Source organism: Erwinia wuhanensis (genome assembly GCF_030484085.1).
Taxonomy (GTDB): Bacteria; Pseudomonadota; Gammaproteobacteria; order Enterobacterales; family Enterobacteriaceae; genus Erwinia; species Erwinia aeris.
Genome location: NZ_JAUJUH010000002.1, coordinates 115,344 through 172,580, shown reverse-complemented (window position 1 = coordinate 172,580; position 57,237 = coordinate 115,344). Strand labels below are relative to the sequence as shown.

The following is a 57,237-nucleotide window of genomic DNA, read 5'->3' as shown; positions in this document are numbered from 1 at the left end:
AATCAGCGCACAGGAAGTCGGTCAGCATTTGGTTCAGCCTGTCGATCTGGTATTGTTTCACGCTGTGCTTGAATGGGTTGCCGAGCCGGAAGCGGTGCTGGCCGCGCTTTACGATACGCTGGCGCCCGGCGGCGTGCTCTCGCTGATGTTTTACAACCTCAACGGGCTGATGATGCAGACGCTGGTGCTGGGCAACTTTGGCTATATGCAGGCCGACTTGCGCAAGCGCAAACGTAAAACCCTGTCGCCGGACTATCCGCGCGACCCGGAGCAGGTCTATCGCTGGCTGGCGGAGATCGGTTTTACCGTCGAAAGCAAAGCCGGCGTGCGCGTTTTTCACGACTATATGCGCGATAAGCACAAGCAAACAGAACGATTTGACGAGATCCTGGCGCTGGAAAAGCGCTTTTGCCGCCAGGAGCCATTTTTAAGTTTGGGTCGCTATATCCACGTAACAGCGCGGAAGCCCATAAAGGACGAAGCATGAGTGAATTTTCCCAGACAGTACCGGAGCTGGTTGCCTGGGCGCGAAAAAATGATTTTTCCGTCTCGTTGCCTACCGAACGTCTGGCTTTTTTGCTGGCGGTCGCCACGCTTAACGGCGAGCGCATGGATGGCGAGATGAGCGAAGGCGAACTTACGGACGCCTTCCGTCACGTCAGCGAAGGATTTGAACAGACCAGCGAAACCGTCAGCGTCCGCGCCAACAACGCTATCAACGACATGGTGCGGCAGCGTTTGCTTAATCGCTTTACCAGCGAACAGGCTGAAGGGCAGGCCATTTACCGCCTGACGCCGCTCGCGATCGGCATCACCGATTACTACATTCGCCAGCGTGAGTTTTCTACGCTGCGGCTCTCCATGCAGCTTTCTATCGTGGCAAGCGAACTGAAGCGCGCGGCGGATGCGGCGGATGAAGACGGCGATGACTTTCACTGGCACCGCAACGTCTTCGCGCCGCTAAAATATTCCGTTGCCGAGATTTTTGACAGCATTGATATCACCCAGCGCATTATGGATGAGCAGCAGCAGGCGGTGAAAGACGATATCGCGCAGCTGCTCAACAAAGACTGGCGCGCGGCGATTGAAAGCTGCGAGATGCTGCTGAATGAAACCTCCGGCACGCTGCGCGAACTGCAGGATACGCTGGAAGCCGCAGGCGACAAGCTGCAGGCCAACCTGCTGCGGATCCAGGACGCCACTCTGGGCAGTCCCGACCTCGGCTTTATCGACAAGCTGGTGTTCGATCTGCAAAACAAGCTTGACCGCATTATCAGCTGGGGCCAGCAGGCCATCGATCTCTGGATTGGCTACGACCGCCACGTGCATAAATTTATCCGTACCGCGATTGATATGGATAAAAACCGCGTCTTCGCTCAGCGCCTGCGTCAGTCGCTGCAAAACTATTTCGACGCGCCGTGGGCGCTGACCTATGCCAATGCCGAACGCCTGTTTGACGTGCGTGACGAAGAGCTGACGCTGCGTAACGAAGAGGTGATGGGCGAACTGCCTGCCGAACTGGAATACGAAGAGCTGAGCGAAATTCGCGAGCAGCTGGCCGCCATGATCGAAGAGGCATTGGCCATCTATAAAGCCCAGCAAAAACCGCTGAATCTGGGCGTGGTGATGCGCGACTATCTGGCGCAATATCCCCGCGCCCGCCATTTTGACGTGGCAAGGATCGTGGTCGACCAGGCCGTGCGTTTAGGCGTCGCCGAAGCTGATTTTTCCGGTCTGCCCGCCGAGTGGCAGGCCATTAATGATTACGGAGCCAAGGTACAGGCGCATGTCATCGATAAATATTGAACAAGTGATGCCGGTTAAGCTGGCGATGGCGCTGGCTAATCCGTTATTTCCTGCGCTCGACAGCCAGCTGCGCGCGGGCCGCCATATCGGTATTGAGGAGCTGGACAACCACGCTTTTCTGATGGATTACCAGGAATATCTGGAAGAGTTTTATCTGCGCTATAACGTGGAGCTGATCCGCGCGCCGGAAGGCTTTTTCTATCTGCGTCCGCGCTCTACCACGCTGATTGCGCGTTCGGTGCTTTCCGAACTGGATATGATGGTGGGCAAAGTCCTGTGCTGGCTTTACCTCAGCCCCGAGCGGCTGGCCAATGAAGGCATCTTCACCCAGCAGGAGCTGTACGACGAACTGCTGACGCTGGCGGATGAAAGCAAGCTGCTTAAGCTGGTAAACCAGCGCTCAACCGGTTCGGATCTGGACCGTCAGAAGCTGCATGAAAAAATGCGCGCCTCCTTAAGCCGCCTGCGTCGTCTGGGCATGGTGTGGTTTATGGGCCATGACAGCAGCAAGTTCCGCATCACCGAATCCGTGTTCCGCTTTGGCGCCGACGTGCGTAGCGGGGACGATCCTCGCGAAGCGCAGCTGAGAATGATCAGAGACGGCGAGGCAATGTTTACGGAAAGCGGCCAGGCCCGCCAGAACGAAGAAGAGCAGGGTAACGACGCCGGCCAGGCGGAGGAAGAAGAATGATTGAACGCGGAAAATTTCGCTCGCTAACGCTGGTTAACTGGAACGGCTTTTTTGCCCGAACCTTCGATCTTGACGAACTGGTTACCACGCTGTCCGGCGGTAACGGCGCGGGGAAATCGACCACGATGGCCGCTTTCGTTACCGCGCTGATCCCCGATCTGACGCTGCTGCACTTTCGTAACACTACGGAAGCGGGCGCGACCTCCGGCTCGCGCGACAAAGGCCTGCACGGCAAGCTCAAGCCGGGCGTCTGCTATGCGGCGCTGGACGTGGTTAACTCGGTGCACCAGCGCGTTATCGTCGGCGTGCGCCTGCAGCAAATCGCCGGCCGCGACCGCAAAGTGGATATCAGACCGTTCAGTATTCACGGCCTGCCGACGTCCATTAACCCGACGGAGATCCTGACCGAAACGGTTAACGCTCGTCAGGCTCGCGTGCTGCCGCTCAGCGAGCTGAAAGAGAAGTTCGAAGCGATGGAGAGCGTGCAGTTCAAGCAGTACAACTCCATTACTGAATACCACTCGATGATGTTCGATCTGGGCATTGTGGCGCGTCGTCTGCGCTCTGCGGCGGATCGCAGCAAATACTACCGCCTGATCGAGGCGTCGCTGTACGGCGGCATCTCCAGCGCCATTACGCGCTCGCTGCGTGACTACCTGCTGCCGGAAAACGGCGGCGTGCGTAAGGCTTTCCAGGATATGGAAGCGGCGCTGCGTGAAAACCGGATGACGCTGGAAGCGATCCGCGTAACGCAGTCCGATCGCGATCTCTTTAAGCATCTTATCTCAGAAGCGACCAGCTACGTGGCCGCCGACTATATGCGCCACGCCAACGAGCGCCGCGTTCATCTGAACGGCGCCATGCTGCAGCGCAGCGAGCTTTTCGGCAGCCGTAAACAGCTGGCCGCCGAGCAGTATCGTCATGTAGAAATGGCGCGCGAGCTGGCGGAGCATAGCGGGGCGGAAAGCGATCTGGAAACGGATTACCAGAGCGCCAGCGATCACCTTAACCTGGTGCAGACCGCCATGCGCCAGCAGGAAAAAATCGAGCGTTACGAAGGCGATATCGATGAGCTGACCTATCGTCTGGAAGAGCAGAACGAGGTCGTTGCTGAAGCGCGCGAAGTCCATGAAGAAAACGAAGCGCGGGCGGAAGCCGCCGAGCTGGAAGTGGACGAGCTGAAAAGCCAGCTGGCCGACTATCAGCAGGCGCTGGATGTACAGCAAACGCGCGCTATTCAATACCAGCAGGCGCTGGCGGCCTTACAGCGCGCTCAGGAAATTTGCCAGATCCGCGAGCTGACTATTGAGAACGCTCAGGAATGGCAGGAAACCTTCCGGGCGAAAGAGCAGGAAGCCACGGACAGGCTGCTGATGCTGGAGCAGAAAATGAGCGTGGCGCAGGCCGCGCACAGCCAGTTCGAGCAGGCGTTTGAGCTGGTGACGCGTATTGCCGGGCCGGTGAGCCGCAGCGAAGCCTGGCAGACCGGCCGCGAGCTGCTGCGCGACGCCGGCAATCAGCGCTATCACGCCGATCAGCTCCAGTCGCTGCGCTCGCGTCTTTCAGAGATGGAGCAGCGGCTGCGCGAGCAGCAGGAAGCCGAGCGGTTGCTGAACGAGTTCTGCAAAAAGCACGGTCAGCAGTACGCGCCAGAAGAGCTGGAAGCATTGCAGTATGAGCTGGAAGCGCGCATTGAGCAGCTTGGCGAGAGCGTTGCCGACGCGGGCGAACGACGTCTGGCGATGCGCCAGGAGCTGGAGCAGGTGCGTGAACGTATCGCCCGCCTGACGCGACAGGCGCCGCAGTGGCTGAACGCGCAGGAAATTTTAACACAGCTGCGCGAGCAAACCGGCGAGGCGCTGGAAAACGGCCAGCAGGTAACCGAGCATATGCAGCGCCTGCTGGAGCGCGAGCGTGAAACCACCGTTGAGCGTGATGAAGTCGCCAGCCGCAAACGCGAGGTGGAAAGCCAGATCGATCGGCTGAGCCAGCCGGGCGGATCGGAAGATGCGCGCCTGAACCAGCTGGCCGAGCGTTTCGGCGGCGTGCTGCTTTCTGAAATTTATGATGACGTCACCATTGAGGACGCGCCTTACTTCTCCGCGCTGTACGGCCCTGCGCGCCACGCTATCGTGGTGCCGGATCTGTCGCTGGTGCGTGAACAGCTGGACGGGCTGGAAGAGTGCCCGGAAGATCTCTATCTGATCGAAGGCGATCCGCAGTCGTTCGACGACAGCGTCTTCAATGTTGAAGAGTTACAAAAAGCGGTCGTGGTCAAAGCGGGCGATCGTCAGTGGCGCTATTCCCGCTTTCCGAAAGTCCCGCTGTTTGGCCGCGCCGCCCGTGAAAACCAGCTGGAGCTGCTGCGTGCCGAGCGCGAAACGCTGGCGGAACGCTACGCCACGCTCTCCTTCGACGTGCAGAAAACGCAGCGCCTGCATCAGGCGTTCAGCCGCTTTATCGGCGGCCATCTGGGCGTGGCCTTCGAGCCGGATCCGGAAGCGGAAATTCGTCAGCTGAATGGCCGCCGCGGCGAGCTTGAGCGCGCCATCAGCTCACATGAAAGCGAAAACCAGCAGCAGCGCCAGCAGTTTGACCAGGCGAAAGAGGGTGTCGCTCAGCTTAACCGACTGATGCCGCGCGTTAGCCTGCTGCTGGACGAAACGCTCCAGGATCGTCACGAAGAGCTGCTGGAGCGCCTGGACGAAGCGCAGGAAGCCGCACGCTTCCTGCAGCAGCACGGTGCCGCCCTCGCTAAGCTGGAGCCGCTGGTGGCGGTGCTGCAAAGCGACCCGGAACAGCATGAGCAGCTCAAGCTGGATTATCAGCAGGCGCAGCAGGCGCAGCGCGATGCGCGTCAGCAGGCTTTCGCCATCACCGAAGTGGTGCAGCGACGCGCGCATTTCAACTATGCGGACTCGGCCGGAATGCTTGACGGCAACAGCGACCTCAACGAGAAGCTGCGTCGTCGTCTTGAGCAGGCAGAGGCCGAACGTGCGCGTGCGCGCGAGCAGCTGAGAAACCATCAGGCGCAGCTGACGCAATACAGCCAGGTGCTCGCCTCGCTGAAAAGCTCGTATGATGCCAAGCGAGATATGCTGAAGGAGCTACAGCAGGAAATGCAGGCTATCGGCGTGCAGGCGGATGCCAGCGCGGAAGAGCGCGCGCGGCTGCGTCGCGACGAGCTTTATACGGCGCTGAGCAATAACCGCAGCCGCCGCAACCAGCTGGAAAAACAGCTGACCTTCTGTGAAGCGGAAATGGACGCGCTGCAGAAAAAACTGAAGCGCGTCGAGCGTGATTATCACCAGAGCCGCGAACAGGTGGTCAGCGCCAAAGCCGGTTGGGTCGCCGTTCTGCGCATGGTGAAAGATAACGGCGTCGAACGTCGTCTGCATCGCCGCGAGCTGGCCTATCTGGGCGGCGACGAGCTGCGCTCCATGTCGGATAAGGCGCTGGGCGCGCTGCGTCTGGCGGTCGCCGATAACGAGCACCTGCGTGATATCCTGCGCCAGTCGGAAGATCCTAAGCGGCCTGAGCGTAAAATTGAGTTCTTTATCGCCGTTTATCAGCATCTGCGCGAGCGTATCCGTCAGGATATTATCCGCACGGACGATCCGGTAGAAGCGATCGAGCAGATGGAAATTGAGCTGAGCCGTCTGAGCGAAGAGCTGACCGCTCGTGAGCAGATGCTGGCTATCAGCTCGCGCAGCGTGGCGAACATCATTCGCAAAACCATCCAGCGCGAGCAGAACCGTATCCGCCAGCTGAACCAGGGCTTGCAGAGCGTCAGCTTTGGTCAGGTACACAGCGTGCGGCTGAACGTCAACGTGCGGGAAACGCACGCCACGCTGCTGGACGTGCTTTCAGAGCAGCACGAACAGCATCAGGATCTGTTCAAGAGCCAGCGTCTGACCTTCTCCGAAGCGCTGGCGAAGCTCTATCAGCGCCTGAATCCGCAGATCGATATGGGACAGCGCACGCCGCAAACTATCGGCGAAGAGCTGCTGGACTACCGCAACTACCTTTCTATGGAAGTGGAGGTTAACCGCGGTTCCGATGGCTGGCTGCGCGCGGAAAGCGGGGCGCTGTCGACGGGCGAGGCGATCGGCACCGGGATGTCGATTCTGGTGATGGTAGTGCAAAGCTGGGAAGAAGAGTCTCGCCGCCTGCGCGGTAAAGATATATCGCCTTGCCGCCTGCTGTTCCTGGATGAGGCGGCGCGTCTGGATGCCAAATCTATCGCCACGCTTTTTGAACTGTGCGATCGCCTTGAAATGCAGCTGATTATTGCCGCGCCGGAGAATATCAGCCCGGAGAAAGGCACGACCTATAAGCTGGTGCGTAAGGTTATCAACAACAGCGAGCACGTTCACGTGGTTGGCCTGCGCGGCTTCGCGGCCGAGCCTGCCAATATTTCGGCAGAGCCTGCCGAACTCTCCTCCTGAGTCGAACAGCACAAAATAATCGGCGGCACGTATAGCAAAATCCGTGCCGCCGAATTACTCTCTCAGGCGCGCCGCTGCATACGCGCGCCGTTTTCTTTTCTATACTAATAACATTATTCAGGCGTCGATCGTTCAGACCCGCTACAGGAGGCAAGGGATGTTGCTGACAGGAACTCATTTTGCAAAGCTTAGCCTGGCCTGCTGCCTGGCGTTAGCGCTGGGGCAAGCCGTACCCGCCGCTGCGGCCATGCCGCATTCGGCCGCCGTTTCCGCTTCGCAGGCGCAGGTAAAGCTACAATCGCTGTTTACTAACGGCTACCGGCCTTTTTATCTTAAAACGCTGGCATCGTTATATGCTACGCAGCATATGCAGCCTCTGTGGCAGGATCGCCAGGCCGTGCAGCAGTTTCAGCAGCAGCTGGCGGAAGTCGCGATTTCCGGCGTACAGCCGCAGTTCACGCAGTGGGTTAAATTATTAACCGATCCTGCGGTAACAGGTTTGGAACGAGACGTCGTGCTTTCCGACGCTATGCTTGGCTATCTGCAATTCGCTTCGACGGTGCCGGCTAAAGGCGAAACCTGGCTTTACAGCAATGTCCCCTACAAGCTGGAAGTTCCTGCCTTATCGGTGATTAACCAGTGGCAGCGGGCAATTGAGCATGGCGCCACGCATGCTTTTGTCGCCTCTTTGGCGCCGCAGCATCCACAGTATCCTTTAATGCACCAGGCGTTAAAAGATTTGCTGGCGGACAACCGCGCCTGGCCGCAGCTGACCGACAGACAAAGCCTGCGCCCTGGGCAGCTGAGCGACGATGTGCCTGCGCTGAGAGAAATTTTGCAGCGCACCAATATGCTGACGCCCGGCAGCGATACGCCAAAACCTGATGACGATGCGGTGCCGACCACGCCGGTCCCGGCTTCCTTCGTAGATGAAGAAATCGCGGTTAGCCCTTCGGCCTCTCCCGCAGAGCAAACTCCGCAGGCGAATACGCCGGAGCAGGCCGGCCACGTAGAAAGTGGTACGCTCAGTAATCCTGCCCATATCTATTCTGAAGATTTGGTGGCGGGCGTGAAACGCTTTCAGCGCTGGCAGGGCCTGGAGGCCGATGGCGTTATCGGGCCAAGAACGCGTGAATGGCTAAACGTTTCTCCGCAGCTGCGGGCCTCGCTGCTGGCGCTGAACATTCAGCGGCTAAGGCTGCTGCCGGATGATATGCATAACGGCATCATGGTGAATATTGCCAACTACTCGCTGAAATATTATCTGAATGGCAATCAGATCCTGGATTCCCGCGTTATCGTGGGCCGTCCGGATCGTAAAACGCCGCTCATGCGCAGTGCCTTAAACAACGTGGTGCTTAATCCGCCATGGAATGTACCCACCACGCTGGTGCGCAAAGATATTATCCCGAAGGTAAAACAGGATCCGAGCTACCTGTATAAGCACAACTACACGCTGCTTTCCGGCTGGAGCAGCGATGCTGAAGTGATCGATCCTTCCATGATTGACTGGCGGATGGTTTCGGCAGCTTCGTTCCCGTATCGTATCCGTCAGGCGCCAGGGGCAACGAACTCGCTGGGTCGTTATAAATTTAATATGCCAAGCTCGGACGCTATCTATCTGCACGATACGCCTAACCACAATCTTTTCCAGAAGGATATCAGGGCGCTGAGTTCCGGCTGCGTCAGGGTAAACAAGGCGTCTGATTTGGCTAATCTGCTGTTACAGGATGCGGGCTGGAATGATTCGCGTATCTCCAGCACGCTGAAGCAGGGTGATACCCGTTATGTGCCGGTGCGTCATCACATTCCGGTCAACCTGTATTACCTGACCGCCTGGGTCGCTGACGACGGACGTACGCAATATCGTACAGATATTTACAATTATGACCTGACGGCGCGCTCCGGGGCGCAGGTATTGGCGAAAGCTGGTCAATTATTACTCTAGTGGTTGATTCTTCAGGTTTTCTGATGTTGGCCTGCGGCCAGCCTGTCTGACGGGTACGGCAGCCTCTCAAGGAATTGCCGTATCCGTCACGTTTCGTCGGTTGACGCCACATTTCTACCCGGTTATGGTTCCGGGCGGTGAACGTTTCCACCGTTTCAGAACTTTTTTAGCCGGGTAACACAGATTAATGGATAAATTCGACTCTCATCGCCGTAAATTACTGGCCCTGGGCGGCGCGGCACTAGGCCTGTCGCTGCTTCCTGGCCAGGCTTTCGCTTCGCTTTCCACCTCACGTCCTCGCATTCTGACGCTGAATAATTTACATACCGGAGAAAGCCTTAAAACCGAGTTTTTCAACGGGAAAAGCTATGACAAGAATGAGTTAACGCGCCTTAACCATTTTTTTCGTGATTATCGCGCCAACAGGATCAAAAGCATCGATCCACATCTTTTCGATCAGCTGTATCGGCTCCAGGCGCTGTTAGATACGCGCAAGCCCGTACAGCTGATTTCCGGTTACCGTACGCTGGCGACCAACAACTCGCTGCGCGAACGCGGCAGCAGCACCGGCGTAGCCAAGCACAGCTATCATACGCTGGGCCAGGCAATGGATTTTCATATTGAGGGGATCGCCCTCAGCAATATACGCAAAGCGGCTCTTTCCATGCGGGCCGGGGGTGTAGGATACTATCCCAAAAGCAACTTTGTGCATATTGATACCGGGCCGGCAAGGCACTGGTAAGAAAATCCGGGCTGACCGGAATTAATGGAGCCTTATGAATTATCAAACTATTCCGGTAACGGCCTTTTCGCAAAACTGCTCTTTGATCTGGTGTCCGGTGACGCTGCAGGCCGCCATTGTCGATCCTGGCGGCGACGCAGAAAAAATTAAAGCGCAGACGACGGCAAAGGGCGTAACAGTTACGCAAATTCTGCTGACGCATGGCCATCTGGACCACGTAGGCGCGGCGGCTGAACTGGCTGCTTTTTATGCCGTACCGGTTGTTGGGCCGCATAAAGCAGATGCGTTCTGGCTGGAAGGGCTGCCGATGCAGAGCCAGATGTTTGGTTTTCCTGAATGTGCGCCGTTAACGCCCGATCGCTGGCTGGAAGAGGGTGAGGTTGTGCACGTGGGCGATATCTCGCTTGAGGTTCTGCTCTGTCCGGGCCATACGCCGGGTCATATCGTATTTTTTGATCGGGCTTCTCGCCTGCTGATCTCCGGCGATGTGATCTTCAGCGGCGGCGTGGGACGTACCGATTTCCCTCAGGGCAGCCATAGCGACCTGATTGCCGCGATCAAAAACAAGCTGCTGCCGCTTGGCGATGACGTCACCTTTTTACCCGGCCACGGCCCCAGCTCGACGCTGGGCAGAGAGCGGATTTCCAATCCTTTTCTGCAATAAAGCTGCCGTATAAAAAAGCCTGCGTAATGCAGGCTTTTTTATTGCGTGACGGATAAAATATTTCGCATCCGCTTTATGTGCACTTACAGCACGGCGGCAATCGCTTCGCACAGCGGCGCCATATTGTCCGGCGTCATTCCCGCTACGTTAACCCGGCCTGAATTGACCGCATAAACGCCAAACTCTTCCCGCAGTCTAATCACCTGATCTTTGGTCAGGCCGCTAAAAGAGAACATACCGTTCTGGTTGATAATAAAGCTGAAGTCGCCTTTTGCCCCTTTTTCCTGCAGGGTATTAACGAACAGCTGACGCATACGGTGGATGCGCTGGCGCATATCGGTCAACTCCTGCTCCCACAGGGTACGCAGCGCATCGTTGCCCAGGATAGTGGCGACGACCGCCGCGCCATGCGCAGGCGGATTAGAGTAGTTCGCGCGGATGGTAGCTTTAACCTGGCTAAAGGCCGTGTTGGCAATATCGGCCGTGCTGGCGACCAGCGTGAACGCGCCTACGCGCTCATTATAAAGCCCGAAGTTCTTCGAATAAGAACTGGCGACAATCAGCTCCTGGTGTCCGGCAGCAAAAATGCGCAGGCCCTCTGCATCTTCTTCCAGCCCACGCGCAAAGCCCTGATAGGCAAAGTCGAACAGCGGCAGCCAGCCTTTCGCCAGCGACATCTCGGCAAGCTCCTGCCACTGTGCGGCCGTAGGATCGATGCCGGTAGGGTTATGGCAGCAGCCGTGGAACAGCACAATATCGCCCGCCTGCGCTTCACGCAGCGCGTTCAGCATTCCGTCGAAATCCAGCGAATGGCTGGCCGCATCGTAATACTGATATTCACAGACTTCCAGTCCGGCGGACTGAAACACATTTTTATGATTAGGCCAGCTAGGATTGCTGACCCAAACGCGCCTGGCGCCGGTTTGCGCGGCAATAAAATCCGCCGCTACGCGCAGCGCGCCCGTACCGCCAGGCGTTTGCGCTGTACGCGCACGTTTGTCACGCAGGATGGCGTTATCTTTGCCAAACAGCAGCGCCTGCGTACATTTGCCAAAATCGGCCAGGCCATCAATGCTCAAATAATTTTTGGTCGTTTCATTTTCCAGCAGATACTGCTCGGCTTTTTTCACGCTGGTCAGCACCGGCGTTTTGCCGGTTTCGTCCTTATAAACGCCAATGCCAAGGTTAATTTTGTCAGGACGGTCGTCCGCACGATAAAGGTCGGCTAAGCCAAGGATAGGATCTGCGGGTGCAGCTGCAATGCGTTCAAACATAATGAAAGTCCGTTATAACCTGAAACGAAATGAGAATTCAGGGTACCGCCACTATGATAAAAATGCCAACCGTTTGCGCTAAAAACAGTGAAAGAATGCCCTGGATAAAGGTAGCGGCAGCCAGCTGCTATAAACACCTGTAAAGGTAAAATAAGCGCGGCCGCTTTCCTGGCGTACGGGGCCTATAGCCAATGAAAACCTCTGGCCATAATGTAGGCCAGGCCCAGCGCAACGCCGATCAGCGCGCTAAACATCAGGCGAAAATCAGTCTGCATATCTTTGCGGATATCTTTCATCTCACCGCGTACGTCCTGTATCTCACCGCGCACGTCCTTTATCTCGCCGCGTACATCCTTTATTTCCCCACGAATATCATGGAGCTCGTTTCTGATATCGTTAACGTCATGTCTGAGCCAGGCGATATGCATTTCGATACGGGTAAAGCGCGCTTCCGTCTCGGTTTCTTTTTTTTCCTGCTGGTTGCTGTGGTTTGACAGCGTTAGCAGAAGAGGGCTGTCCATATCCATATTGGCTCTCCTTAAGCTAAATCCAGACTGATTTTTTCATGTTCACGCGTGGCTAACAAACACTTTTGGAAATTTTTCAGGAACGCTGCGGCATGGCTCGAATTTTTATGAAACGGAAAAAGAAATTACATAGGGAAGCGACAGGTTTTATTTAGCAGCACGGGCAAGTCAGGAAGGGAATAAGGGCAGGCAGAGAAAAGCGAAGGTGCAGACAATAAAAAAGCGGGGCCGAAGCCCCGCCAGACGATTTGTTGCTTGATTAGAACTGGTAAACCAGACCTACAGCCACGGTGTCGTCGGTGTTCAGACCCAGTGGATTGTTGTCATCCAGCAGGTTGATCTGGTAGTCAACGTAAGTAGACATGTTTTTGTTGAAGTAGTAGGTTGCGCCCACATCAACATATTTGATCAGGTCAGCATCGCCAACGCCTTCGATATCCTTGCCTTTAGACTGCACGTAGGCCAGGGATGGACGCAGACCGAAGTCAAACTGATACTGCGCAACCAGCTCAATGTTCTGAGCCTTGTTAGCGAAAGAGTTAGCAGACCAGGAAGTGCTGTCAGCGTCGCTAAAATTGCCGCTGTAAGAAATTGGCGTGGCGTTACGGGTTTCACCGTACATCGCTGCCAGGTAAACGCTGTTAGCGTCATATTTCAGCGCGGTAGCCCATGCTTCAGCACGTTTACCCGCGCCGCTATTGATGGTGACGGATTCAGCGGAGTTATTCGGGTTAGTCACGGTACGCACGCCAGCTGCCTGCGCATCGGTACGGTCATAAGAACCATAAGCTGCAGACACGCCTACACCGATTGGCGCGGTATAGCTGGTAGAGACTGCGTAACCGTCTCCGTTAGCGCGGCGAATGTCGTCTTCACGCTCGTTTTTACCCTGATACTGTACGGCAAAGTTCCAGCCGTCAACCAGGCCAAAGAAGTTGGTGTTGCGGTAGGTCAGCACGCCGGTAGTACGGCCGCCCAGGATGCCCAGGTCGCTATAGGCAGAGTCGCCGCCGAACTCTGGCAGCATATCGGTCCAGCCCATTGGATCGTACAGCAGGCTGTAGTTACGGCCGTAATCGATAGAGCCGTACTCAGCGAATTTCAGACCAGCGAAGCCCAGACGGGTTTTGTTGCCGTCCTGCGCGTCGGAGCCGCCTTCAGAATTGTTTGCCTGGATGTTGTATTCCCACTGGCCGTAGCCGGTGAGCATATCGTTAATCTGGGTTTCACCTTTGAAACCAAAACGCACGTAGCTCTGGTCGCCATCGTTGCCGTCGTTATCAGAGAAATAGTGCAAACCAACTGCTTTCCCATAGAGGTCCAGCTTATTGCCGTCTTTGTTATAGATTTCTGCTGCATTGGCTGCACCAGCGGCTAACAGGGCTGGGATAACCAGTGCCAGAATATTGCGCTTCATCATTATTTATTACCCTCATTGGAGTTATCTGGACACCTGCCACTGCCGTCAATAATTCTTTACAGAACTACGATGAGAGTTTGGTGTCTTCCTGTATCTGCACGCATCTTTCCATTCGCGGTGCGGTTAATCTACCTCGAAAATGCTACTAATATCCTATTCTGGTTACAGGAAGAAAATTTGTGTTTCAATATGTAAATAAAACGGAACTTTGTGAACTATATCTAAATTTACAAAAATAAAAAAAGGCCAGCGAGGCTGGCCTTAGTTATATATATGAATTTCTTATATTTAATGCAAAAATCAGAAGCTGGCGTTGCGCGGCGTCCTTGGGAAGGCGATGACGTCCCTGACATTTTGCACGCCGGTAACGTAGGCGATCAGGCGCTCAAAACCTAAGCCGAAGCCGGAATGAGGCACGGTGCCGTAGCGGCGCAGATCGCGATACCACCAGTAGTCTTCTTTGTTCAGCCCCATCTCCGCCAGACGCGCGTCCAGCACGTCCAGACGCTCTTCACGCTGCGAACCGCCGATGATTTCACCAATGCCCGGCGCCAGAACGTCCATCGCCGCCACGGTTTTGCCATCGTCGTTCAGGCGCATATAGAACGCCTTGATGTCTTTCGGGTAGTTTTTCACTACGACCGGCGCTTTAAAATGTTTCTCCGCCAGGTAGCGCTCGTGCTCGGACGAGAGATCGATACCCCAGGAGACGGCGTTTTCAAACTTCTCGCCGCAGGCTTTCAGGATCTCGATAGCATCGGTGTAATCCACCTGCGCAAAATCGGTAGTAACAAATTGCTCCAGGCGAGTAATCGCTTCTTTGTCTACGCGTTCGGCAAAGAAAGCCATATCGTCGGCACGTTCGGCCAGGACGGCCTTAAAGACGTACTTCAGCATGGCTTCAGCCAGCGCGGCGTTATCTTCCAGATCGGCGAAGGCCACTTCCGGCTCCAGCATCCAGAATTCCGCCAGGTGACGGCTGGTATTGGAGTTTTCAGCGCGGAAAGTCGGGCCGAAGGTGTAGATTTTGGAAATCGCGCTGGCGTAGGTTTCACCGTTAAGCTGGCCGGAAACGGTCAGGAACGCCTCTTTACCGAAGAAATCTTCATCGTAATTGACTTTGCCTTCCGGCGTACGCGGCAGGTTTTCCATATCGAGCGTGGAGACGCGGAACATTTCACCAGCGCCTTCCGTATCGGAAGCGGTGATCAGCGGGGTGGAGACCCAGAAAAACCCCTGCTCGTCAAAGAAGCGATGCAGCGCCTGCGCCAGCGTATGGCGAACGCGCGCGACGGCGCCGATCAGGTTAGTGCGCGGACGCAAATGCGCCACTTCACGCAGATACTCGATGCTGTGACGCTTGGCCGCCATCGGATAGGTGTCCGGATCGTCGACCCAGCCCACGACTTCCACCGCGCTGGCCTGGATCTCAAAGCTCTGGCCCTGGCCTGGCGAGGCCACGACTTTTCCGGTGATTGCCACGGAACAGCCGGTGGTCAGGCGCAGCACTTCTTCCTGGTAATTATTCAGAGAATTATTAACGACGGCCTGGACAGGATTAAAGCAGGAACCGTCGTAGACGGCGATAAAGGAAATACCGGCTTTTGAATCTCTTCGGGTACGCACCCAGCCGCGAACGGTGACTTCGCTGTCAACCGCGATCCGGCCTTGCAGTACATCCGCTACAGGCACAACGCTCATATAAGTCTCTCTTTTCATCAGAATTAAAATTACCCGAAACCGGGGCAATGCTATGTTACTTGCCAGAAGATGAGACACAAGAAGAATTCGTTGCGAGGCAGGAGATTTCTTAACGAAAGGCAATCAGAAAGAGAGAAAGGCAGGGCGCCTTTCTCTCTGTAGGCAGCCTAGCTGGCTTTTTTCACCAGCGGCAGATCGAACGCCTTGCGCAGGGCGCGAACAAAAGCTTTATCCTGGCAAATGGTTTTGCCGGGGCTGTCGGAGAGTTTGGCGACCGGTTTGCCGTTGCACTCTACCAGCTTAATGACGATATTCAGCGGTTTTACCTGAGGGATATCGCAGGTCAGCCGCGTGCCGATACCGAAAATGACCTCGATGCGCTGGCCAAAGTGGCGATAAAGCTCCACCGCTTTTGGCAAATCGAGATTGTCTGAAAAGACCAGCGTTTTTTCCTGCGGATCGATGCCGAGCTTTTCGTAATGCGCAATGGCTTTTTCACCCCATTCCACGGGATCGCCGGAGTCATGGCGCAGTCCCTGATAGCTGCTGGCGAAATTCAGGCCGAAATCACGCAGGAAAGCGTCCATGGTGATGCAGTCGGTCAGCGCAATACCCAGACGGTTCGGATACTCCTCCAGCCAGGCCTGCAAGGCGGCGCGCTGGCTGTTGGCCAGAACAGGGCTGATCTGCTGATGTGCCTGGAACCATTCATGCGCCTGCGTGCCCACCGGCGCGAGCTGTAGCTGCCGGGCAACATCGTAGTTGCTGGAGCCGACCAGCCAGGGGAAATCGGCTTTTAGCGTGCTGACAATCGCCAGCTGCACATCGCGGGAGAAACGGCGGCGCGTACCGAAGTCCATCAGCTTAAAGCGGGACATATCCAAATCTGCCGTCAGCTTGCCGAAATCAAGCAGCTTGCTTTGCAGACGCTCGACGGCCATCGCGGGGACGACCAGCGGCGAGCGGTGGCGGTGCACCACTTCGCTGATCAGCGCCAGCAGCGGCACCTCCCACATAATCACCTCCCGCCACGGGCCGGCGATGCGGATATCCAGCTTGCCCTGATGATTGCGGATGCGCACCTGAGCAGGGTCATAGCGGAATTGTTTCAGCCACTGCAGATAATCCGCGCTGAAAAACGGCAGTCCGGCAAGATAGCGGCTCTCTTCGTCGCTGAGCGCCAGCGACTGCATCAGGGTCACCTGTTGAGCGATTTCCTCAGCGTAGATGCCAAGCAGATCGTCGCCACGGCAGCGAAACTCAGCCACTACGGAAACGTTCTGATAGCGATGAAATACCGCCTGCTGCATATGCAGCTTATAGGCGTCCGTATCCAGCAGCGTGGTCAGTATCGGGGAAGCATGTCGTGTCATGGTGCGTTTCAGCATCCTCTGGCGAAGAGCGTTATCCCTGGTTTAAAAAATAGTAATGACGCAGGAGTATAACTTGAATACTCATTTATTGAACCCGATCACAGCACAATTCGATCCGGCAGGTCGAGGGCAATCCGTGCGATTGTTAAGAGGATGTAGCTTTTAACAGCAATTCCGACCACCCGACGCGATTCTCCATGGCAACATTGCAGGAAGCGGAATAGACTTGCAAAGTTAACTAATTATCGACATGAGAAGCACTTATGACGCAACTGCCACAATCCAAAAATCGCCATGATTATCGTGCGCCGGATTACACCATTACCGACATCGATCTGACGTTTGAACTGGATGCCGCAACCACCCGTGTGACGGCCGTCAGCCGCGTAAAGCGTTTGGGCCAGGCTGATGCGTCGCTGCGTCTGGATGGGGAAGATCTGACGCTGGTCTCGCTGGAGATTGACGATCGGCCCTGGACGGATTACGCGCTGGAAGAGGGCGCGCTGATAGTTTCCGGCCTGCCGGAGTCATTCACGATGAAAATCGTCAACGATATTCATCCGGATAAAAACAGCGCGCTGGAAGGCCTGTATAAATCGGGCGAGGCGCTTTGTACCCAGTGCGAGGCCGAAGGCTTCCGCCATATCACCTGGTATCTGGATCGCCCTGACGTGCTGGCTCGCTTCACCACGACCATCATCGCGGAACAACAGCTTTATCCGTATCTGCTGTCAAACGGCAACCGGATAGCCGGCGGCGAAGCGGAAAACGGACGTCACTGGGTAAAATGGGAAGATCCTTTTCCAAAGCCGTGCTACCTGTTTGCGCTGGTGGCAGGCGACTTTGACGTGCTGCGCGACAGCTTTAAAACGCGCTCCGGCCGGGATGTTGCGCTGGAGATCTTCGTGGATCGCGGCAACCTCGATCGCGCCGACTGGGCAATGACCTCGCTGAAAAACAGCATGAAGTGGGACGAGCAGCGTTTCGGCCTGGAATACGATCTGGATATCTTTATGATCGTTGCCGTCGACTTCTTCAACATGGGCGCGATGGAAAATAAAGGCCTGAACGTCTTTAACTCTAAATACGTGCTGGCGAAAGCGGAAACGGCGACGGATAAAGACTATCTGGGCATTGAAGCGGTGATCGGCCACGAATATTTCCACAACTGGACGGGCAACCGCGTCACCTGCCGCGACTGGTTCCAGCTTAGCCTGAAAGAGGGCCTGACCGTATTCCGCGATCAGGAATTCAGTTCCGATCTCGGCTCTCGCGCGGTCAATCGTATCGATAACGTGCGCGTGATGCGCGGCGCGCAGTTTGCCGAAGACGCCAGCCCAATGGCGCATCCGATCCGCCCTGAGCAGGTGATCGAGATGAACAACTTCTATACGCTGACCGTGTATGAAAAAGGGTCTGAAGTTATTCGTATGCTGCACACCCTGCTGGGCGAGGCGAATTTCCAGAAAGGCATGCAGCTTTACTTCGAGCGCCACGACGGCAGCGCAGCGACCTGCGACGATTTTGTGCAGGCGATGGAGGATGCTTCCAACGTCGATCTTTCCCAGTTCCGCCGCTGGTACAGCCAGTCCGGCACGCCGGTGCTTTCCGTACGCGATGACTATAACGCCGAGCTACAACAGTACACGCTGCACGTTACCCAAATGACGCCGCCAACGGCCGATCAGAAAAACAAGCTGCCGCTGCATATTCCGCTGGATATCGAGCTTTACGACAGTGAAGGCAACGTCATTCCTTTGCAGCACAATGGTCATCCGGTTCATCATGTGCTGAACGTGACGGAAGAATTCCAGAGCTTTGTGTTCGACGAGGTTTATCAGCAGCCGATCCCCTCGTTGCTGCGTGAATTCTCCGCGCCGGTGAAGCTGGACTACAACTGGAGCGATGCGCAGCTGACTTTCCTGATGCGCCATGCCCGTAACGATTTCTCACGTTGGGATGCCGCGCAAAGTCTGCTGGCGACCCATATCAGGCTGAACGTCGCCCGCTTCCAGCAGGGCCAGCCGCTTTCGCTGCCGCTGCACGTTGCCGATGCTTTCCGCGCCGTGCTGCTGGAGGAAAACAGCGATCCGGCATTGATGGCGCTGATCCTGACGCTGCCTGGCGAAAACGAAATTGCCGAGCTGTTTGAGGTAATCGATCCGGTAGCCATTGCGGAAGTGCGCCGTGCGCTGCTGAGTACGCTGGCTACGGAGCTGGCGGATGAGTGGCTGGCGGTTTACAACGCGCATCGTGTGGACGAATATCGTATCGATCATGCCGATATCGGCAAGCGCGCGCTGAAAAATACCTGTCTCAACTACCTGGCCTTCGGCGAAACAGGGCTGGCCGAGAAACTGGTTACCGCCCAGTTCCGTCAGGCGAACAATATGACCGACTCGCTGGCGGCGATGACGGCCTCGGTTGCCGCGCAGCTGCCGTGCCGGGAAACGCTGCTGGCCGAATTCGACGAGCGCTGGCATAAAGATGGCCTGGTGATGGACAAGTGGTTTACTTTGCAGGCCACCAGCCCGGCTGCGGACGTACTTAGCCGCGTTCGCGCGCTGCTCAGCCATCGTTCCTTTACGCTAAGCAATCCAAACCGTATCCGTTCGCTAATCGGCGCGTTCGCCTCGGCTAACCCTTCCGCCTTCCACGCTGCTGACGGTAGCGGTTACCAGTTCCTGGTGGAGATCCTGACCGATCTGAATACGCGCAATCCTCAGGTTGCCTCGCGCATCATTGAGCCGCTGATCCGCTTTAAACGCTACGACGAAGCCCGTCAGGCGCTGATGCGCGGCGCGCTTGAGAAGTTAAAGGCACTGGAGAACCTTTCCGGCGACCTTTACGAAAAAATCAGCAAGGCGCTTCAGGACTAATCGTCCGGCGTAAATGACAAAAAGCCCCGATAGTCGGGGCTTTTTCTTTTAGCAACGGCGTAAATCAGCGTTGCGCGTAGCGTTTTTCTTCTTCCACCGGCGAGCGTTTCATGACGCGATCCAGCACTTTCGCTTCCAGCTCTGCCAGCCGCACGGAGCCTTTACGGCGCGGGCGCGGCAGGTCGATTACCAAATCCAGCCCGATATTGCCTTCTTCAATCAGCAGCACCCGGTCAGCCATCGCCACGGCTTCGCTGACGTCATGGGTGACCAGCAGCACGGTGAAATGATGCTGCTGCCACAGCGACTCGATCAGATCCTGCATTTCAATACGCGTCAGCGCATCCAACGCGCCTAAAGGCTCATCCAGCAGCAGCAAACCCGGCCGGTGGATCAGCGCGCGGGCCAGCGCCACACGCTGCTTTTGCCCGCCGGACAGCGCCGCAGGCCATTCGTTGGCGCGTTCCGCCAGGCCGACGGCTGCCAGCGCCTCCAGCGCGTCGCTTTTCCAGGCACGGCCTTTCAATCCCAGGCCAACGTTATCGATAATGCTTTTCCACGGCAGCAGGCGCGCATCCTGAAACATCAGGCGGGTATCGTCTCTGGCTTCGCTCAGCGGCGCGCTACCGGCCAGCAGCTCGCCGGCGCTGCTTTTTTCCAGCCCGGCCAGCAGGCGAAGCAGGGTGCTTTTACCGCAGCCGCTGCGTCCGACCACCGCCACAAACTGGCCGGAAGGAATATGCAAATCGATGTTATTCAGCACGGTGCGGCCGTGATACTGCTTGCTGACGCGGTTAACGATCAGAGGCGTACCGGCGTTAAGACGCGCTGGAGAAGACGTTAACTCGCTCATGCGTTTTCCTCTTTAAGTTGATAAGCCGGATGCCAGCGCAACCAGACGCGTTCCAGTAACAGCGCGCTGACGTCAGCCAGTTTACCGAGCAGGGCATACAGGATAATGGCAACCACCACGATATCGGTCTGCAAAAATTCGCGCGCGTTCATTGCCAGATAGCCGATGCCGGAGTTGGCGGAAATGGTTTCCGCCACGATCAGCGTCAGCCACATCAGGCCCAGGGCAAAGCGCACGCCGACCATAATGGAGGGCAGCGCGCCCGGCAGCACCACCTGAATAAACAGGCTCCAGCCGGAGAGGCCATAGCTGCGGGCCATCTCTACCAGGCCGCGATCGATATTGCGGATGCCGTGATAGGTATTGAGATAAATAGGGAACAGCGTACCCAGCGCCACCAGAAAAATCTTGGCGGATTCGTCAATGCCAAACCACAGGATCACCAGCGGGATCAGCGCCAGGTGCGGCACGTTACGCAGCATTTGCACCGACGTGTCCAGCAGCCGTTCGCCCAGGCGCGACATGCCGGTAATCAGGCCGAGGATCAGGCCGATGGAACCGCCAATGCTGAAGCCGACCGCCGCACGCCAGCTGCTGATCGCCAGGTGCTGCCACAGCTCGCCACTGGCCGACAGCTTCCAGAACGTAATCACTATGGCTTCTGGCGAAGGCAAAATACGGGTAGAAAGCCAGCCGGTCTGTGAGGCGATTTGCCACACGATCACCAGCGCAATGGGCAGTGCCCATGGGATCAGCTGATTGCCGATACGATTAAGCGGTTTGCTCATAGCCACCTCAGCTCTGCGACACTTTTTGTGGAGCGAAATCATGCGCTACGGCTTCGCCGTGCGCGGTAATGTTGTTCGGCTGCGGCACTTCCGGCACGTTCAAATCGAGATGCGGGAACAGCAGCTCGCCGACGCGATAGGCCTCTTCCAGATGTGGATAGCCGGACAAAATAAACGTCTCGATGCCCAGATCGGCATACTCCTGCATCCTGGCCGCTACGGTAGCGCCATCGCCGACCAGCGCGGTGCCCGCGCCGCCGCGTACCAGTCCGACGCCCGCCCACAGGTTGGGTGAAATCTCCAGCTTATCGCGACGTCCGCCGTGCAGGGCGGCCATGCGGTGCTGACCGACCGAATCGGTTTTTGCCAGCGCGGCCTGCGCCTTAGCAATAGTGGCGTCATCCAGATGCGAAATCAGACGATCTGCCGCTTTCCAGGCCTCTTCATTGGTCTCCCGCACGATAACGTGCAGGCGGATGCCGAACTTCACCGTTCTGCCCTGGGCCGCCGCTTTCGCCCGCACCTGCTCAATCTTCTCTTTGACCTGCGCCGGCGGTTCGCCCCATGTCAGGTAGACATCGACCTGTTCCGCTGCCAGATCCTGAGCAGGTTCGGAAGAGCCGCCAAACCATAACGGCGGACGCGGCTGCTGCACGGGCCGAAACATCAGCCGGGCGCCGCGAACGTGCACGTGCTTGCCTTCGTAATCCACCGTTTCGCCTTCCAGCACGCGACGCCAGACGCGGGTAAATTCCGCCGACTCAACATAGCGCTCACGGTGATCCAGAAAGACGCCGTCGCCCGCCAGCTCTTCCGCATCGCCGCCGGTCACCAGGTTAAACAGCGCACGGCCGTTTGACAGCCTATCCAGCGTGGCGGCCTGGCGCGCGGCCTGCGTAGGGGAGATTACGCCGGGACGCAGCGCAACCAGAAAACGCAGGCGCTGCGTCACGGGGATCAGCGACGCGGCCACCAGCCAGGCATCCTCACAGGAACGCCCTGTTGGGATCAGCACACCACCAAAACCCAGACGATCGGCAGCCTGAGCAATTTGCTGCAGATAAGCGTGGTCGACAGGACGCGCGCCCTCCGTCGTGCCTAAATAGTGACCATCGCCATGCGTGGGCAGAAACCAGAAAACGGAAAGGCTCATTGTGGGACTCCTTGCGTAGCGGCGGCGACATGCCAGACACGGCTGGCGATATCGACTTTCACCGGCATTAAATGGTTAGCGTAAAAGAGATCGGCGGTATGCTGCTGGGCCTGCACGGTTTTGTCGCTGACCGGGCCGATAACGGTCGGCGGACGGTGATCGAGATAGCTGGCGATAACCGGTTTCGGCAGGCCGATAGTTTGCGAAAGCAGGGCAATGCTCTGCTCGCGATCGCTGCGGGTCAGCTCGTCGGCCTTGCTGAACGTCTCCAGCACCTGCTGCACGAAAGCGCCGTTGGCTTCAGCAAAAGGGCGGGTCGCCAGATAAAACGAACCGGTCAGGTTCAGCCCGTCGCCATCGGCCAGCACCCGCACGCCGCCCTGCAACAGCGCGGCGGAATAGTAGGGATCCCAGATAGCCCAGGCATCGACATCGCCCTGCTGGAAAGCCGCGCGGGCATCGGCAGGCGTCAGATAGGCAGGCTGAATATCACTGAATTTCAGCCCGGCTTTGGTCAGCGCGCGCAGCAGTAAATTATGCGAGCTGGAGCCCTTCTGGAAAGCCACCTTATGGCCTTTCAGTTCGGCGACGCTTCTAATCGGGCTGTCTTTGGCTACCAGGATTACTTCAGATTGCGGCTTGGGCGGCTCTGAGCCGACATAAAGCAGATCGGCACCGGCCGCCTGGGCGAAGATTGGCGGAATGTCGCCCGTGCTGCCCAAATCGATGCTGTTAACATTCAGCGCTTCCAGCATTTGCGGGCCGGCCGGAAACTCAATCCATTTAATCTGCGTATGAGGGAAACGCTTTTCCAGCAGCTGATGCGAGCGGGCCAGCGCCATGCTCACCGACCCTTTTTGATAGCCAATACGGAAAGCGGCAGGCGCGGCCTCGTCCGCCAGCGCGCCGCCAGTGAACAGCGCGCTGAAGGCCAGCGCCGAGACAAAACGTGTAAACAGGCTCATGGGCGCTTCCTTATACCGCTGCGGCCAGCCGCTGATGACGACGCGACAGCGCATACCAGAAGGTGTCGAGTGATTCCGCAATGCGTTCGGCAAGCAGGGGAGAAAGTTCGGGCTGGCGATCGTAATGGCTAATCTGGCTGTCGTCGGCAAACACGCCGTGCAGCACCTCCTGCGCCTTCAGCGCGTTAAGCACCGGTTTTAGCGCATAGTCCACGGCCAGCATATGCGCGATGGTGCCGCCGGTCGCCAGCGGCAGCACCACTTTATGCTCCAGCGCGCGTTCCGGCAGTAAGTCGAGCAGGGTTTTTAACGCGCCGGAAAAAGAGGCTTTATAAACCGGCGTGGCGACGATCAGCCCATCGGCGTTAGCCAGATCCTCTTTTAAAGCCAGCAGCGCAGGCGAGTCGAAGCGGGCGTAAAGCAAATCCTCTGGAGGAAAGTTATGCAGGTTCCAGGGGATCACCTCGGCGCCTCGTTGCTCCAGCGCGTGCTGGCACAGGGTCAGCAGCGCGGTTGACCGCGAAGGATAGCGAGGACTGCCTGCCAGAGTAATAACGCGCATCATCTCTCCTTATAACCAAAAGTTATTGATTAAAATAATTCCTGAACTTATGGAACTATCCTGGCAGAGTGTGACGGACGCCTTAAATGATTTATCCGGCATATTTAAGTTACTTTTTGACTAAGCGAAAAACAGATAACAGGAAAGCGCGGAAAAAGAGAGGGATGGGGGCACGCAAACGTTTTACTTTCCCGGCAAAGGACTTTACCATTTTCCCCCGCGCCTGCAGCGTTGCTGCGCATGTCGAAGGCCGCTGTTCTTTGTATCTGATAACGTATAAAAGCGAAGAAGGCGTGTCGACCGCACAGTTTTCAGGGTTGCTGAGGCAACCGTTAGTCCTTTTCCGGCCCGGCATTATGGGCTACTCAGGAGCGATCATGTATAACCTGGTTCGTAACGCGCTTTTTCAGCTCGACGCCGAGCGTGCGCACGAATTGACCCTTCAGCAGCTGCACCGGATAACCGGAACGCCGCTTATTCATCTGGTTCGACAAACTCTTCCTTTTAAGCCCGTCAACTGCATGGGCCTGACGTTCAAAAACCCGCTGGGCCTGGCGGCGGGGCTGGATAAGAACGGTGAATGTATTGACGCCTTCGGCGCAATGGGCTTTGGCTTTATTGAAGTCGGCACCGTGACGCCACGACCACAGGCGGGGAACGATAAGCCGCGTATGTTCCGCATCAGAGAGGCGGAAGGCATTATTAATCGTATGGGATTCAATAATCTGGGCGTGGACCAGCTGGTCAATAATGTCAGGCAGGCTCGCTTCGACGGCATTCTGGGCATCAATATCGGCAAAAATAAAGATACGCCGGTCGAAATGGGTAAAGAAGATTATTTAATCTGTATGGAGAAAGTTTATCCTTATGCAGGTTATATTGCGATCAACATCTCATCGCCGAATACGCCAGGGTTACGCACGCTGCAATATGGTGAAGCGCTGGACGATCTTTTGCAGGCGATTAAGCACAAACAGCAGGCGCTGGAAAATCAGCATCAAAAATATGTGCCGGTAGCGGTCAAAATTGCGCCGGATTTAGCTGAAGAAGAACTTATCCAAATTGCCGACAGCCTGGTGCGGCATAATATTGATGGCGTGATCGCTACCAATACCACGCTGGATCGTTCGCTGGTTAGCGGCCTGAAATACAGCGAAGAAACGGGCGGCCTGAGCGGGCGTCCGGTACAGCTGAAAAGTACGGAAATCATTCGCCGTCTCTCGCAGGAACTGCAGGGCCGGCTGCCGATTATCGGCGTAGGCGGCATAGATTCGCTGGTGGCAGCCAAAGAAAAAATGGCGGCGGGCGCCTCGCTGGTGCAGATATATTCCGGTTTTATTTACAAAGGGCCGCCGCTGATTAAAGAAATTGTCAGTCATATTTGATTAAATGCAGGCTTAACGGGGCCAGGGGGTTTATTTTCCCCTCTGGCTCGTTTATATTTTCTCCTGTTTATGCATTATTCAGACTATTTTGGCACGGGGCGGATCGCGTGTTCGCTGACCTCGCGATAAATAGCCGACCTGACGATCATTACGGGATACTTCATGAGGATTAAACCTGACGACAGCTGGCGCTGGTTCTTCGATGACGAACAGGAACGCATGATGTTGGCTATGGCGGAAGGCGCGCTGTTCCGCTCACGCTTCCCTCGTAAAATGCTGACGCCCGATGCCTTTAACGCCGCGCAATTCTCCGTCGACGACGCCGCCCTGTTTTCCACCTTCGCAGAAAAATGCCTGACGTGCGACCTGACCGAATGGCAGCGTACCGAGCTGGTGCTGAACGCGCTGGTTGCCCTGCGTTTTCTGAAGCCGCAGATGCCAAAAAGCTGGCACTTTTCCGCGCATCCGCGTCACTGTACGCCGCAGGATGGCGAGCTGGTAGCGGTGCGCCTGTGCGAAACGGGCGAAGAAGCCACGCTGCTGGTGGTGGAAGCGGGCGAAAACGCCGCGCTGTGCCTGCTGGCGCAGCCGGAGCTGCAGCTGGGCGGCAAAACGATGGTGCTGGGCGATGCTATCAAGGTGATGCACGATCGCCTGCTGCCCGCCATCAGCCAGCATATTTTCACCTTCGCCCGCGCCGTTTAACGCGCCAACAGCACCAGGTCGCCGTCCGGGACGCAGCTACAGCTTAACAGCGTGCCGTCCTCGCGCAGCGCGCCTTTCTTCAGCGCCCGAACCTGGCCGGACGCCAGCCGGACGCGGCAGCTGCCGCAAACGCCCGCACGGCAGGAGTAGGGGATGCGATAACCCTGCATCTCCAGCTGCTCCAGTAAAACCTGCTGATTGTTGCCGCTGAAGCGCTCGCCTTCCCAGCTGAGGGTGACGCTTTCCTGCGCTGCGGCAACCGCTTCCAGCGATTCCGCCACTTCACCCGCGCCATACAGGCGTGCCGGTTTATCGGCAACCACCTCCAGCTCGTCACCCACCCGCACGATGCCGCTGTTGCGTGCCACCAGGTTGATACCAAAATCGACATCGCCGCTGCCATCCATCGCGGTACGGAATTTTTGCAGGGTAGTCAGCGGCTCGCCGGTGGGATGCCTGCGGCCGCGCTCCGTGCTGACAGTGGTAAAAATGCAGCGGCCGCAAGGTTTCGGTGCGTCAAAAAGGATGCCGCCGATGCGCACCGTTGCCCAGCGATCTTCCGCCCATGCCGTCGTGCCCGTTACCACCAGGTTTGGACGGAACTGCTCCAGCTTTACGCCGGCCGGGCAACGCTTACGTAAATCGTGCAGCGAGGCCTCATTAATCAGCAAATAAGGATAGCCGTCGGCAAAGCCCAGCGGCACCTCGCTAAATCGCTGCACGCGCCGGGTCATCTCCGGTCCTACCCAGCGAAGCTGTACGGGACGCGGAAAAAAGCCGCTCAGCCAGCTGTTGATTGGCGCAGGCGCAATCAGCGCGGTGAAATGGTTGCCCCAGACTTCCACCGGCGCAGGCTCGGCGGCGAAATCCGCAAAGCGCACGGTGGCGCTGCTGCCGTCCGGCGCCGCCAGCAGCAGACCGTCCGGCAGCAGTGCGGGCGTAAAAAGCACCATTTCAGGATACTGACGCGCTGTAATAAAGGTGCCGTCCGCCTCGGTAAGCATAAAAATACGATCGAAGGCCAGGCCGCTGGCAAGCGCCTGAGCATGAGAAACCTGCGTGCCACGCATGGATTTTACGGGATGAATAAACAGACGGGACAGGCTAATCATGGTGCTCTCCAGCAGGGAAGAAAACGCCAGCGCAAAAAAAGAGCCGGGAGCGGCTGACGAAAAGAAGCTAACTTTATGACATGCGCCCCGGATTAGCTATAATGCGCAGCAATTTTCCAGATGATAAGTGATGTTATGAATTCTCTGTTTGCCAGTACGGCGCGTGGGCTCGAAGAGCTGTTAAAAAGTGAACTGGAAGCGCTGGGGGCCGAGGCCTGCCAGATTGTCCAGGGCGGCGTACATTTTCAGGGCGACGATCGTCTGATGTATCAGAGCCTGATGTGGAGCCGCCTGGCTTCCCGCATCCTGCTGCCGCTGACCGAATGCGGCGTATACAGCGACCTGGATCTCTATCTGGGCGTACAGGCTATCGACTGGCCGGCGCTGTTCGGCAGCGATAAAACCTTTGCCGTGCATTTCAGCGGGCTGAATGAAGTGATCCGCAACAGCCAGTACGGCGCGCTTAAAGTCAAAGACGCCATCGTGGACAGCTTTACCCGCAAAAACCTGGCGCGACCGGATGTGGATCGCGAGCAGCCGGATATCCGCGTTAACGTCTGGCTGAACAAAGACAATGCCAGCATTGCGCTGGATCTGAGCGGCGAAGGCCTGCACCAGCGCGGCTATCGCCAGCAAACCGGCATGGCGCCGCTCAAGGAAAACCTGGCGGCGGCTATCGTGCAGCGCTCCGGCTGGCAGGCGGGCACGCCGATGGTCGATCCTATGTGCGGCTCGGGCACGCTGCTGATTGAAGCGGCGATGATCGCCAGCGATCGCGCGCCTGGCCTGCATCGCACCCACTGGGGCTTTACCGGCTGGAACAAATTCGACGAGGCGCTGTGGCGTGAAGTGACCAGCGAAGCGAAAGTGCGCGCTCGTCGCGGGCTTCAGGAAACGACGTCCCGTTTTTATGGTTACGATAACGACTCCCGCGTCATTGAACGCGCGCGCGTTAACGCCCGTCGTGCAGGCCTGGCGGAGCTTATCAGCTTTACCACCCAGGACGTGCTGAAGCTGACCAATCCGCTGGCGGAAGGGCCAACCGGCACCGTGCTGAGCAACCCGCCTTACGGCGAACGTCTGGAAAGCGAACCGGCCCTGATTGCGCTGCACAGCCAGCTGGGACGCCTGATGAAACAGCATTTCGGCGGCTGGAACCTGTCGCTGTTCAGCGCGTCGCCGGAGCTGCTGAGCTGCCTGCAGCTGCGTGCTGAACGCCAGTTCAAGGCGAAAAACGGCCCGCTGGACTGCGTACAGAAAAACTATCAGCTGGGAGTGAATACCTCCGGCGTGGCGCAGATTGCGGAAGACTACGCTAACCGCCTGCGTAAAAACCTGAAGAAGCTGGAAAAATGGGCGTGTCAGGAAGGCATTGAGTGCTACCGCATTTACGATGCCGATCTGCCGGACTACAACGTCGCTGTCGATCGCTATGGCGAGTGGGTGGTGGTGCAGGAGTATGCGCCGCCGAAAACCATCGAGCCGTCTAAAGCCCGTCAGCGCCTGTTTGACGTTATAGCCGCCACGCTCAGCGTGCTGGATCTGCCGGCAAACCGTCTGGTGCTGAAAACCCGCGAGCGGCAGAAAGGCAAAAGCCAGTATCAGAAGCTGGGCGAAAAGGGCGACTTCTTCGAGGTTTCCGAGTTTAACGCGAAGCTGTGGGTAAATCTCACCGACTATCTGGATACCGGCCTGTTCCTGGATCACCGCATCGCGCGTAAAATGCTTGGGCAGATGAGCAAGGGCAAAGACTTCCTGAACCTGTTTGCCTATACCGGCAGCGCCAGCGTGCATGCCGGACTGGGCGGCGCCAAAAGCACCACCACGGTGGATATGTCGCGCACCTATCTGGAATGGGCAGAACGCAACCTGCGTCTGAACGGCCTGACCGGCCGCCAGCACCGCCTGATGCAGGCAGATTGCCTGAGCTGGCTGCGCGAGTCCGACGAGCAGTTCGATCTGATCTTTATCGATCCGCCAACCTTCTCGAACTCGAAAAGAATGGAAGAGAGTTTTGACGTGCAGCGCGATCATCTGCTGTTGATGAAAGATCTGAAAAGGCTGCTGCGCAAAAACGGCACCGTCATGTTCTCCAACAATAAGCGCGGCTTCAAAATGGATCTGGAAGGCCTGGCCGAGCTTCAGCTGCACGCTGAAGAAATTACCGCGAAAACGCAGTCGCAGGACTTCGCCCGCAACCGTCAAATTCATAACTGCTGGCTGATTACTCACGCCGGTAAGGAATAAGTTTTATGTCACTGATCAGTATTCATGGCGCTTACCTCTCATTCAGCGACGCGCCGCTGTTGGATAACACCGAGCTGCATATTGAAGAGAACGAGCGCGTCTGTCTGGTAGGGCGCAACGGCGCGGGCAAGTCAACGCTGATGAAAATCATCAACCGCGAGCAGCCGCTGGACGATGGGCGCATCATTTATGAGCAGGACCTGGTTATCGCGCGCCTGCAACAGGATCCGCCGCGTAACGTAAAAGGCTCGGTGTATGACTTCGTTGCCGAAGGCGTGAATGAACAGGCCGAGTACCTGAAGGCCTATCATGCGATTTCGCATCTGGTAATGAGCGATCCCAGCGAGAAAAACCTGAACGAAATGGGCAGGCTGCAAAGCATTCTCGATCACCAGAACCTGTGGCAGCTGGAAACGCGTATTCAGGACGTGCTGAAGCAGATCGGCCTGGACGGCGATGCGCCGCTCTCCTCGCTGTCCGGCGGCTGGCTGCGTAAAGCGGCGCTGGGCCGCGCGCTGGTCAGCAATCCGCGCGTGCTGATGCTGGACGAGCCGACCAACCACCTGGATATCGAAACCATCGACTGGCTGGAAACCTTCCTGAAAACTTTCCAGGGCAGCATTATCTTTATCTCGCACGACCGTTCGTTTATCCGCAATATGGCGACGCGTATCGTTGACCTCGATCGCGGCAAGCTGGTTTCCTGGCCGGGCGACTACGATCAGTTCCTGCTGGGCAAAGAAGAAGCGCTGCGCGTGGAAGAGATGCAGAACGCCGAATTCGACCGCAAGCTGGCGCAGGAAGAAGTCTGGATCCGTCAGGGCATCAAAGCCCGTCGTACCCGTAATGAAGGACGCGTCCGCGCGCTGAAAGCATTGCGCAACGAGCGCGCCGAACGCCGCGAAGTGATGGGCAAAGCCAATATGCAGGTGGAAGAGGCGAGCCGCTCCGGCAAAATCGTCTTTGAACTGGAAAACGTCAGCTACGGCGTGGCGGGCAAACAGCTGGTGAAGGATTTCTCCCGCCAGGTGCAGCGCGGCGACAAAATTGCGCTGATCGGCCCGAACGGCTGCGGCAAGTCTACGCTGCTGAAGCTGATGCTCGATCAGCTGAAACCGGACAGCGGTCGCGTGCATATCGGCACCAAGCTTGAAGTGGCCTATTTCGATCAGCACCGGACGGAACTCGACCCCGATCGCACGGTGATGGATAACCTGGCGGAAGGCAAGCAGGAAGTGATGGTGAACGGCAAGCCGCGCCACGTGCTGGGCTATCTGCAGGACTTCCTGTTCCACCCTAAGCGTGCCATGACGCCAGTACGTGCGCTGTCGGGCGGAGAGCGTAACCGCCTGCTGCTGGCGCGCCTGTTCCTGAAGCCCAGCAACCTGCTGATCCTCGATGAACCGACCAACGATCTGGACGTGGAAACGCTGGAACTGCTGGAAGAGCTGATCGACGGCTATCAGGGCACGGTGCTGCTGGTCAGCCACGATCGTCAGTTTGTCGATAATACTGTTACCGAGTGCTGGATTTTTGAAGGCCAGGGCGAGATCGGCGCCTTTGTCGGCGGCTATCATGATGCTCAGCTGCAGCGCACCGCCTACAAGCAAACCCGCAGCGCGGCGCAAAGCGCGCCGGCCACGCGTCAGGAAACCGTAAAAAGCGATCCGGCAAAGCGTCCGGCGGCTAAGATGAGTTATAACCTGCAGCGCGAGCTGGAGCAGATGCCGCAGAAGATGGAGCAGCTGGAGAACGAGCTGGCCTCGCTGCAGGCGAAGGTGGCCGACGTCAGCTTCTTTGGCCAGCCGCACGACGTGACCCAGCCGGTACTGGATGCGCTTGCCGAAGCCGAACAGGCGCTGGAAAAGGCTTTCGAGCGCTGGGAATACCTGGAATCGCTGAAAAACCAATAACCCCGAGGTAATCTATGTGTTCATCGCACCAGGCCGACCAGTGGATGCTTTGCCCGCAGTGCGACCTGATGACACAGTTGCCGCCTCTCACGCCGGGCAGCAAAGCCAGCTGCCCGCGCTGTGATACCACGCTGGTCATGAACTGGGATGAGCCGCGCAAGCGGCCAACCGGCTATGCGCTGGCGGCGCTGTTTATGCTGCTTCTGGCGAACCTGTTTCCGTTCGTCAATATGCACGTGGCGGGGATGAGCAGCGAAATTACGCTGATGCGTATCCCGCAGGTCATGGTTTCGGTGGATTACAGCAGCCTGGCGACGCTGTTTCTGCTGTTCGTGCAGGCCGTGCCCGCGCTCTGTATGCTTATTATCCTGCTGCTGGTGAACCCTGTTAATCTGCCCACGCCGTTAAAAAAAGCGATGGCGCGCGCGCTGTTTCAGATCAAAACCTGGGGCATGGCGGAAATTTTCCTGGCCGGCGTGCTGGTCAGCTTTGTCAAACTGATGGCCTACGGCGATATCGGCATCGGCACCAGTTTTATTCCCTGGTGTTTGTTCTGCGTGCTGCAGCTGCGCGCTTTTCAGTGCGTCGATCGCCGCTGGATGTGGCAGCGCATTGCGCCTCTGCCTGCGTTGCCGGCGAAACCGGTGCCTGCCATCAGCGGCCTGGCGCAGGATCTGCGTTCCTGTAGCTGCTGTACAGCGATACTGCCGGTCGGACAACTCTCCTGTTCACGCTGCGGCACGCGCGGTCACGCCCGGCGCAGGCACAGCCTGCAATGGACAATGGCGCTGCTGCTGACCTCACTGCTTTTATATATTCCCGCTAACCTGCTGCCAATTATGATCACGGAATCCCTTGGCAGCAAAACGACGTCTACCATTATGGCGGGCGTGGTATTGCTGTGGGGAGAAGGATCCTATCCGGTTGCGCTGGTGATTTTTATCGCCAGTATCATGGTGCCTTCGCTAAAAATGCTGGCTATCGGCTGGCTTTGCTGGGATGCCAACGGCAAAAGCAAGCCGCATCAGGACAGCGAAAGGATGCATAAAATCTACGAGGTGGTGGAGTTTGTCGGCCGCTGGTCAATGATTGATGTCTTTGTGATAGCTGTGCTCTCCGCGCTGGTGCGCATGGGCCAGCTAATGAATATTTATCCCGCGACGGGGGCGTTGCTGTTTGCGCTGGTGGTGATCCTGACGATGTTCGCCGCCATGACGTTTGACCCCCGTCTGACCTGGGATCGTGTCAGTACCCAAACTAAAGAGGAGCCAGGCATTGCAGGAAAATAATCATGGCGTGGCGACGGTTGATCGAATCAAACGTTGGTCACCAGTCTGGATCATCCCCATTGTCACCGTATTAATCGGTGCGTGGATCCTTGTTTATCATTTCACCCATCAGGGGCCGCTGGTCACGCTGATCACCACCAACGCGGAAGGCATCGAAGGCGGTAAAACGGCGATTAAAAGCCGCAGCGTTGATGTCGGCACGGTAGAAAGCGCCGTACTGACTGACGATCTGCTGCACGTGAAAATTACCGCGCGCCTTAACGCCGGCATGGAAAAACTGCTGAAAGGCGACAGCGCGTTCTGGGTGGTTAAACCGACCATCGGCCGCGAAGGCGTTACCGGTCTGGGGACGCTGCTTTCCGGCTCCTATATTGAGCTGCAGCCGGGCAGCAAAGGCGAACAGCCCGAACAGTATAAGCTGCTGGATGCGCCGCCGCTGGCGCCGCCGGATGCCAAAGGGGTACGCATTACGCTGGACAGCGCGAAAGCGGGCCAGCTGAACCCTGGCGATCCGGTGCTGTTCCGTGGCTATCGCGTAGGCTCGGTGGAAACCAGCCAGTTCGACGCCGACAAACGTATGATGACCTATCAGCTGTTTATCGCCGCCCCTTATGACCGGCTGGTCACGACAAACGTGCGCTTCTGGAAGGATAGCGGCATCGCGGTAGATATGTCCGCTTCAGGTATGCGGGTTGAAATGGGCTCGCTGACCACGCTGTTCAGCGGCGGCGTCAGCTTTGACGTGCCGGACGGCTGGGATCTGGGACAGGCGGCGGCGAATAAAGCGGAATATAAGCTGTTTGACGATCAGCGCAGCATTCAGGATTCGCTCTACACCGTGCATAAAGACTTCCTGATGTTCTTCAGCGATTCTATTCGCGGCCTGCAGCCGGGCGCGCCTGTAGAGTTCCGGGGCATAAGGCTGGGAACGGTCGCGGAAGTGCCGTTTAAATCCACTAAAGTCGCGCAGCAGCTGGGCAACGATTACCGTATCCCGGTACTGATCCGCATCGAGCCGGACCGCTTCCAGAGTATGCTGGGCAAGGACTTTGATATTGAGCAGCACCTGAAGGACGGTATCAAGGCGGGTCTTCGCGCCTCGCTGAAGTCGGCCAACCTGCTGACCGGCTCGCTCTATATCGATCTGGATTTTGACAGCAATGCCAAACCGTTCAAAGGACCGGCCTCTTTTGCGGGCTATGAGCTGATCCCAACGACCAGCGGCGGACTGGCGCAGATCCAACAGAAACTGATGGATACGCTGGATAAAATCAATTCGCTGCCGCTGAACCCGATGATTAATCAGGCCACGGGCACGCTGAAAGAGAGCCAGCGCACTATTCGCGAGCTGCAGAAAACGCTGGATAACATCAACCAGATCACCGGCAGCCAGTCGATGAAAGAGCTACCGGCCGATATGCAGAAAACGCTGCGCGAGCTGAACGCCAGCATGAAAGGCTTCCAGCCTGGCGCACCGGCCTACAGCAAACTGGTCGGCGATATGCAGCAGCTCAATCAGGTGCTGCGTGAACTGCAGCCGGTGCTGAAAACGTTGAACAGCAAGAGCAATGCGCTGGTGTTTGAAGCAAAACCCGGCCAGGATCCCCAGCCGAAGAGGGCGAAATAATGAAAAAATGGCTACCTGTGGCTTTGGTCCTGGCGCTGAGCGCCTGCAGCAGCACGTCCGATACCACCTATTACCAGCTGCCCGTGGCGGCGAAGGGCGCGGCCGTCAGCAGCGTTGATGCCGCGCGGCCAGCGGTTTTTGTCCAGCATGTTTCCGTTCCGGACTATTTGTCCGGTAACGGGCTGGTTTACCAAACCAGCGACGTGAAATATACGATTGCTGCCAATAACCTCTGGGCCAGCCCGCTCGACCAGCAGCTACAGCAAACGCTGGTGGCGAACCTGAGCCAGGCGCTGCCCGGCTCGCTGGTCTCGGCTTCACCGCTGGGCCAGCAGCAGGATACGCTCAACGTAACGGTGACCGGCTTCCACGGTCGTTACGACGGCCATGCGGTGATCAGCGGCGACTGGGTGCTGGAGCATCAGGGGCAAATCGTGAAGCGCTCGTTTACGCTGGCCCTGCCGCAGAAAGAGGATGGCTACGACGCGCTGGTCAGAACGCTGGCAGAAGGCTGGCAGCAGGAGGCGCAGGATATAGCTAACGGTATCCGCAGCCTTAATTAGAAAAATTAATCACTGGCGCTAAGCCCCGGTTTGTCGACAATCAGAAGATTGCACAATCGGGGCTTTTTTTATTGCCATACAGGAGGTTATCTGGTTTTCAGGAGAGTTTTCAGGCGATAAGTTTCCACTATCCTCGCACAGGTTTATGACATTGGCGTGAAATTTGCGCGTTGATCTTCAGCGAAAATGGCGTTAGAACTAAATTGTGACTGCGTATGCACTCACTGATTTCTTTCCACCAGATTCCACCTGACCTGAAGAGGGGATTACAGGCATGATGAAGAGACAGAAACGAGATCGGCTCGAACGGGCACATTCCAGAGGTTATCAGGCCGGTATTACCGGACGCCCTAAAGAGATGTGTCCCTATCAAATGATAGATGCAAGATCTCACTGGTTGGGAGGTTGGCGACAGGCCATGGAGGACAGGACGGTTACCGCGTAATCCGCTCTGTTATTGAAAAGGAAAACCTCCGCCCGGGCGGAGGTTTCGTCTTTTAAACGCGCTTAAAAAGCGGTGGTGTCCTTGAACAGACCCACTTTCAGATCGGTAGCGGTATAGATAACGTTGCCATCCACCAGCACTTCGCCATCGGCTACGCCCATCACCAGCTTGCGGTTAATAACACGCTTAAAGTGAATACGGTAAGAGACTTTTTTCGCCGTTGGCAGAACCTGGCCGGTAAATTTAACTTCGCCTACGCCCAGCGCACGGCCTTTACCTTCCGCGCCCAGCCAGCCCAGATAGAAGCCTACCAGCTGCCACATCGCATCAAGACCCAGACAGCCTGGCATCACCGGATCGCCGATAAAGTGGCAGCCGAAGAACCACAGATCGGGATTGATATCCAGCTCCGCTTCCACAAAGCCTTTACCGTAGTTGCCGCCATCTTCATTCATCTCGATGACGCGATCCATCATCAGCATGTTGCCAGACGGCAACGGCGGGCCTTCGGCACCGAAAAGTTCACCGCGACCAGAGGCAATCAGGTCTTCTTTTGAGTAGGATTTGCGTTTATCTACCATGTTCTTAATAAGCCTTATTTTATTGAAGCACGAAGGTTAGCTTACAGCTGTAAGCTGAGCAAGCCCGATTAGCTCTGGTTAAACCAGTTCAGCCAGCGCAGCGGCCACGGACGTTGCCGACCTTCCTGTTGGTTTATTTGCGCAATGCGCTCCTGAATCGATCTTAGCAGACAAGGCGCGTCTTCTTTGTCCCATTCGGTTTTGGTCAGGAGAGGAAGGGCTTCCTCCACGCTTTCCACCGCCCAGACGTGAAATTTTCCTTCCCGCACGGCATCCACCACTTCCTGCTGCAGGCAAAGGTGACGCACGTTCGCCGCAGGAATGATAACGCCCTGGCTGCCGTTCAGCGTGCGCTGCTGGCAGATATGGAAAAAGCCTTCGATCTTTTCGTTCAGGCCGCCGACTGGCTGCACGCGACCGAACTGATCCACCGAGCCGGTCACGGCAATCTGTTGCGTAATCGGCTGGCTGGACAGCGCGCTGATCAGGGCGCAGAGTTCGGCCAGCGATGCGCTGTCGCCATCGACTTCTGAATAGGATTGTTCAAACACGACCGAGGCGGAGAAGGGCAGCTGCTGATCAAGCTCCAGCTCCGCAATCAGCCATGCCTGCATAATCATCATGCCTTTGGCATGGATGTTGCCGCCCAGCTCCGCTTTACGCTCCACGTCATGGAACTCGCCGTCGCCCACGTGTACGACACAGCTGATGCGGGAAGGCTCGCCGAAGGCGCGGGGATGGCCGGGAAATTCGATAACGGAAAGGGCGTTGATTTGACCAATCGCCTCGCCTTCGGTTTCGATCAGGATCTGATCCAGCAGGATCTCGTCACGAATTCGCTCGGCAAGGAAGCCTTCGCGCCACTCGCGATTATCCAGCGCCGCCTGAAGGTGTTCGCCGTTGATCAGGTTTTCATCGCTGTTGGCCGCCGCCTCCTGGAACTGGCGAGCCAGCCAGACGGGACACAGCGGCAGCGTTTCCTGGTCGCCGGTATAGCGTACCGCTTCACGCATCAGCACCGGCCAAAGATCGTCTGCAATCAGCAGATCTTCATCAGCAGCGACCGAACGTGCCCACTTGATCCACAAAGCGAACGACTGCTCGTCGACGATCTGAATGTTATCCTCAAATTCCGAATAGAACGCCAGCGCCGCCAGCTCCGGCTCCATCTCCTGGAAATCAGCCAGCGCGTCGCGTTCACCGGTCAGGATAAGACGAAAATGCAGCGGCATTGGCGGCACGGCAACCGGCAGCGGCCGGGACTCGTCGGGCGAATGCCAGCTAAACTGGCGGGTGCTGAGGATTTGCTTCAGACGTAGCCAGAGCAGCGGCTGGGCCAGCAGGGCGCGTAAAGAAAGCAGTAGCGTCCCGCCGTTAGCCTTGTGCACCAGTCCGGGTTCAAGCGTTAACGTATTATTGTACTGACGGAAACAGCCGAACAGCTGTTCCGCCTCAATCCAGTCTGCGCTGTGCACGCCGCCCGTCGAGGCAAAATTATCCTGCTCCGACTCGGCCGGACGCCAGCTGACCGCCGCGCCGTCAATATGATAATGACCGCCGTACAGCGTCACGCTTTCATCATCAAAACCTGAAATCACGGTCTGCAGCAGAGCCTGATACTCCGGGTGCTCCGGCGTTTTGACCAGCATCAGCGGCAGTTTTGCCTGGCTGTCCAGCAGCAGGCTCAGCGTATTGAACAGGCGTGGCTGTACTTCGGAAAAGTAACAGGGATCATCAGGAAGCTCGGAGAAAAGCGACTGAACGCTGTCGGTATCGGGCTGCAGGGCGCGCCATTCAAGTTGGTTGTTGATCAAAGTTATCGTTTTTTTCTTAAAATGAGTAATACGCCATTATACAAGATTTCAGCCTGTTAAGCATCGCTGAGTTCTTCTTTGCACCCTTACGGGCCGCAATTGCGAGTTCGCTCTGGTTTTCCGTGCGGCTATGTTAAAAAAGCTGTTATTCTAAATAGGTTACAGGTTTAGCATGAGAGCCCGATGAAATACCAGCAACTGGAAAACCTTGAAAGCGGATGGAAGTGGACATACCTGGTGAAAAAACACCGGGAAGGTGAAGCGATCACGCGTTATCTGGAGCGAAGCGCGGCCCAGGCTGCCGTCGGTGAGCTGCTGGCGATAGAACACAGCCCTGGCGAGGTAACGACATGGATTGCCCGTCATATCAATCCGGCGCTGGAAAACCGCATGAAGCAAAGTATACGCGCGCGCCGCAAGCGTCACTTTAATGCAGAACATCAGCATACGCGGAAGAAATCTATCGATCTGGAGTATCTGGTCTGGCAGCGGCTGGCCGCGCTGGCGCAGCGGCGAAACGTCACGCTTTCGGACACCATTGTGCAGCTGATAGAAGATGCAGAGCATAAAGAAAAATATGCCAGCCAGATGTCTTCACTCAGGCAGGATTTGCAGGCGATCCTGGGCAAGCCGGATTAGACCTGTCGACGGTCTGCAATTACGGCCGGCGGGACAATAAGCAGCAGCGCGAAATAGCGCCCACAAAAAACCCCGCCGAAGCGGGGTTTTTATCAAAGCGTAAACTTAACCCTGAGGCTGAGTTACCACGTCTTTGATGCCTTTAACCTGGATTTCTACGCGACGGTCTGGACCCAGACATTCGATCAGGGCGTTACGGCCTTTCACGCTGTCACAGGTGTTGCCGGTAACTGGGTTAGTTTCACCCATGCCACGTGCAGAGATCTTGTTAGAAGGGATGCCTTTAGACACGAGGTAGTCAACAACGGACTGTGCACGTTTCTCAGACAGTTTCTGGTTGTACTGGTCAGAACCGATACGGTCGGTGAAGCCCAGAACCACGACGTTGCCGTCTTTAGGATCCAGAGAGCTCAGCTGGGTGTACAGCTGATCCAGAGCCTGCTGACCTTCTGGCTTCAGAGTCGCCTTGTTGAAGGTGAACAGCACGTCTGATTTCAGGGTGAAACGCTTGGTTTCAACAACTGGCGCTGGTGCTGGAGCCGGAGCCGGTGCTGGCGCTGCTTCATCCTGGCCGAAACGGTAGGAAACACCTACGCTCAGCATGGCGTTATCTGGACGGGTGCCAACGGTGTTTGCATCACCGATGTTGTTAACCCACTGGTAGTCCAGACGGGTAGCCCAGTTTTTGGTTACAGCGTATTCAACACCTACAGCTGCCAGCGGAGAAACACCGGTGTCGTGATCGCTGATGCGAGTACCGTTGTTGTTCTGCGTGGAGTCAGCGCGCCATACCATGCCGCCCAGACGGGTGTACACGTCCAGATCGTCATAGATTGGGTAGCTCAGTTTCGCAGCCAGCTGAATGCCCTGTGCTTTGAATGCGCCGTTTACGACATTGCCTTTGTTAGGCATACGACCCAGCCAGTCATAACCCAGTTCGAAGCCCAGGTACTGATTAGCCTGGTAACCACCGAAGGCACCTGCGCCCAGCTGGCTTTCGTGAGTTGGGCCGTCGTTGTTCGCATAATCGTTACCGTAGTAACCAGTGTCGTGGTACTGAGACCAGCCCAGTTTCGCACCGGTATACCAGGTGTCATCTTTAGGAGCGGCCTGCGCTACGGTAGCGAAGCCAGCCAGTGCCACTGCAATTGCGATAGCTGTCTTTTTCATTTTTGCGCCTCGTTATCATCCAAATAGGCAATGAGCTTTCATTAGCTCTTTGATTTAATCCTTCGCCGGGTTATGACGCTCGATTATGACTCATCCAAAAAAGGGAGATTATTGAGCACCCTGGCGACGTAAAGTCTACAACGTACCAGCAAACTTACAAGTAAGATGTGAAGGCGGTCTGAAAAAAAACGGCGTTTTGTACACATTTTTACACATTTGCGTACAGGACGGCGGGAGATAACTTCCGGGAAAAACGCGGCTAAACCATTGTCACGCCGGGTCATAGCATAATCAGACGCTTATCATGCCCGGCGAAGAAGTTTATGATGAGAAAACTCTTATTTTTACTTAATGATACAAACTCGACTGAATTTTTAACCCATTAAAGGGTCTGTACGCGACAATTTCGACCGGATCCGGTCGCATAATCAGACCTAAAGCCTGGCCGCTTAACGCTGCGTCATGGAGCCGACGACGATCTTCCTCGGTCAGTTCCTCAGGCAGCCAACCCAGCACCACGCTGTAGTTCCCCGTTTGCAGCGCTTTAATCATGGCCTCCAGCGTATTAATGGCCTGCCCCTGGACCTGCATCACTTTATTAAGCGGCAGCCCGGAACGCGCAAGCCAGCTGCGGCTCAGCTTTTGCTGCGGCGTCAGCCATAGCTGCCAGCGGGACTGCGTGCCCAGCTGTTGCAGCAAAGGGAGCAGTAGCATTTGCGTCATGCCCGGCTGATTCTCGCTGTAGATCAGTTCGCTGATCAGGCCAGTCGCTTCGCTATGGGATGAAGAGCGGGGCTGAGGAAAACGGCTGTTAACAGAATGAGATTTCATGGAATGAGTACGCATATCGGCTTTGCTCGCAGGTCACTGTATGGATATACAGTATAAGGGCGGTGAACAAAGATCAACCCTAAATTTTGATAACGTCTCGCAAAATCACAATGAAACCGGCTGTAACGGCAATTAGTAATTGAACCTGTTACCACGATTGCATACTTTTCATTTCTCACAGGGACGAGGGTGTTCTGTATACAGGGAGAAAAGGATGAGCCAGTCAAAAAAACAGATTGAAAAAGCCAGACGCCAGCTTGCCGAACTGGGCGAAATCGAATGCCGCAGCCAGTTCGGCGGCTACAGCCTGTCGATAGAGAACGTGGTGTTCGCGCTGGTAGCGGAAGGGGAGCTTTATCTGCGGGCCTGCGAGCAGGTAAAGCCCTATATCGTGGAGCGGAAGATGCAGCCTCTGCATTTTACTAAAAGAGGGATGCCGGTCGCGCTGGATTATTATCGGGTGGACGACCCGCTGTGGAAAGAGCACGGGCAGCTGGTGGCGCTCTCCCGGCTTTGCCTGCAGGGCGCACGCCAGCAGCGAACGCAAAAGCAGCAAAATCAGCGCCTGAAAGATTTGCCCAATTTGACTATCCGCATCGAGACGCTGCTACGTCAGGTCGGCATCAGCACTATCGCCATGCTCAAAGAGCAGGGCGCCAGACGCTGTTGGCTCAAGCTGTACGCCAGCAACAATAATTTGGGCATCAACGTCCTTTTCGCGCTGGAAGGCGCGATCGCGGGCCGCCATTACGAAGCGCTGCCGGAAAGCGTCAAAACCGAGCTTCGGCAGTGGCATAAGGAAACGCTGCGGCGCCGGGCCAGGCAGCAAAAGTCTTAGGCCAGCCCCTTTTTTTTCAACCGAACAATTTCCGGCAGCAGTGCAACCAGCAGGCCAACCTGCTGTAAGACCAGCGGCTCCTTTGTGTCCGGCGCCGCTTCCGCCGCTGCCAGGCGGGCGGAAAGATTGCCCAGCAGCCTGGCCGCTTTGTCTTCATCAACAATATCAATATGCAGCACGTCGTCGACGTAGCAGACCGCATCATCCATCAGTTGCAGCATGGCCGGGTTGGTGATTTTCTCGCGATGGGCGCCCAGCGCGGAAATATAGCTGAGAAAAGAGTGGTTCAGGCACAGTAGTCGGAAAGCGTCTTCACGCAGGCGCGCGCTGGCGTTTTTTTCGGCCGAAATATTAGACACTACCGACGCCAGCTCGGCGTCGCAGTTGTGCGCGTCGCGCCGGGCAATGCGGTAATCCAGGCGATTATCTTTGCCCTGGTGATACTGCACCAGAATGGCGTCCAGATAGCGGCAGTTGGCATTAAGCGTGCGATCCGCGACGGCGGAAAGCTGGCGGAAACGCCAGTCGGGCCAGATAAAGGCCACGGCGATCCAGGCTATGCCGCAGCCCAGCAGCGTATCGATAATACGCGGCAGCGCGATCTCGAACCCCTCACCAAGCAGGTTAAAGCAGCAAAGTACCAGCAGGGTGATAAAAAGCGTGGCGTAGGCATATTGCGACTGTCGGAAGGCGAAAAACAGCACGCCGGTGAGCACAATGAGTATCAGCTGTCCCTCAACAGAGGGGATCAGCCAGAGTAGCGGCAGACCAATCGCTATACCGGCCAGCGTGCCGACAATACGCAGCGCCAGGCGCCTTTTCGTCGCGTTATAGTTGGGCTGGCAGACAAACAGACTGGTCAGCAGGATCCAGTAGCCGTGTTCCAGCCCGGTGATCTGGATAAAAGCGTAGCCGGTACAGAGCAGCAGCGACATGCGCACGGCGTGCCGGAAAAGCGGCGACTGCGGCGAAAGATGGCGACTCAGGCGCAGACGGATATCTGCCCAGCCGGTCAGGCCTTCACTGGAAAGACGTCCGTCGCTGTTGTCCTGCAAAACCTGCTCGGACTCGATGGTCGCCAGCTGGGCGTCGATAGCCTTAAGGTTATGCAGCAGGTAGTGCATAGCCTTAAGTTCGCTGCTGGCGGGTTGGTTTGCACTCAGGCGCTCCAGCGCGGCCTGAAGGTGCACAAAAGCGCGCTCAAAACGCGGATCGTGCTGCCAGGGTTCGCGCAGCAAGATAGCGTTGGAGAGCTGCTGGCAGGCGCGCGCCTGCATGGTTAACAGCCGCTGAAAGCGGAACAGAATATCGCTGTAGCGATACTCTTTGCGTAAGGCGTGATATTGCGCGTGGGAAGAGCTGGCGCGCTCGTGAATATCCTGCGCCACAAAATAATAGTGCAGTGTGCGGCGCGTGCTGCGCTGCCCGCGATCGCCACGCAGCCGGGACTGGATGGAAATCTTGGTTTGATTCAGCGTGGCGACCAGCTGGCTATTGGTCATTGCCGCTTCAATCAGCGAAGCGTCGTCATTCTCTTCGATGTCTGGATCGAAGAGACCTGCTTTCGCCTCCAGGTAGTGCGCCAGGCCTTCAAAGCAGCGCGCAATATTCTCCTGTAACGGACGTACGGGAAAAATCAGATGACCGATCAGCGTCAGCAGGTTGTACCAGATAGCTCCCGTCAACAGCAGCGAGGGCTGCAAATACCACTGGGGAAACAGACCAAGCCCCAGCAGCGTATAGACAGCGATCAGCAGCGCGCCGAAAGCAATAGTGGCGTAACGCTGACCCAGCGCGCCGAGCAGGATAAACCCCCAGGTAGACAGCGCCAGCCCAAGGGTAAACAGCCAGGGAAAAGGAGAAAGCAGCTCCACCGAGACGGAGGCCACGCAAAAGCAAACCAGGGTGATCAATAAATTGCGCAGCCTGCCGCTGAGGCGATCGTCAAGATCGGCCAGCGCTGCCGCCACAACGCCCAGCGTTAGCGGGATAGTCCAGGTTATCTGGCCCAGCCATAAAGGCACGCCCGCCGTGCCGGCCAGCGCAAAAAAGATGCGCAGGTTGTAGAGCAGGGCGCTGTTATAGGCATAGCGGCGCAGGCGTGGCGACAGCGACAGACGCATAGTTAGTTATACCGGCTGCGGGCGTTGGCTTCACGGGCGGCTTTGGCGACTTCAACGCTGACTACGCGGCGTCCGACCGGCCAGAGTGCGATAGCTGCGATCTTAAAGTGTGCGATGCCCGTAGGGATACCGATAAGCGTAATACACTGCGCGATGCCTACCAGGATATGGGTGACGCAAAGCCACCAGCCGCAGAAAATAAACCAGACGATATTTAATACGGTGCCGCCGGAGTTCAGCAAAACATTTTTTTTGCCGGGATTAAGCTCATCCACATGCACCGCTTCGTTGCCAAACGGCAGTAGCGAAAGCTTGGTGATTTCCCAGCAGGAACGGGTTAACGGTAGCGTAATAATGAAAACGATGCTGAGCAGCGTGGCAACAAGCCAGCCGAAAGTCGTGACAAAACCGCCCAGAAAGAAATTTAAAATATTTAAAACGGTACGCATCAGATAGGGTCCTCGCGCTGCGCGAAAAAAGAAAATTCAATACGTTGATTATACCGTGTTTTAACGCTGGAGCGGTACATCCTTGCCGGGTAAACTGTCCGGCAGATTAACCGCAGCCCGAGAGCCTCTATGGAACTGAAAGCAACCTCGCTGGGTAAGCATCTGGCGCAGCATCCCTATAATCGGGTGCGTCTGCTCGCAGCCGGCGTCGAAGTCAGTGGTCAGAAGCATGAATACCTGATCCCTTTTAACCAGCTGTTGGCGATCCGCTGCAAGCGCGGACTGGTCTGGGGAGAGCTGGAGTTTTCGCTGCCCGATAATAAAGTGGTGCGTTTGCACGGCACGGAGTGGCAGGAAACGCAGCGTTTTTATCACTACCTTAATCAGGCGTGGCAGGCGTGGAGCCAGCAGATGAGCCCGATCGCCGCCGAAGTTTTACAGCAGCAGGTTGCCAGCCTGAGCGAGTTTGAGCAGCAGGATCGCTGGCTGAAACGTCAGGAAGTGGCGAACTGGGGCGAAAAAATCCGGGATGCTTTCTCCTCTCAGCCTTTGCCCGTCAGCCGTCTTGAAGAGTTTGAATCCTGTCGCGAAGCATACCTTTTCTGTCAGCGCTGGCTGGAAAACAGCGAGGCGCAGCGTCAGCAGCGCAACAGGCGCTGGACGGAAAAAATGCTGGCGCAGTATGCCGATTTTTTTGCCGGCGTCGAAAGTTCACCGCTTAGCGCCTCCCAGGCCAGCGCAGTAGTCAACGGCGAGGAAGCGGTGCTGGTGCTGGCCGGGGCGGGCAGCGGGAAAACCTCGGTGCTGGTGGCGCGTGCAGGCTGGCTGCTGATGCGTAAAGCGGCTGCCGCAGAGCAAATTCTGCTGTTGTCATTTGGCCGTCGGGCCGCGGAAGAAATGAACCACCGGCTTAAAACGCGCCTCGGTAGTGATGACGTTGAAGCGCGCACTTTTCATTCCCTGGCGCTGCACATTATTCAGCAGGGCAGCAACAGGTCGCCAGTGATTAGCAAGCTGGAAACCGACGGCGCGCTGAGGCGCAGGCTGCTGACAGAAACCTGGCAGCAACAGTGCAGCGAGAAAAAAGCGCAGGCCAGCGGCTGGCGGCAGTGGCTTCATGAGGATTTGGGCTGGGAGCTGGACGAAGGCGCTTACTGGCAGGATGAGACGTTGGCCAACAGAGTCGGCGAGCGTCTGGAGCGCTGGCTGGAGCTCATGCGGATGCACGGCGGCGCGCAGGCCGCGATGATCGAATCCGCGCCGGAAGCGGTTCGCGAGCTGTTCAGCAAACGAGTCAAACTGATGGCGCCGCTGTTAAAAGCCTGGAAAAGCGCACTGAAAGAAGAAGGCGCGGTAGATTTCGCCGGGCTGATCCATCAGGCGATCGCCGTGTTGGAAAAAGGACGCTTTATCAGCCCGTGGAAGCACATTCTGGTCGATGAATTTCAGGATATGTCGCCGCAGCGAGCGGCTCTGCTGGCGGCGCTGCGCAGGCAAAACAGTCAGACTTCGCTGTTCGCCGTGGGCGATGACTGGCAGGCGATTTATCGCTTTAGCGGCGCGGAAATGGCGCTCACTACCGCCTTTCATCATTATTTTGGCGAAGGCGAACGCTGCGTGCTGGACACGACCTGGCGATTCAACGAGCGTATTGGCGAAATAGCCAATGACTTTATCCAGCGCAATCCGTCCCAGCTGAAAAAGCCGCTGAACAGCCTGAGCAAAGGCACTAAAAAAGCGCTCTCGTTGCTGCCTGAGTCACAGCTGGAAGCGCTGCTGAATAAGCTCAGCGGCTACGTCACGCAGGAAGAGGAAATCCTGATCCTCGCGCGCTACCACTACCAGCAACCGACGCTGCTGGCTAAAGCGAAGACGCGCTGGCCGGGCCTGAATATTTCTTTTGCAACGATACACGCCAGCAAGGGGCAGGAAGCAGATTACGTACTGGTGCTGGGATTAAAAAGCGGCGAGGATGGGTTTCCGGCCGCCGCCAGAGAGTCGGTTATCGAGCAGGCGCTGCTGCCGCAGCCGGAAGATTTTCCCGACGCCGAAGAGCGGCGTTTGGCCTATGTTGCCATTACGCGGGCGAAAAAACAGGTTTGGCTGCTGTTTGACAGCGATGCGCCGTCAGGCTTTGTAGCAGAATTTAAACGCATGGGCGTGCCGCTGTTACGCAAGCCGTAATCCGGCACGCCCGTGGCGTCTACTGCAGGCGCGCCTGCAAATAACGTTGATAGTCAGGAATAGAAATATCAAGCGGCTGTGCGAACAGCGGAGAATGAATAATAAAGTCGGCGGTGGTGCGATTGGTCGCAACAGGGATATTCCAGACCGTTGCCAGGCGCAGCAGCGCTTTGACGTCAGGATCGTGCGGTACCGCGTTCAGCGGATCCCAGAAGAAAATCAGCACGTCGATTTTGCCTTCCGAAATCAACGCGCCTACCTGCTGGTCGCCGCCCATTGGGCCGCTTAGCATAGCGGTAACCGGCAGGCCGGTGGCGCGCTGGATCAGATTGCCGGTGGTGCCGGTTGCGTACAGCATATGGTGCTGCAACAGCGCTTTATGGCTGTCGACCCACGCCATCATTGAGGCTTTACAGTGATCGTGCGCGACCAGCGCAATATGTTTTTTTTCCCCGAGGGTGCGGGTAGTCTGCTCCATGGCGATATCCTGTTTCGTTGAAAAGCAAACTATACGGCTTCCGATCCCGGGATGCCAGCAGGGCAGGCTTAACCTGTGCGGAAGGCTTTCATCAGCAGAACAAAACGTTGGCGGGTAGCGGCGTCAACCTGTTGATACCATAGCTGCAGTACCCGGCCAGCCGGATAATGGCTGCTGGCGAAAGTCAGCGTATCGTCGGTCGGGCTGCCGGTAGTATGCGGCTGCGCAAAGCGAGGCACCGAAGCCGAATGGCCCTGCATATTATAAGCCGCCATTTCCCGTTCATAATTTTCGCCAGCGGTGCCGGTCAGTGTGTCCTGCTCGCTCTGCACAACCTTGCCGTGCTCGTCATGCAGCTGAAAATCGGGGTGATGGGCAAACGCACGTGCCTGGGCAGACGTGCGGATAGCGGGCAACGCGATAGCAATTGATTTAACGTTGGTAGTAAAAGTCACGATCAGCGGCGGCGAACGCCAGGACGAGGTATGGCTGTTTTCCAGCCTTTTTTCTACGCGGAACAGCAGCTGGTGCTGTCCTTGCTCCAGTTCAAGCCCATCGGCGCCTTTCAGCAGTGAACCGGAAATTTTATGACCGTCGAGCACCAGCAGATCGATCTCAGGCGCGAGTTTTAAGGTGGTTGCATGGGCCGCAGCCGCAACCCACATTGCCATCAACCCTGTCAGGAGCAGACCCAGCTTCATTGTTTCTCCAGATGCCCGAAATATAAAAAAGAGCGAATGTATCAAAGTCTTTCAGTATGACAGCATATTAACATTTTTACATATTTATTCATGCTAAATCTTTTGCGGCTATGATTATAAGCGCAAAATACGATCGTCTTGCAAAACAGAAATAGTTAACGGAGCCGCTATGGACGACAACATTATTAATGAAGTTTTGACAACGACTCGCCATATCGCGCTGGTAGGCGCCAGCGAGAAACCCACCAGGGCCAGCCATTACGTGATGGCGTATCTGCTTGGGCAGGGTTACAAGGTGACGCCGGTCAGCCCTAAACTGGCCGGGCAAACGCTGCTGGGACAGCGGGTTTATGCAAAGCTGGAAGAGATACCCGAGCCGGTGGATATGGTTGACGTGTTCCGTAATTCGGAAGTGGCCTGGGGCGTGGCGCAGGAGGCGATAGCGATAGGTGCCAAATCGCTGTGGCTGCAGCAGGGCGTCATCAATGAGCAAGCTGCGGTGCTGGCTGCCGATGCGGGTTTGAAAGTGGTGATGGATCGTTGCCCAATGATAGAAATTCCTCGTCTGGGGTTGGGCAGATAATAAAAAACCCCGCAAGCGGGGTCTTTGTCAGTTTCTGAGGCGTGGCGCCTGCAGCTGTTTGCGAATGGAAGCGGCGAGTTCATCCATTGAAGGATGCTCGGGGTGCTCGCCCGGTATCTCCCAGCCCAGCTGCGCTTCCGCCAGATAGGTGTGCACCGTTTCGCCGTTATCGTCTTCCATCACAACGTGATACCACGGGGCATTACGCAGCGCGCCGTCGGCGATATCGTCAATTTTAGGATCCTCTAACGAGTATTCCGGATCCACATCAACCACCACCCCTAAAAAACCCAGCAGCTTGTGTCGTACCTGCTGGCCAAGTCCAAATTTGCTGGCAATCATCGTGACCTCCCGAGAAACATAACCCTGTCATCCTTTATGGGGGCAGCGTTAGCGTTTTCAAGTCACAGCACGCGGCAGGCAAATCCTTTCAGATAGAGACCTTCCGGATAGCTGGCGATCACCGGGTGATCGGCTGCCTGCCTGAACTGTTCTATAAATTGTACATCACGCTGTGCATCGAGCGCAGCATCAGCAATAATTTTCTGGAACAGCTCGGTAGGCATCAGGCCGGAGCAGGAGAACGTCATCAACATCCCGCCAGGATTTAGCAGCTGCATTGCCAGCATGTTGATATCTTTATAGCCACGGCAGGCGCCGGCCAGCTGGTTTTTATTCTCAACAAACTTTGGCGGATCCATCACGATTAGATCGAATTTTTCTCCGCTTTCGCGATAGCGACGCAGCAATTTAAATACGTCATCGCGCAGAAACTCCGCTTTGCTGAGATCCAGACCGTTCAGCTCTACGTTCTGGCGAGCCACATCCAGCGCCGCCTGTGAGGTATCGACGCTGATCACCTGCTGGCAGCCGCCCATCAGTGCCGAAACGGCAAAGCCGCCGGTATAGGAGAAGCAGTTCAGCACGCGGCGATCTTTTGCGTAGCGGCGCGTAGCCAGCCGGCTGTCGCGCTGGTCGAGGTAGTAGCCGGTTTTATGGCCGGTCTGAATATCGACCAGTAGTTTCATACCGTGTTCGGTAATCGGCAGCAGTTCAGGCGGCGTTTCGCCCAGCACCACGCCCTGCGTCAGCTCAAGACCCTCTTTTTTACGTACCGATACGTCAGAGCGATCGTAGATGGCGCATTGCGGATAGCAGTGCTGTAGTGCGGTAATCAGGGCGGCGCGCTGGTATTCGGCACCGGCGGAAAGCAGCTGCAGCACCAGGAAATTGCCAAAGCGATCGATGGTGATGCCCGGCAGGCCGTCAGACTCGCCGGCTATCAGGCGATAGCTGTCGAGATCGTCGCGCTCCGCCAGCCAGTCGCGCAGCTGCTGAGCTGCCTGCAAACGGCGGGTAAAGAAAGCGATATCGATCGCTTCATCCTGTTCCCAGCTCCAGACGCGGGCGCGGATTTGCGAAGCGGGCGACCAGGCGGCGCGGGCCAGCCATTTACCCTGGCTGTCGCAAACGTCAATGGTTTCGCCCGACTGGGCTTTGCCTTCCATACGGGCTACGGCACCGGAGAAAACCCAGGGATGGCGGCGGAGTAAGGACTTTTCACGTCCTTTAGCGAGAATCAAACGAACGGTCATATTTGCTATGCTTACAGTCAGAAAAACAGGCGTCATTGTCCGGTGCCTGGCCACAAAAAGCAAACTGTCTCTTCAGGGGGAAATATGACGGCAATCTGTAAACGAGCGTGGGTCCACGGCAGCGTACAGGGCGTGGGATTTCGCTATACAACCCAGCACGAAGCCCGCGCGCGCGGGCTGAATGGCTATGCCCGCAATCTTGACGATGGCAGCGTGGAGGTACTGGCCTGTGGGGAGGAAAAAGAGGTTGAGGCGCTGATTGCCTGGCTGAAGGCGGGCGGGCCGCGTTCGGCCAGGGTCGACAAAGTGCTGACGGAACCCTGTGTGCTTCAGGAGCAGCCTGCGGGTTTCACCACCGGATAAAGACCGCCGCTACAGGCATTTAGCCGGTTTAGGCAGGCCGGCAATTTTAGTTGCCTGTTTTGCCGGGCCCTTAGGGAAAAGGCGGAACAGGTAGCGGCTGTTGCCTTTCTCTTCGCCATATTTTTTCGCCATGGCTTTAACAAGCATGCGCACGGCTGGAGAAGTATTAAATTCCAGATAGAACTCCCGTACAAAGCGCACGACTTCCCAGTGGGCTTCGCTCAGCTCAATGCCTTCTTCCTCCGCCAACAGCGGAGCCAGCGCCTCGCTCCAGTCCGAAGTTTTAGTCAGATACCCCTGCGCGTCGCGCGAAATTTCTTTACCGTCAAAAAACACCGTTTTGCCTCTGTATTGATAACCGGGATGCAGTTTACCAAAAATTTTCCGGCGCGGATGAGCAAAAAAAAGCCCCGCGCTGCGGGGCTTGTTGTCTTTGTTCAGCGCATCAGTTGCTGCGGGACATACCAAGGATACTCAGCAGGCTGACAAAAATGTTGTAGATGGAAACATACAGGCTGACGGTGGCGCGAATATAGTTGGTTTCGCCGCCGTGGATAATATTGCTGGTTTCCCACAGGATAGCGCCTGAAGAAAACAGTACGAACATCACGCTAATCGCCAGATGCAGGGCAGGGATCTGCAAAAACAGATTAGCCAGAACGGCCACCAGCAGCACCACAAAACCGGCCATCATCATGCCGCCCAGGAACGACATATCCTTGCGTGTGGTCAGCACGTAGGCTGAACAGCAGAAGAACACCAGCGCGGTGCCGCCGAGCGCCAGGCCGATAACATCGCCCATGCCCGCCGACAGCAGGGTATTCAGCATCGGCCCCAGGCAGTAGCCGAGAAAGCCGGTAAAAGCGAAGGCAGCCAGAATGCCGGTTGGGCTGTCCGCCAGGCGGTAGGTCAGAAACATCAGGCCATAAAAGCCAGCCAGCATAATGATTAAGCCCGGCGCGGGCAGGGCGAAGACGGTGCTGAGCGTGGCGGTGACCGCTGAAAAAGCCAGCGTCAGCCCCAGCAGAAAATAGGTGTTACGCAAAACTTTATGCGTGGCAAGCAGCGAGCTTTGCCTGGTATGAGTAACGATGCGATCCATAGAAATGCCTCTTAAGGTCATTAGATTGCAGTGAGAATAAGGACCGCGCCTGAAGGGGGGAAGACGTTTTACCCTTCTTTACTCGTTAAGGCGGCGTTTCTGTGAGCAGGCTGGCGCTAATAACAACAAAAAAACCAAAACTGGCTGTTTTTGCGGCAGTTGAATCAGGCCCTGCTTTACATCGGCGCGGAGGATGTTTATAGTTCGGGTCATTGCGGAGGGGTGGCCGAGTGGCTGAAGGCACCGGTCTTGAAAACCGGCGACGGGAAACCGTTCGAGAGTTCGAATCTCTCCTCCTCCGCCATCAAATTCAACGGGTCAGCGAAAGCTGGCCCGTTTTGCTTTGCCCGTGATATGGCATAGCTGCCTGATTTAGGATCCCTGCTTCCCCAACAGCCCAACAGCCCAACAGCCCAACCACTCAACCACTCAACCACTCAACCACTCAACCACTCAACCACTCAACCACTCTCAACTACCTTATCTTATTACGGCATCGCTGTTAGCTATTCCAGGCCCGTTGTTGGCGGCTTTTTGAACCACTGCGGCGCATTTCCTGAGCAACCAAAAAAAAGATGTATAAAAGCGCATAAATTCAACAAAATAGCTAAAAAAATGCTTGGCAGCCTTTGGGCTTTCCCCTATACTGCGCGCCATCAGATGCACTTCAGGTGCAGATGGTAAAAGTGCGGAGGGGTGGCCGAGTGGCTGAAGGCACCGGTCTTGAAAACCGGCGACGGGAAACCGTTCGAGAGTTCGAATCTCTCCTCCTCCGCCATCAAATTTAACGGGTCGGCAATTGCCGGCCCGTTTTGCTTTCTGCTTTCTGCTTTCTGCTTTCTGCTTTCTGCTTTCTGCTTTCTGCTTTTTATTTTCTACCTGCTCACTGGCCCTGTTCTGCCGGACGATTATCCTGCTTACGAAAAACATCCCGTTTCTTTTCAATCTCCTGATGCGCCGTAACGGCAAAGGCGATAGTCTGCTATATTCTCAACACGAATAATGCCCGGTCCCGGCCCCATTTTGCCGTGCGGCGGCGAGCTTTTCCGACGCCCGCCTTTTGCCGGACGTATCGCTTTGCTGGCCGGGTGATTTACCCTTGGATCAATGGAAAAAACACATGATTAAAAAGTATAGTCTTTGCGCGCTGGCGGTCTGCTCGGCTCTGACCAGCCTCTCCGCTTTCGCCGCCGACGATAACTATCAGCTTGAACAGGTGTTAATGATGAGCCGCCATAATCTTCGGGCGCCGCTGGCCGACAACGGCAGCGTGCTGGCGCAGTCGACGAAGAAGAAGTGGCCGCAGTGGGACGTACCGGGCGGCCAGCTCACGACGAAAGGCGGCGTGCTGGAAGTTTATATGGGACGCTATACCCGCGAGTGGCTGGCGCAGCAAGGGTTGATCAAACAGGACCAGTGTCCGGGCAGCGATGAAATTTACGCTTATGCCAATAGCCTGCAGCGTACCGTTGCTACGGCACAGTACTTTATTACCGGCGCTTTCCCCGGCTGCGACGTCGCGGTTTCCCATCAGGATGAAATGGGAACCATGGATCCCGTCTTTAATCCGATTATTACCGACGGCAGTGAAGCCTTTAACCAGCAGGCGCTGACCGCGATGAACAGCACCGCCGAAAAGCTGACGCTGAAGCCAGCGTTCCAGCGGCTGGAAAAAATCATTGATTATAAAAACTCGCCGGCCTGCGATGGCAAAAAACAGTGCGACCTGAGCAGCACCAACCAGAACAAATTCTTTGCGGAAAACGGTAAAGAGCCAACGGTAAGCGGCCCGTTGAAGGTGGGCAACTCGCTGGTTGACGCCTTTACCCTGCAATATTATGAAGGTCTGCCGACCGACCAGGTCGCCTGGGGACAGATTAAAACCCCTGAGCAGTGGAAAGAGCTGTCGGCGATCAAAAATGGCTATCAGGATACGCTGTTTACCTCGCCGCAAGTGGCGCGCGACGTAGCGGCGCCGCTGGTCGACTATATCCGCAGCCTGCTGGTGGATGAAGATAAAGCCAGTGCGCCAAAGGTGACCCTGATGGTGGGGCACGATTCCAATATCGCTTCGCTGCTGAGCGCGCTGGATTTTAAAGCCTACACGCTGCCCGGCCAGTTTGAACGTACGCCAATCGGCGGTATGATCCAGTTCCAGCGCTGGCACGACAAGAAAAACAATCAGGAGCTGGTGAAGGTGGAATACGTTTACCAGAGCAGCGATCAGCTGCGCGACGCGACGCCACTTTCTCTGGATACGCCGCCAAAACGCGTGACGCTTGAGATGAACGGCTGTAAGACCGATGCCAACGGCTTTTGCCCGTGGGATCAGTTTACTCAGGTATTGAATAAAGCCATTGCCGGTACGCCGATGGCGGCAGCCCAGGCAACAGCCGCCAGCGATAAGGCCGCAGCCGATAAAGCAGCAGCGGATAAAGCGGCGGCCGAAAAAGCGGCGCAGGCCAAAGTCTCTGCGGATAAAGCGGCAGCGGACAAAGCCGAGGCGGATAAAGCCGCGGCCGAAAAAGTAGCGAATGAAAAAGCCGCCAGCGACAAAGCGGCCGCCGATAAGGCCGCTGCTGATAAAGCTGCAGCGGACAAAGCCGCGAAAGCGAAAGCCTCGGCGGAGAAAGCCGCAGCGGATAAGGCCGCCGCCGATAAAGCGGCTGCTGATAAAGCGGCAGCAAAGCAGGCGTCTGACAAAGCCGCAGCGGACAACGCCGCGGCAAAACAGGCCGCTGAGGAGAAAGCTGCGGCCAATAAAGCCGCTGCTGATAAAGCTGATGCCGAAAAGGCGCCAGCTAACGCCGCGCCGGTGGATAACAACGCGGCCGATACCGCCAGCAAGCCTGCGGACGACAAAGCGGCTCCGGCAGCGCAGACGGAAAACAAATCTTCCTGACGGCGGGCGAAAAAAAGACCGGCTGATTGCCGGTCTTATCATGCTCTGTCAGAACCTGATTTCAGGCCGACGCTGTCGGCCTTTTTTACGTCTGGCGATCAGCCTTTGCTGACCACAACCAGTTTCTGGTTTACAAACTCTTTGATCCCCAGATCGGAAAGCTCGCGGCCGTAGCCTGAGCGTTTCACGCCGCCAAACGGCAGTTCTGGTGCGGTATCGCTGGCGGAGTTGATATAAACCATACCGGTTTCAATGCGCGAGGCCAGGGTTTTGCCGCGCTCGATATTGCTGGTAAAGACCGAGCCGCCAAGGCCGTAATGCGAATCGTTGGCCAGTTTCACCACTTCCTCGTCATCTTTTACCACATAGATTTGCGCAACCGGGCCGAAAAACTCTTCAAAGTAAGCCGGGTTGTCGCGGGTAATGCCGGAAAGGATTGTCGGCTCATAGAAACAGCCTTCGCCTTCTACCGCCTTGCCGCCCAGATGCAGCTTCGCGCCTTTGGCTACCGCGTTCTCTACCTGCTTAACCAGCGTATCGCGCGCGCTGGCGGAAGAGAGTGGACCAAGCGTGGTGCTTTTATCCAGCGGATCGCCGATCTTCACTTCGCGGAAGGCCTGAGTGAATTTTTCGATAAAGGCATCGGCCACTTTTTCTTGCACGATAAAGCGTTTAGCGGCGGTGCAAACCTGGCCGCAGTTGCTCAGACGCGCGCCAACGCCAGCCTTCACGGCTTTATCCAAATCGCAGTCGTCCAGCACTACGAAGACGTCGTTGCCGCCCAGCTCCAGCGTGGTTTTTTTCAGGTATTTACCGGCCTGCTGCGCTACGGCGCTGCCTGCGCGCTCGGAACCGGTCAGGGCCGCACCCTGAACGCGATCGTCAGCAATCAGCGAGGCGATCTGATCGTTGCTGACGAAAAGGTTAGTCCAGGCGCCTTTTGGCGCGCCGGCTTCCGTTACCAGCTCTTCAAACAGCGTGGCGCAATGCGGCACGTTGGCGGCATGTTTCGCCAGCACCGGGTTACCGGCAGCAAGATTCGGCGCCAGCACGCGCATCAGCTGATAGTAAGGGAAGTTCCACGGCTCTACGGCTACCAGCACGCCGATTGGGTGATTTTCCACCCAGGCTTCGCCCAGATCGGTGGGATAGGAGGTTGGGGCAAGGAAACGCTCGGCGTTTTCTGCATAGTAGCGAGCAATCTTCGCGCAAAGCTGCACTTCGCCACGGCTCTGCTCAATCAGTTTACCCATTTCAATACTGGCGGTTTTTGCCAGTTCGTCCACGCGGCTGTCGATCAGATCGGCCAGCTTTGCCAGCACCTGAAGGCGCGGCTGGATTGGGCCTTTGGACCAGGAAGAATGATAAAGGTCGTCGGCGGTTTTCAGCGCGGCTTCCACCTGCCGATCGTCATGCTCCGGCCAGGATTTAATCAGTTCGTTATTGGCAGGATTGATGGTTTTATAGGACATGGTGGCTCCTTCTCAAGGCCGTCAGGCTAAATGGTGAGAATAAGCGTAGTAGAGGATTTATTGATTTAACAAGGCGGAAGGGTGTCAGTTTGTGCTGTGCAACGCGACGAAACAGCAGAATGCACTGCTGTTTCGTCGCAGTGGAGGTTAGACGTTTTTACGCTCGACCGGGACGTTATCCCAGGTCAGCACGTCCTGATCGGTTTTTTCAAACGCGCGGATCAGAACTTCATCATTACCCTGTTGCTCCCAAATCCCCTCGGCGAGCTTCTCATCGTAGTTCGCCACTTCAAAAATGGCTTCGGCAATTTCAGGCGAGGTGGAACGAATACTTGCCCATTCTCCCACTCGATGTTCTTTAGATTGTTGCGTAGCCATACTGTTCTCCTGTGAGTTGAGGTTATCCGTTCAGTTTTACCGCCAGTCCGGCGACATATTCACCCTGATAGCGGGCAATATTCAGTTCATCTTCGCTGGGCTGACGCGAGCCGTCACCGCCAGCGAACGTGGTGGCGCCGTAGGGCGTGCCGCCACGAACCTGTGAAATATCAAACAGCTCTTTCGCACCGTACCCAATAGGTACGATAACCATGCCGTGATGAGCAAGTGTAGTCCAGGTTGAGGTAATCGTCTGTTCCTGGCCGCCGCCGGTGCCGGTAGAAGCGAAAACGCTGGCGATTTTGCCGAACAGGGCGCCGGATGCCCAGAGGCCGCCGGTGCGGTCAAGGAAGGTGCGCATTTGTCCGGACATATTGCCAAAGCGCGTCGGCGTGCCGAACAGAATAGCGTCGTACTGCGGCAGTTCGTCCGGCGTGGCTTCGGCCGCATCCTGATCGGTTTTGCCGCCGACCTGAGCAAAACGCTCAGCGTTCATGGTTTCAGGCACGCGTTTCAGAGTCACTTCCGCGCCGCTGACGCGTCGTGCGCCTTCTGCTACCGCCTTCGCCATGGTTTCCACATGTCCGTACATCGAATAGTAAAGCACTAAAATTTTAGCCATCGTTCACTCCCTGAGTAGGTGGTTTTAAACAGCGTTCGATAGAAAAGTATAGATGAGGCTGCTCCAGCTTGCAGAAACGCAAAAAGCGAGGGATAAAAACGGGTACATTCCAGAAAATGCTTAAAATAAATATTAGATTTAATAATATGATTTTCAGCAATTTTTAGCCTTAAAAGCGCCTGGTAAACCTGCTTTTTGATAAAATAATTCGCGCTTCGCGTCGATAATCTATGCTTAATAACGGGACGGTGCACAGAAAGAGCGGCCACCGTCGCCAGGGTGAAGCCACAGGCTCACCGTATGAATGCAGTATGATGGCTTAACTATTCGGAGGTAAGAAATGGCAGAACATCGTGGTGGATCTGGAAATTTCGCTGAAGACCGTAAAAGAGCATCAGAAGCAGGCCGTAAAGGCGGCAAGGCCAGCGGCGGTAATTTTAAAAATGACCCGCAGCGCGCTTCACAGGCCGGGGAAAAAGGAGGACGCAATAGCCGAGGCAGTCGTGACAAGACATCCGGTTAGTCCATCCTTACGCCGCCGGGGCCACCCGGCGGCGTGATCGTCGTTTAACTTTTTCTGATTGATTCCCACAACAACCCTTGCCACACTGCGCCAAAAATTTATACGAGCGCGCTATGTCTTTCCTTTCCCGCTACAAATTTTCCCTCAGCTCGCAGGAGCTGGTGCTGATGCTGATTACCATGGTCTGGGGCGGCACCTTTTTGGCCGTGCACCATGCCATGACCGTCAGCGGCCCTTTCTTTTTCGTTGGCCTGCGTTTTGCCACGGCGGCGCTGCTGTTGGCCCTGGTTGCGCGGAAGTCGCTGCGCGGCCTGACGCTGGCGGAATGCAGGGCCGGAGCGGCTATCGGCGTCGCTATCAGCGGCGGCTACGGCCTGCAAACCTGGGGAATGCAAACCATCGAGAGCAGCCAGTCAGCCTTTATCACCGCCCTGTATGTACCGCTGGTGCCGCTGCTGCAGTGGCTTTTTCTGCGGCGCATGCCGGGCGTGATGGCCTGGGTCGGTATCGTGCTGGCGTTTAGCGGCCTGATGCTGCTTGCCGGGCCGAAAAGCGGCTCGCTTTCGTTCAGCGCCGGGGAAACGGCGACGCTGCTCAGCACGCTGGCTATCGCAGGCGAAATTATTTTAATCAGCGCCAGCGCGGGCAAAGTGGACGTCAAAAGAGTCACCGTTGTGCAGCTGGCAGCGGCCTCGCTTTTTTCCTTTATGCTGATGGCGCCCAACGGCGAAGCGATTCCGCCTTCTTCACCTTATTTATGGTATAGCGCGCTGGGGCTGGGCGCGGCCAGCGCATTGATTCAGGTCACC

50 protein-coding genes and 2 tRNA genes (2 of these 52 running past the window's edge) are annotated in these 57,237 nt (G+C 56.5%); 26 read left to right on the top strand and 26 right to left on the bottom strand.

Going from position 1 to position 57,237, the window contains the following annotated elements; genetic code table 11:
• The 7 genes from cmoM to QZH36_RS05210 all read left to right on the top strand — a co-directional run.
• Window positions 1–487 carry the 3' portion of a tRNA uridine 5-oxyacetic acid(34) methyltransferase CmoM gene (cmoM, locus tag QZH36_RS05240; RefSeq protein WP_301729771.1) on the top strand. The gene continues 296 nt to the left of window position 1, outside the view, so the window shows 487 of its 783 coding nt (coding positions 297–783); its start codon lies beyond the left edge, outside the window; its stop codon occupies window positions 485–487.
• Entirely contained in the window at window positions 484–1,806 is a 1,323-nt protein-coding gene (gene mukF, locus QZH36_RS05235) for a chromosome partition protein MukF (RefSeq protein ID WP_125288713.1), read from the top strand. The genes cmoM and mukF overlap by 4 nt, the downstream gene beginning before the upstream one ends.
• Window positions 1,787–2,497, top strand: a complete 711-nt coding sequence (gene mukE, locus QZH36_RS05230; RefSeq protein WP_125288712.1) for a chromosome partition protein MukE — start codon at window positions 1,787–1,789, stop codon at window positions 2,495–2,497. Before mukF ends, mukE begins: the two co-directional genes overlap by 20 nt.
• On the top strand, window positions 2,494–6,945 hold the full coding sequence (gene mukB / locus QZH36_RS05225; protein ID WP_301729770.1) for a chromosome partition protein MukB: 4,452 nt from the start codon (window positions 2,494–2,496) through the stop codon (window positions 6,943–6,945). Before mukE ends, mukB begins: the two co-directional genes overlap by 4 nt.
• Window positions 6,946–7,102: 157 nt before the next feature.
• A complete protein-coding gene (ldtD, locus tag QZH36_RS05220) occupies window positions 7,103–8,893 on the top strand; it encodes a L,D-transpeptidase LdtD (RefSeq protein WP_301251209.1) in 1,791 nt (596 codons plus the stop codon).
• 187 nt (window positions 8,894–9,080) lie between these two features.
• The gene (gene mepK, locus QZH36_RS05215) at window positions 9,081–9,635 is read left to right on the top strand and encodes a peptidoglycan L,D-endopeptidase MepK (protein WP_301729769.1); all 555 of its coding nucleotides are present in this window, start codon (window positions 9,081–9,083) and stop codon (window positions 9,633–9,635) included.
• A 34-nt stretch (window positions 9,636–9,669) separates the two neighbouring features.
• A complete protein-coding gene (locus QZH36_RS05210) occupies window positions 9,670–10,299 on the top strand; it encodes an MBL fold metallo-hydrolase (RefSeq protein WP_301251207.1) in 630 nt (209 codons plus the stop codon).
• A gap of 83 nt (window positions 10,300–10,382) precedes the next feature.
• Here QZH36_RS05210 and QZH36_RS05205 read toward each other — a convergent pair whose 3' ends face one another.
• From QZH36_RS05205 to pncB, 5 genes are all read right to left on the bottom strand, one after another.
• The gene (locus QZH36_RS05205; RefSeq protein WP_301729768.1) at window positions 10,383–11,573 is read right to left on the bottom strand and encodes an amino acid aminotransferase; all 1,191 of its coding nucleotides are present in this window, start codon (window positions 11,571–11,573) and stop codon (window positions 10,383–10,385) included.
• A 182-nt stretch (window positions 11,574–11,755) separates the two neighbouring features.
• On the bottom strand, window positions 11,756–12,100 hold the full coding sequence (locus tag QZH36_RS05200) for a hypothetical protein (RefSeq protein WP_301729767.1): 345 nt from the start codon (window positions 12,098–12,100) through the stop codon (window positions 11,756–11,758).
• 259 nt (window positions 12,101–12,359) lie between these two features.
• Window positions 12,360–13,520 carry a porin OmpF gene (gene ompF, locus QZH36_RS05195; protein ID WP_301729766.1) on the bottom strand — a complete coding sequence of 387 codons (1,161 nt, stop codon included), beginning with the start codon at window positions 13,518–13,520 and terminating at the stop codon, window positions 12,360–12,362.
• A gap of 300 nt (window positions 13,521–13,820) precedes the next feature.
• Window positions 13,821–15,221, bottom strand: a complete 1,401-nt coding sequence (asnS, locus tag QZH36_RS05190; protein WP_253454691.1) for an asparagine--tRNA ligase — start codon at window positions 15,219–15,221, stop codon at window positions 13,821–13,823.
• A 167-nt stretch (window positions 15,222–15,388) separates the two neighbouring features.
• Window positions 15,389–16,594, bottom strand: coding sequence for a nicotinate phosphoribosyltransferase (gene pncB, locus QZH36_RS05185; protein ID WP_253454690.1), 1,206 nt, complete (start codon window positions 16,592–16,594; stop codon window positions 15,389–15,391).
• 263 nt (window positions 16,595–16,857) lie between these two features.
• Here pncB and pepN point away from each other — a divergent pair, with 263 nt between their 5' ends.
• Window positions 16,858–19,473, top strand: coding sequence for an aminopeptidase N (gene pepN, locus QZH36_RS05180; RefSeq protein ID WP_301729765.1), 2,616 nt, complete (start codon window positions 16,858–16,860; stop codon window positions 19,471–19,473).
• A gap of 64 nt (window positions 19,474–19,537) precedes the next feature.
• Here the strand turns inward: pepN and ssuB are convergent, their stop codons facing one another.
• The 5 genes from ssuB to ssuE are packed head-to-tail and all read right to left on the bottom strand — an operon-like array spanning window position 19,538 to window position 23,794.
• Window positions 19,538–20,326: an aliphatic sulfonates ABC transporter ATP-binding protein gene (ssuB, locus tag QZH36_RS05175; protein WP_253454688.1), complete on the bottom strand. Its 789-nt coding sequence runs from the start codon at window positions 20,324–20,326 to the stop codon at window positions 19,538–19,540.
• A complete protein-coding gene (gene ssuC, locus QZH36_RS05170) occupies window positions 20,323–21,114 on the bottom strand; it encodes an aliphatic sulfonate ABC transporter permease SsuC (RefSeq protein WP_253454687.1) in 792 nt (263 codons plus the stop codon). Before ssuC ends, ssuB begins: the two co-directional genes overlap by 4 nt.
• 7 nt (window positions 21,115–21,121) lie before the next feature.
• A complete protein-coding gene (gene ssuD / locus QZH36_RS05165) occupies window positions 21,122–22,267 on the bottom strand; it encodes an FMNH2-dependent alkanesulfonate monooxygenase (protein WP_253454686.1) in 1,146 nt (381 codons plus the stop codon).
• Complete coding sequence (locus QZH36_RS05160) at window positions 22,264–23,232, bottom strand: sulfonate ABC transporter substrate-binding protein (RefSeq protein ID WP_301729764.1); 969 nt, start codon at window positions 23,230–23,232, stop codon at window positions 22,264–22,266. Before QZH36_RS05160 ends, ssuD begins: the two co-directional genes overlap by 4 nt.
• A 10-nt stretch (window positions 23,233–23,242) precedes the next feature.
• Window positions 23,243–23,794, bottom strand: coding sequence for an NADPH-dependent FMN reductase (gene ssuE, locus QZH36_RS05155; protein WP_253454684.1), 552 nt, complete (start codon window positions 23,792–23,794; stop codon window positions 23,243–23,245).
• A 374-nt stretch (window positions 23,795–24,168) separates the two neighbouring features.
• Here ssuE and pyrD point away from each other — a divergent pair, with 374 nt between their 5' ends.
• Together pyrD and QZH36_RS05145 are read left to right on the top strand one after the other, a co-directional pair.
• Entirely contained in the window at window positions 24,169–25,179 is a 1,011-nt protein-coding gene (gene pyrD / locus QZH36_RS05150) for a quinone-dependent dihydroorotate dehydrogenase (protein ID WP_253461041.1), read from the top strand.
• Window positions 25,180–25,341: 162 nt separating this feature from the next.
• A complete protein-coding gene (locus tag QZH36_RS05145; protein ID WP_253454683.1) occupies window positions 25,342–25,884 on the top strand; it encodes a cell division protein ZapC in 543 nt (180 codons plus the stop codon).
• Here QZH36_RS05145 and QZH36_RS05140 read toward each other — a convergent pair.
• Window positions 25,881–26,996, bottom strand: a complete 1,116-nt coding sequence (locus tag QZH36_RS05140) for a YcbX family protein (RefSeq protein ID WP_301729763.1) — start codon at window positions 26,994–26,996, stop codon at window positions 25,881–25,883. The two genes, QZH36_RS05145 and QZH36_RS05140, sit on opposite strands and share 4 nt — an antisense overlap.
• Before the next feature lie 135 nt (window positions 26,997–27,131).
• Between QZH36_RS05140 and rlmKL the strand changes: the two genes are divergently transcribed.
• The 6 genes from rlmKL (at window position 27,132) to rmf (ending at window position 35,080) form a co-directional block, all read left to right on the top strand.
• Entirely contained in the window at window positions 27,132–29,243 is a 2,112-nt protein-coding gene (gene rlmKL / locus QZH36_RS05135) for a bifunctional 23S rRNA (guanine(2069)-N(7))-methyltransferase RlmK/23S rRNA (guanine(2445)-N(2))-methyltransferase RlmL (RefSeq protein WP_301729762.1), read from the top strand.
• A 5-nt stretch (window positions 29,244–29,248) separates the two neighbouring features.
• Complete coding sequence (locus QZH36_RS05130; protein ID WP_301729761.1) at window positions 29,249–31,156, top strand: ABC transporter ATP-binding protein; 1,908 nt, start codon at window positions 29,249–29,251, stop codon at window positions 31,154–31,156.
• Window positions 31,157–31,170: 14 nt separating this feature from the next.
• Complete coding sequence (pqiA, locus tag QZH36_RS05125; RefSeq protein ID WP_301251199.1) at window positions 31,171–32,445, top strand: membrane integrity-associated transporter subunit PqiA; 1,275 nt, start codon at window positions 31,171–31,173, stop codon at window positions 32,443–32,445.
• Window positions 32,432–34,072: an intermembrane transport protein PqiB gene (pqiB, locus tag QZH36_RS05120; RefSeq protein WP_253454678.1), complete on the top strand. Its 1,641-nt coding sequence runs from the start codon at window positions 32,432–32,434 to the stop codon at window positions 34,070–34,072. Before pqiA ends, pqiB begins: the two co-directional genes overlap by 14 nt.
• Complete coding sequence (pqiC, locus tag QZH36_RS05115) at window positions 34,072–34,635, top strand: membrane integrity-associated transporter subunit PqiC (RefSeq protein WP_301729760.1); 564 nt, start codon at window positions 34,072–34,074, stop codon at window positions 34,633–34,635. Before pqiB ends, pqiC begins: the two co-directional genes overlap by 1 nt.
• Window positions 34,636–34,912: 277 nt before the next feature.
• Window positions 34,913–35,080: a ribosome modulation factor gene (gene rmf / locus QZH36_RS05110; protein WP_125288886.1), complete on the top strand. Its 168-nt coding sequence runs from the start codon at window positions 34,913–34,915 to the stop codon at window positions 35,078–35,080.
• A gap of 62 nt (window positions 35,081–35,142) precedes the next feature.
• Here rmf and fabA read toward each other — a convergent pair whose 3' ends face one another.
• Both fabA and QZH36_RS05100 read right to left on the bottom strand, forming a co-directional pair.
• Window positions 35,143–35,661, bottom strand: a complete 519-nt coding sequence (fabA, locus tag QZH36_RS05105; protein WP_125288691.1) for a bifunctional 3-hydroxydecanoyl-ACP dehydratase/trans-2-decenoyl-ACP isomerase — start codon at window positions 35,659–35,661, stop codon at window positions 35,143–35,145.
• Window positions 35,662–35,729: 68 nt separating this feature from the next.
• Window positions 35,730–37,475, bottom strand: a complete 1,746-nt coding sequence (locus QZH36_RS05100) for an AAA family ATPase (RefSeq protein ID WP_301729759.1) — start codon at window positions 37,473–37,475, stop codon at window positions 35,730–35,732.
• 183 nt (window positions 37,476–37,658) lie between these two features.
• Here QZH36_RS05100 and matP point away from each other — a divergent pair, with 183 nt between their 5' ends.
• Window positions 37,659–38,114: a macrodomain Ter protein MatP gene (matP, locus tag QZH36_RS05095; RefSeq protein WP_125288689.1), complete on the top strand. Its 456-nt coding sequence runs from the start codon at window positions 37,659–37,661 to the stop codon at window positions 38,112–38,114.
• 105 nt (window positions 38,115–38,219) lie between these two features.
• Here the strand turns inward: matP and ompA are convergent, their stop codons facing one another.
• Together ompA and sulA are read right to left on the bottom strand one after the other, a co-directional pair.
• On the bottom strand, window positions 38,220–39,284 hold the full coding sequence (ompA, locus tag QZH36_RS05090) for a porin OmpA (protein WP_301251195.1): 1,065 nt from the start codon (window positions 39,282–39,284) through the stop codon (window positions 38,220–38,222).
• A 348-nt stretch (window positions 39,285–39,632) separates the two neighbouring features.
• Window positions 39,633–40,130, bottom strand: a complete 498-nt coding sequence (gene sulA / locus QZH36_RS05085; RefSeq protein ID WP_301729758.1) for an SOS-induced cell division inhibitor SulA — start codon at window positions 40,128–40,130, stop codon at window positions 39,633–39,635.
• A gap of 199 nt (window positions 40,131–40,329) precedes the next feature.
• On the opposite strand from sulA, the gene QZH36_RS05080 reads away from it, so the two are divergent.
• Window positions 40,330–40,953, top strand: a complete 624-nt coding sequence (locus QZH36_RS05080) for a TfoX/Sxy family DNA transformation protein (RefSeq protein WP_301729757.1) — start codon at window positions 40,330–40,332, stop codon at window positions 40,951–40,953.
• On the opposite strand, the gene yccS is transcribed toward QZH36_RS05080, so the two are convergent.
• Entirely contained in the window at window positions 40,950–43,076 is a 2,127-nt protein-coding gene (yccS, locus tag QZH36_RS05075) for a YccS family putative transporter (RefSeq protein WP_301729756.1), read from the bottom strand. The two genes, QZH36_RS05080 and yccS, sit on opposite strands and share 4 nt — an antisense overlap.
• A gap of 2 nt (window positions 43,077–43,078) precedes the next feature.
• Entirely contained in the window at window positions 43,079–43,525 is a 447-nt protein-coding gene (locus QZH36_RS05070) for a YccF domain-containing protein (RefSeq protein WP_253454671.1), read from the bottom strand.
• A 129-nt stretch (window positions 43,526–43,654) separates the two neighbouring features.
• Between QZH36_RS05070 and helD the strand changes: the two genes are divergently transcribed.
• Window positions 43,655–45,709 carry a DNA helicase IV gene (gene helD / locus QZH36_RS05065; RefSeq protein ID WP_301729755.1) on the top strand — a complete coding sequence of 685 codons (2,055 nt, stop codon included), beginning with the start codon at window positions 43,655–43,657 and terminating at the stop codon, window positions 45,707–45,709.
• A gap of 19 nt (window positions 45,710–45,728) precedes the next feature.
• Here the strand turns inward: helD and QZH36_RS05060 are convergent, their stop codons facing one another.
• Complete coding sequence (locus QZH36_RS05060) at window positions 45,729–46,187, bottom strand: methylglyoxal synthase (protein ID WP_301729754.1); 459 nt, start codon at window positions 46,185–46,187, stop codon at window positions 45,729–45,731.
• A gap of 68 nt (window positions 46,188–46,255) precedes the next feature.
• Window positions 46,256–46,888, bottom strand: coding sequence for a YccT family protein (locus QZH36_RS05055; protein ID WP_253454668.1), 633 nt, complete (start codon window positions 46,886–46,888; stop codon window positions 46,256–46,258).
• A gap of 169 nt (window positions 46,889–47,057) precedes the next feature.
• Here QZH36_RS05055 and QZH36_RS05050 point away from each other — a divergent pair, with 169 nt between their 5' ends.
• Window positions 47,058–47,471: a CoA-binding protein gene (locus tag QZH36_RS05050; RefSeq protein WP_301729753.1), complete on the top strand. Its 414-nt coding sequence runs from the start codon at window positions 47,058–47,060 to the stop codon at window positions 47,469–47,471.
• 27 nt (window positions 47,472–47,498) lie between these two features.
• On the opposite strand, the gene hspQ is transcribed toward QZH36_RS05050, so the two are convergent.
• A complete protein-coding gene (gene hspQ, locus QZH36_RS05045) occupies window positions 47,499–47,813 on the bottom strand; it encodes a heat shock protein HspQ (protein ID WP_253454666.1) in 315 nt (104 codons plus the stop codon).
• Window positions 47,814–47,875: 62 nt separating this feature from the next.
• Window positions 47,876–49,066: a 23S rRNA (cytosine(1962)-C(5))-methyltransferase RlmI gene (gene rlmI / locus QZH36_RS05040; protein WP_253454665.1), complete on the bottom strand. Its 1,191-nt coding sequence runs from the start codon at window positions 49,064–49,066 to the stop codon at window positions 47,876–47,878.
• A gap of 84 nt (window positions 49,067–49,150) precedes the next feature.
• On the opposite strand from rlmI, the gene yccX reads away from it, so the two are divergent.
• A complete protein-coding gene (yccX, locus tag QZH36_RS05035) occupies window positions 49,151–49,429 on the top strand; it encodes an acylphosphatase (RefSeq protein ID WP_301729752.1) in 279 nt (92 codons plus the stop codon).
• 9 nt (window positions 49,430–49,438) lie between these two features.
• On the opposite strand, the gene tusE is transcribed toward yccX, so the two are convergent.
• Both tusE and yccA read right to left on the bottom strand, forming a co-directional pair.
• Window positions 49,439–49,765, bottom strand: a complete 327-nt coding sequence (gene tusE, locus QZH36_RS05030; protein ID WP_253454664.1) for a sulfurtransferase TusE — start codon at window positions 49,763–49,765, stop codon at window positions 49,439–49,441.
• Window positions 49,766–49,874: 109 nt separating this feature from the next.
• A complete protein-coding gene (gene yccA / locus QZH36_RS05025) occupies window positions 49,875–50,531 on the bottom strand; it encodes an FtsH protease modulator YccA (protein WP_253454663.1) in 657 nt (218 codons plus the stop codon).
• Window positions 50,532–50,747: 216 nt separating this feature from the next.
• Here yccA and QZH36_RS05020 point away from each other — a divergent pair.
• The 3 genes from QZH36_RS05020 to agp all read left to right on the top strand — a co-directional run bounded on the left by QZH36_RS05020 (window position 50,748) and on the right by agp (window position 53,433).
• Window positions 50,748–50,835: transfer RNA gene (locus QZH36_RS05020), tRNA-Ser, on the top strand.
• 386 nt (window positions 50,836–51,221) lie between these two features.
• Window positions 51,222–51,309 (top strand) — tRNA-Ser (locus QZH36_RS05015).
• Between the two features lie 342 nt (window positions 51,310–51,651).
• Complete coding sequence (agp, locus tag QZH36_RS05010) at window positions 51,652–53,433, top strand: bifunctional glucose-1-phosphatase/inositol phosphatase (protein WP_301729751.1); 1,782 nt, start codon at window positions 51,652–51,654, stop codon at window positions 53,431–53,433.
• A gap of 98 nt (window positions 53,434–53,531) precedes the next feature.
• Here the strand turns inward: agp and QZH36_RS05005 are convergent, their stop codons facing one another.
• From QZH36_RS05005 to wrbA, 3 genes are all read right to left on the bottom strand, one after another.
• A complete protein-coding gene (locus QZH36_RS05005; RefSeq protein WP_125288673.1) occupies window positions 53,532–54,905 on the bottom strand; it encodes an NAD-dependent succinate-semialdehyde dehydrogenase in 1,374 nt (457 codons plus the stop codon).
• Between the two features lie 147 nt (window positions 54,906–55,052).
• Window positions 55,053–55,283: a YccJ family protein gene (locus QZH36_RS05000; RefSeq protein ID WP_253454661.1), complete on the bottom strand. Its 231-nt coding sequence runs from the start codon at window positions 55,281–55,283 to the stop codon at window positions 55,053–55,055.
• Window positions 55,284–55,305: 22 nt separating this feature from the next.
• Window positions 55,306–55,905, bottom strand: a complete 600-nt coding sequence (gene wrbA / locus QZH36_RS04995; protein ID WP_253454660.1) for an NAD(P)H:quinone oxidoreductase — start codon at window positions 55,903–55,905, stop codon at window positions 55,306–55,308.
• A 340-nt stretch (window positions 55,906–56,245) separates the two neighbouring features.
• Here wrbA and QZH36_RS04990 point away from each other — a divergent pair, with 340 nt between their 5' ends.
• The gene (locus tag QZH36_RS04990; RefSeq protein ID WP_125288670.1) at window positions 56,246–56,428 is read left to right on the top strand and encodes a con-10 family general stress protein; all 183 of its coding nucleotides are present in this window, start codon (window positions 56,246–56,248) and stop codon (window positions 56,426–56,428) included.
• Between the two features lie 113 nt (window positions 56,429–56,541).
• Window positions 56,542–57,237, top strand: the 5' portion of a protein-coding gene (locus QZH36_RS04985) for a DMT family transporter (protein WP_253454659.1). The gene runs 216 nt beyond the window's last position; only the first 696 of its 912 coding nucleotides appear in the window; its start codon is at window positions 56,542–56,544; the stop codon falls past the right edge of the window.

Excerpts from the sequence above, each read along its gene's own strand:
- ldtD (WP_301251209.1), top strand. The coding sequence starts at position 7,103 with ATGTTGCTGACAGGAACTCATTTTGCAAAGCTTAGCCTGGCCTGCTGC.
- QZH36_RS05050 (WP_301729753.1), top strand. The coding sequence starts at position 47,058 with ATGGACGACAACATTATTAATGAAGTTTTGACAACGACTCGCCATATC.
- pqiA (WP_301251199.1), top strand. The coding sequence starts at position 31,171 with ATGTGTTCATCGCACCAGGCCGACCAGTGGATGCTTTGCCCGCAGTGC.
- pncB (WP_253454690.1), bottom strand. The coding sequence starts at position 16,594 with ATGACACGACATGCTTCCCCGATACTGACCACGCTGCTGGATACGGAC.
- QZH36_RS05200 (WP_301729767.1), bottom strand. The coding sequence starts at position 12,100 with ATGGATATGGACAGCCCTCTTCTGCTAACGCTGTCAAACCACAGCAAC.
- mepK (WP_301729769.1), top strand. The coding sequence starts at position 9,081 with ATGGATAAATTCGACTCTCATCGCCGTAAATTACTGGCCCTGGGCGGC.
- asnS (WP_253454691.1), bottom strand. The coding sequence starts at position 15,221 with ATGAGCGTTGTGCCTGTAGCGGATGTACTGCAAGGCCGGATCGCGGTT.
- ompF (WP_301729766.1), bottom strand. The coding sequence starts at position 13,520 with ATGATGAAGCGCAATATTCTGGCACTGGTTATCCCAGCCCTGTTAGCC.
- ssuB (WP_253454688.1), bottom strand. The coding sequence starts at position 20,326 with ATGAGCGAGTTAACGTCTTCTCCAGCGCGTCTTAACGCCGGTACGCCT.
- QZH36_RS05205 (WP_301729768.1), bottom strand. The coding sequence starts at position 11,573 with ATGTTTGAACGCATTGCAGCTGCACCCGCAGATCCTATCCTTGGCTTA.
- fabA (WP_125288691.1), bottom strand. The coding sequence starts at position 35,661 with ATGGTAGATAAACGCAAATCCTACTCAAAAGAAGACCTGATTGCCTCT.
- mukF (WP_125288713.1), top strand. The coding sequence starts at position 484 with ATGAGTGAATTTTCCCAGACAGTACCGGAGCTGGTTGCCTGGGCGCGA.
- agp (WP_301729751.1), top strand. The coding sequence starts at position 51,652 with ATGATTAAAAAGTATAGTCTTTGCGCGCTGGCGGTCTGCTCGGCTCTG.
- wrbA (WP_253454660.1), bottom strand. The coding sequence starts at position 55,905 with ATGGCTAAAATTTTAGTGCTTTACTATTCGATGTACGGACATGTGGAA.
- ssuC (WP_253454687.1), bottom strand. The coding sequence starts at position 21,114 with ATGAGCAAACCGCTTAATCGTATCGGCAATCAGCTGATCCCATGGGCA.
- ompA (WP_301251195.1), bottom strand. The coding sequence starts at position 39,284 with ATGAAAAAGACAGCTATCGCAATTGCAGTGGCACTGGCTGGCTTCGCT.
- QZH36_RS05130 (WP_301729761.1), top strand. The coding sequence starts at position 29,249 with ATGTCACTGATCAGTATTCATGGCGCTTACCTCTCATTCAGCGACGCG.
- hspQ (WP_253454666.1), bottom strand. The coding sequence starts at position 47,813 with ATGATTGCCAGCAAATTTGGACTTGGCCAGCAGGTACGACACAAGCTG.
- rlmKL (WP_301729762.1), top strand. The coding sequence starts at position 27,132 with ATGAATTCTCTGTTTGCCAGTACGGCGCGTGGGCTCGAAGAGCTGTTA.
- QZH36_RS05060 (WP_301729754.1), bottom strand. The coding sequence starts at position 46,187 with ATGGAGCAGACTACCCGCACCCTCGGGGAAAAAAAACATATTGCGCTG.
- ssuE (WP_253454684.1), bottom strand. The coding sequence starts at position 23,794 with ATGCGCGTTATTACTCTGGCAGGCAGTCCTCGCTATCCTTCGCGGTCA.
- matP (WP_125288689.1), top strand. The coding sequence starts at position 37,659 with ATGAAATACCAGCAACTGGAAAACCTTGAAAGCGGATGGAAGTGGACA.
- QZH36_RS05005 (WP_125288673.1), bottom strand. The coding sequence starts at position 54,905 with ATGTCCTATAAAACCATCAATCCTGCCAATAACGAACTGATTAAATCC.
- QZH36_RS05145 (WP_253454683.1), top strand. The coding sequence starts at position 25,342 with ATGAGGATTAAACCTGACGACAGCTGGCGCTGGTTCTTCGATGACGAA.
- helD (WP_301729755.1), top strand. The coding sequence starts at position 43,655 with ATGGAACTGAAAGCAACCTCGCTGGGTAAGCATCTGGCGCAGCATCCC.
- QZH36_RS05210 (WP_301251207.1), top strand. The coding sequence starts at position 9,670 with ATGAATTATCAAACTATTCCGGTAACGGCCTTTTCGCAAAACTGCTCT.
- rmf (WP_125288886.1), top strand. The coding sequence starts at position 34,913 with ATGAAGAGACAGAAACGAGATCGGCTCGAACGGGCACATTCCAGAGGT.
- yccX (WP_301729752.1), top strand. The coding sequence starts at position 49,151 with ATGACGGCAATCTGTAAACGAGCGTGGGTCCACGGCAGCGTACAGGGC.
- yccA (WP_253454663.1), bottom strand. The coding sequence starts at position 50,531 with ATGGATCGCATCGTTACTCATACCAGGCAAAGCTCGCTGCTTGCCACG.
- pqiC (WP_301729760.1), top strand. The coding sequence starts at position 34,072 with ATGAAAAAATGGCTACCTGTGGCTTTGGTCCTGGCGCTGAGCGCCTGC.
- ssuD (WP_253454686.1), bottom strand. The coding sequence starts at position 22,267 with ATGAGCCTTTCCGTTTTCTGGTTTCTGCCCACGCATGGCGATGGTCAC.
- QZH36_RS05160 (WP_301729764.1), bottom strand. The coding sequence starts at position 23,232 with ATGAGCCTGTTTACACGTTTTGTCTCGGCGCTGGCCTTCAGCGCGCTG.
- yccS (WP_301729756.1), bottom strand. The coding sequence starts at position 43,076 with ATGCGTCTGTCGCTGTCGCCACGCCTGCGCCGCTATGCCTATAACAGC.
- sulA (WP_301729758.1), bottom strand. The coding sequence starts at position 40,130 with ATGCGTACTCATTCCATGAAATCTCATTCTGTTAACAGCCGTTTTCCT.
- mukB (WP_301729770.1), top strand. The coding sequence starts at position 2,494 with ATGATTGAACGCGGAAAATTTCGCTCGCTAACGCTGGTTAACTGGAAC.
- pepN (WP_301729765.1), top strand. The coding sequence starts at position 16,858 with ATGACGCAACTGCCACAATCCAAAAATCGCCATGATTATCGTGCGCCG.
- QZH36_RS05000 (WP_253454661.1), bottom strand. The coding sequence starts at position 55,283 with ATGGCTACGCAACAATCTAAAGAACATCGAGTGGGAGAATGGGCAAGT.
- QZH36_RS05140 (WP_301729763.1), bottom strand. The coding sequence starts at position 26,996 with ATGATTAGCCTGTCCCGTCTGTTTATTCATCCCGTAAAATCCATGCGT.
- mukE (WP_125288712.1), top strand. The coding sequence starts at position 1,787 with ATGTCATCGATAAATATTGAACAAGTGATGCCGGTTAAGCTGGCGATG.
- QZH36_RS05055 (WP_253454668.1), bottom strand. The coding sequence starts at position 46,888 with ATGAAGCTGGGTCTGCTCCTGACAGGGTTGATGGCAATGTGGGTTGCG.
- QZH36_RS04990 (WP_125288670.1), top strand. The coding sequence starts at position 56,246 with ATGGCAGAACATCGTGGTGGATCTGGAAATTTCGCTGAAGACCGTAAA.
- rlmI (WP_253454665.1), bottom strand. The coding sequence starts at position 49,066 with ATGACCGTTCGTTTGATTCTCGCTAAAGGACGTGAAAAGTCCTTACTC.
- QZH36_RS05070 (WP_253454671.1), bottom strand. The coding sequence starts at position 43,525 with ATGCGTACCGTTTTAAATATTTTAAATTTCTTTCTGGGCGGTTTTGTC.
- QZH36_RS05080 (WP_301729757.1), top strand. The coding sequence starts at position 40,330 with ATGAGCCAGTCAAAAAAACAGATTGAAAAAGCCAGACGCCAGCTTGCC.